General features: G+C 41.1%; 71 protein-coding genes and 1 tRNA gene. 59 read left to right on the forward strand and 13 right to left on the reverse strand.

What is annotated here, in order from left to right; all coding sequences use genetic code 11:
• Positions 1–105: 105 nt before the first annotated feature.
• Both OCV72_RS10195 and OCV72_RS10200 read right to left on the reverse strand, forming a co-directional pair.
• Positions 106–1,485 (reverse strand): aldehyde dehydrogenase, encoded by a 1,380-nt coding sequence (locus OCV72_RS10195; RefSeq protein ID WP_055283657.1) that lies wholly within the window; start codon positions 1,483–1,485, stop codon positions 106–108.
• The gene (locus OCV72_RS10200) at positions 1,442–2,689 is read right to left on the reverse strand and encodes an iron-containing alcohol dehydrogenase (protein WP_055283659.1); all 1,248 of its coding nucleotides are present in this window, start codon (positions 2,687–2,689) and stop codon (positions 1,442–1,444) included. Before OCV72_RS10200 ends, OCV72_RS10195 begins: the two co-directional genes overlap by 44 nt.
• Positions 2,690–2,794: 105 nt before the next feature.
• Between OCV72_RS10200 and OCV72_RS10205 the strand changes: the two genes are divergently transcribed.
• On the forward strand, positions 2,795–3,643 hold the full coding sequence (locus OCV72_RS10205) for a MerR family transcriptional regulator (RefSeq protein WP_055283661.1): 849 nt from the start codon (positions 2,795–2,797) through the stop codon (positions 3,641–3,643).
• On the opposite strand, the gene OCV72_RS10210 is transcribed toward OCV72_RS10205, so the two are convergent.
• The 4 genes from OCV72_RS10210 to OCV72_RS10225 form a co-directional block, all read right to left on the reverse strand.
• Positions 3,638–3,928 carry a hypothetical protein gene (locus OCV72_RS10210; RefSeq protein ID WP_028088492.1) on the reverse strand — a complete coding sequence of 97 codons (291 nt, stop codon included), beginning with the start codon at positions 3,926–3,928 and terminating at the stop codon, positions 3,638–3,640. The two genes, OCV72_RS10205 and OCV72_RS10210, sit on opposite strands and share 6 nt — an antisense overlap.
• An 89-nt stretch (positions 3,929–4,017) precedes the next feature.
• Complete coding sequence (locus tag OCV72_RS10215; RefSeq protein ID WP_055283662.1) at positions 4,018–4,608, reverse strand: cytidylate kinase-like family protein; 591 nt, start codon at positions 4,606–4,608, stop codon at positions 4,018–4,020.
• Between the two features lie 35 nt (positions 4,609–4,643).
• On the reverse strand, positions 4,644–5,336 hold the full coding sequence (locus OCV72_RS10220; RefSeq protein WP_055181568.1) for an LrgB family protein: 693 nt from the start codon (positions 5,334–5,336) through the stop codon (positions 4,644–4,646).
• Positions 5,329–5,688, reverse strand: a complete 360-nt coding sequence (locus tag OCV72_RS10225) for a CidA/LrgA family protein (RefSeq protein WP_006426152.1) — start codon at positions 5,686–5,688, stop codon at positions 5,329–5,331. Before OCV72_RS10225 ends, OCV72_RS10220 begins: the two co-directional genes overlap by 8 nt.
• Before the next feature lie 292 nt (positions 5,689–5,980).
• Here OCV72_RS10225 and OCV72_RS10230 point away from each other — a divergent pair, with 292 nt between their 5' ends.
• The 7 genes from OCV72_RS10230 to OCV72_RS10260 all read left to right on the forward strand — a co-directional run bounded on the left by OCV72_RS10230 (position 5,981) and on the right by OCV72_RS10260 (position 13,557).
• Entirely contained in the window at positions 5,981–6,733 is a 753-nt protein-coding gene (locus OCV72_RS10230; protein ID WP_055283664.1) for an ABC transporter ATP-binding protein, read from the forward strand.
• Positions 6,699–8,273: a COG1361 S-layer family protein gene (locus tag OCV72_RS10235; protein ID WP_055283666.1), complete on the forward strand. Its 1,575-nt coding sequence runs from the start codon at positions 6,699–6,701 to the stop codon at positions 8,271–8,273. Before OCV72_RS10230 ends, OCV72_RS10235 begins: the two co-directional genes overlap by 35 nt.
• Positions 8,236–9,663, forward strand: a complete 1,428-nt coding sequence (locus OCV72_RS10240; protein WP_055283668.1) for an ABC transporter permease — start codon at positions 8,236–8,238, stop codon at positions 9,661–9,663. Before OCV72_RS10235 ends, OCV72_RS10240 begins: the two co-directional genes overlap by 38 nt.
• Before the next feature lie 397 nt (positions 9,664–10,060).
• Entirely contained in the window at positions 10,061–10,384 is a 324-nt protein-coding gene (locus OCV72_RS10245; protein WP_055283670.1) for a hypothetical protein, read from the forward strand.
• Positions 10,385–10,865: 481 nt separating this feature from the next.
• Positions 10,866–12,392 (forward strand): hypothetical protein, encoded by a 1,527-nt coding sequence (locus OCV72_RS10250; protein WP_172677220.1) that lies wholly within the window; start codon positions 10,866–10,868, stop codon positions 12,390–12,392.
• On the forward strand, positions 12,382–13,143 hold the full coding sequence (locus OCV72_RS10255) for an ABC transporter ATP-binding protein (protein WP_055283674.1): 762 nt from the start codon (positions 12,382–12,384) through the stop codon (positions 13,141–13,143). The genes OCV72_RS10250 and OCV72_RS10255 overlap by 11 nt, the downstream gene beginning before the upstream one ends.
• A gap of 84 nt (positions 13,144–13,227) precedes the next feature.
• The gene (locus tag OCV72_RS10260; RefSeq protein WP_055283676.1) at positions 13,228–13,557 is read left to right on the forward strand and encodes a PadR family transcriptional regulator; all 330 of its coding nucleotides are present in this window, start codon (positions 13,228–13,230) and stop codon (positions 13,555–13,557) included.
• 60 nt (positions 13,558–13,617) lie between these two features.
• Here the strand turns inward: OCV72_RS10260 and OCV72_RS10265 are convergent, their stop codons facing one another.
• The gene (locus OCV72_RS10265) at positions 13,618–13,881 is read right to left on the reverse strand and encodes a hypothetical protein (protein WP_022416470.1); all 264 of its coding nucleotides are present in this window, start codon (positions 13,879–13,881) and stop codon (positions 13,618–13,620) included.
• 198 nt (positions 13,882–14,079) lie between these two features.
• On the opposite strand from OCV72_RS10265, the gene OCV72_RS10270 reads away from it, so the two are divergent.
• From OCV72_RS10270 to OCV72_RS10335, 14 genes are all read left to right on the forward strand, one after another.
• Positions 14,080–14,928: an aldo/keto reductase gene (locus OCV72_RS10270; protein WP_055283678.1), complete on the forward strand. Its 849-nt coding sequence runs from the start codon at positions 14,080–14,082 to the stop codon at positions 14,926–14,928.
• Positions 14,929–15,075: 147 nt separating this feature from the next.
• Positions 15,076–16,140, forward strand: coding sequence for a PTS sugar transporter subunit IIC (locus OCV72_RS10275; protein WP_055283681.1), 1,065 nt, complete (start codon positions 15,076–15,078; stop codon positions 16,138–16,140).
• A gap of 132 nt (positions 16,141–16,272) precedes the next feature.
• Positions 16,273–16,773 (forward strand): cob(I)yrinic acid a,c-diamide adenosyltransferase, encoded by a 501-nt coding sequence (locus OCV72_RS10280; protein ID WP_227080316.1) that lies wholly within the window; start codon positions 16,273–16,275, stop codon positions 16,771–16,773.
• A gap of 164 nt (positions 16,774–16,937) precedes the next feature.
• Positions 16,938–17,648, forward strand: coding sequence for a GTP pyrophosphokinase (locus tag OCV72_RS10285; protein WP_055283683.1), 711 nt, complete (start codon positions 16,938–16,940; stop codon positions 17,646–17,648).
• 143 nt (positions 17,649–17,791) lie between these two features.
• Entirely contained in the window at positions 17,792–18,451 is a 660-nt protein-coding gene (locus OCV72_RS10290) for a PHP domain-containing protein (RefSeq protein WP_055283685.1), read from the forward strand.
• Positions 18,452–18,566: 115 nt separating this feature from the next.
• Positions 18,567–19,172 (forward strand): sulfurtransferase-like selenium metabolism protein YedF, encoded by a 606-nt coding sequence (gene yedF, locus OCV72_RS10295; RefSeq protein ID WP_055283687.1) that lies wholly within the window; start codon positions 18,567–18,569, stop codon positions 19,170–19,172.
• A 167-nt stretch (positions 19,173–19,339) separates the two neighbouring features.
• Positions 19,340–20,380, forward strand: coding sequence for a selenide, water dikinase SelD (gene selD, locus OCV72_RS10300; RefSeq protein ID WP_081021050.1), 1,041 nt, complete (start codon positions 19,340–19,342; stop codon positions 20,378–20,380).
• Positions 20,381–20,419: 39 nt separating this feature from the next.
• Complete coding sequence (selA, locus tag OCV72_RS10305) at positions 20,420–21,838, forward strand: L-seryl-tRNA(Sec) selenium transferase (protein WP_055283689.1); 1,419 nt, start codon at positions 20,420–20,422, stop codon at positions 21,836–21,838.
• 15 nt (positions 21,839–21,853) lie between these two features.
• Complete coding sequence (selB, locus tag OCV72_RS10310) at positions 21,854–23,767, forward strand: selenocysteine-specific translation elongation factor (RefSeq protein ID WP_055283692.1); 1,914 nt, start codon at positions 21,854–21,856, stop codon at positions 23,765–23,767.
• On the forward strand, positions 23,767–24,678 hold the full coding sequence (locus OCV72_RS10315) for a selenium metabolism-associated LysR family transcriptional regulator (RefSeq protein WP_055283694.1): 912 nt from the start codon (positions 23,767–23,769) through the stop codon (positions 24,676–24,678). The genes selB and OCV72_RS10315 overlap by 1 nt, the downstream gene beginning before the upstream one ends.
• A 227-nt stretch (positions 24,679–24,905) precedes the next feature.
• On the forward strand, positions 24,906–26,045 hold the full coding sequence (locus OCV72_RS10320; RefSeq protein WP_055283696.1) for an aminotransferase class V-fold PLP-dependent enzyme: 1,140 nt from the start codon (positions 24,906–24,908) through the stop codon (positions 26,043–26,045).
• Positions 26,046–26,137: 92 nt separating this feature from the next.
• Positions 26,138–27,235, forward strand: a complete 1,098-nt coding sequence (gene yedE / locus OCV72_RS10325) for a YedE family putative selenium transporter (protein ID WP_055283698.1) — start codon at positions 26,138–26,140, stop codon at positions 27,233–27,235.
• A gap of 51 nt (positions 27,236–27,286) precedes the next feature.
• Entirely contained in the window at positions 27,287–27,490 is a 204-nt protein-coding gene (locus OCV72_RS10330; RefSeq protein WP_028088475.1) for a sulfurtransferase TusA family protein, read from the forward strand.
• A gap of 2 nt (positions 27,491–27,492) precedes the next feature.
• Positions 27,493–27,729 (forward strand): putative Se/S carrier protein, encoded by a 237-nt coding sequence (locus OCV72_RS10335; protein ID WP_028088474.1) that lies wholly within the window; start codon positions 27,493–27,495, stop codon positions 27,727–27,729.
• Between the two features lie 62 nt (positions 27,730–27,791).
• On the opposite strand, the gene OCV72_RS10340 is transcribed toward OCV72_RS10335, so the two are convergent.
• Entirely contained in the window at positions 27,792–28,379 is a 588-nt protein-coding gene (locus tag OCV72_RS10340; RefSeq protein WP_028088473.1) for a TetR/AcrR family transcriptional regulator, read from the reverse strand.
• A gap of 166 nt (positions 28,380–28,545) precedes the next feature.
• The gene (locus OCV72_RS10345; protein ID WP_044919936.1) at positions 28,546–29,580 is read right to left on the reverse strand and encodes a proline racemase family protein; all 1,035 of its coding nucleotides are present in this window, start codon (positions 29,578–29,580) and stop codon (positions 28,546–28,548) included.
• Between the two features lie 294 nt (positions 29,581–29,874).
• On the opposite strand from OCV72_RS10345, the gene OCV72_RS10350 reads away from it, so the two are divergent.
• From OCV72_RS10350 to OCV72_RS10380, 8 genes are all read left to right on the forward strand, one after another.
• Positions 29,875–29,972: transfer RNA gene (locus tag OCV72_RS10350), tRNA-Sec, on the forward strand.
• Between the two features lie 140 nt (positions 29,973–30,112).
• On the forward strand, positions 30,113–31,528 hold the full coding sequence (prdC, locus tag OCV72_RS10355; RefSeq protein ID WP_028088471.1) for a proline reductase-associated electron transfer protein PrdC: 1,416 nt from the start codon (positions 30,113–30,115) through the stop codon (positions 31,526–31,528).
• Positions 31,529–31,732: 204 nt separating this feature from the next.
• A complete protein-coding gene (gene prdA / locus OCV72_RS10360; RefSeq protein WP_055283701.1) occupies positions 31,733–33,589 on the forward strand; it encodes a D-proline reductase (dithiol) proprotein PrdA in 1,857 nt (618 codons plus the stop codon).
• A 17-nt stretch (positions 33,590–33,606) separates the two neighbouring features.
• On the forward strand, positions 33,607–33,906 hold the full coding sequence (locus OCV72_RS10365; protein ID WP_006427367.1) for a CBO2463/CBO2479 domain-containing protein: 300 nt from the start codon (positions 33,607–33,609) through the stop codon (positions 33,904–33,906).
• 2 nt (positions 33,907–33,908) lie between these two features.
• Positions 33,909–34,361, forward strand: coding sequence for a glycine/sarcosine/betaine reductase selenoprotein B family protein (locus OCV72_RS16925; protein ID WP_006427368.1), 453 nt, complete (start codon positions 33,909–33,911; stop codon positions 34,359–34,361).
• 27 nt (positions 34,362–34,388) lie between these two features.
• Entirely contained in the window at positions 34,389–34,634 is a 246-nt protein-coding gene (locus OCV72_RS16930; RefSeq protein WP_028088467.1) for a proline reductase, read from the forward strand.
• A gap of 211 nt (positions 34,635–34,845) precedes the next feature.
• Positions 34,846–35,613, forward strand: a complete 768-nt coding sequence (prdD, locus tag OCV72_RS10375; protein WP_028088466.1) for a proline reductase cluster protein PrdD — start codon at positions 34,846–34,848, stop codon at positions 35,611–35,613.
• A gap of 20 nt (positions 35,614–35,633) precedes the next feature.
• Positions 35,634–36,116, forward strand: a complete 483-nt coding sequence (locus tag OCV72_RS10380) for a glycine/sarcosine/betaine reductase component B subunit (protein ID WP_055214632.1) — start codon at positions 35,634–35,636, stop codon at positions 36,114–36,116.
• A 91-nt stretch (positions 36,117–36,207) separates the two neighbouring features.
• Here OCV72_RS10380 and OCV72_RS10385 read toward each other — a convergent pair whose 3' ends face one another.
• Positions 36,208–36,747, reverse strand: a complete 540-nt coding sequence (locus tag OCV72_RS10385) for a YcxB family protein (protein WP_055283703.1) — start codon at positions 36,745–36,747, stop codon at positions 36,208–36,210.
• A gap of 155 nt (positions 36,748–36,902) precedes the next feature.
• Positions 36,903–37,793 (reverse strand): hypothetical protein, encoded by an 891-nt coding sequence (locus tag OCV72_RS10390; RefSeq protein WP_055283706.1) that lies wholly within the window; start codon positions 37,791–37,793, stop codon positions 36,903–36,905.
• A gap of 972 nt (positions 37,794–38,765) precedes the next feature.
• Here OCV72_RS10390 and OCV72_RS10395 point away from each other — a divergent pair.
• Together OCV72_RS10395 and OCV72_RS10400 are read left to right on the forward strand one after the other, a co-directional pair.
• Positions 38,766–39,176, forward strand: coding sequence for an SLC5/6 family protein (locus tag OCV72_RS10395; protein ID WP_055283708.1), 411 nt, complete (start codon positions 38,766–38,768; stop codon positions 39,174–39,176).
• Between the two features lies 1 nt (position 39,177).
• Complete coding sequence (locus OCV72_RS10400; protein WP_055283710.1) at positions 39,178–39,708, forward strand: SLC5/6 family protein; 531 nt, start codon at positions 39,178–39,180, stop codon at positions 39,706–39,708.
• A 120-nt stretch (positions 39,709–39,828) separates the two neighbouring features.
• Here the strand turns inward: OCV72_RS10400 and OCV72_RS10405 are convergent, their stop codons facing one another.
• Both OCV72_RS10405 and OCV72_RS10410 read right to left on the reverse strand, forming a co-directional pair.
• Positions 39,829–40,701: a LysR family transcriptional regulator gene (locus OCV72_RS10405; protein WP_055283713.1), complete on the reverse strand. Its 873-nt coding sequence runs from the start codon at positions 40,699–40,701 to the stop codon at positions 39,829–39,831.
• Between the two features lie 156 nt (positions 40,702–40,857).
• Complete coding sequence (locus OCV72_RS10410) at positions 40,858–42,225, reverse strand: sodium-dependent transporter (protein ID WP_055283715.1); 1,368 nt, start codon at positions 42,223–42,225, stop codon at positions 40,858–40,860.
• Positions 42,226–42,734: 509 nt separating this feature from the next.
• Between OCV72_RS10410 and rpsJ the strand changes: the two genes are divergently transcribed.
• From rpsJ to rpmJ, 27 genes are all read left to right on the forward strand, one after another.
• Positions 42,735–43,046, forward strand: a complete 312-nt coding sequence (gene rpsJ, locus OCV72_RS10415; protein ID WP_006427379.1) for a 30S ribosomal protein S10 — start codon at positions 42,735–42,737, stop codon at positions 43,044–43,046.
• Positions 43,047–43,123: 77 nt separating this feature from the next.
• Positions 43,124–43,804 (forward strand): 50S ribosomal protein L3, encoded by a 681-nt coding sequence (gene rplC, locus OCV72_RS10420; protein ID WP_055283717.1) that lies wholly within the window; start codon positions 43,124–43,126, stop codon positions 43,802–43,804.
• Between the two features lie 29 nt (positions 43,805–43,833).
• Positions 43,834–44,454 carry a 50S ribosomal protein L4 gene (rplD, locus tag OCV72_RS10425; protein ID WP_055283719.1) on the forward strand — a complete coding sequence of 207 codons (621 nt, stop codon included), beginning with the start codon at positions 43,834–43,836 and terminating at the stop codon, positions 44,452–44,454.
• Positions 44,454–44,759 (forward strand): 50S ribosomal protein L23, encoded by a 306-nt coding sequence (gene rplW, locus OCV72_RS10430; protein ID WP_006427386.1) that lies wholly within the window; start codon positions 44,454–44,456, stop codon positions 44,757–44,759. Before rplD ends, rplW begins: the two co-directional genes overlap by 1 nt.
• Before the next feature lie 57 nt (positions 44,760–44,816).
• Entirely contained in the window at positions 44,817–45,659 is an 843-nt protein-coding gene (rplB, locus tag OCV72_RS10435; RefSeq protein WP_055283721.1) for a 50S ribosomal protein L2, read from the forward strand.
• 23 nt (positions 45,660–45,682) lie between these two features.
• A complete protein-coding gene (rpsS, locus tag OCV72_RS10440) occupies positions 45,683–45,964 on the forward strand; it encodes a 30S ribosomal protein S19 (protein ID WP_006427388.1) in 282 nt (93 codons plus the stop codon).
• Positions 45,965–45,990: 26 nt separating this feature from the next.
• A complete protein-coding gene (gene rplV / locus OCV72_RS10445; protein WP_004607294.1) occupies positions 45,991–46,377 on the forward strand; it encodes a 50S ribosomal protein L22 in 387 nt (128 codons plus the stop codon).
• Positions 46,378–46,388: 11 nt separating this feature from the next.
• Entirely contained in the window at positions 46,389–47,042 is a 654-nt protein-coding gene (gene rpsC, locus OCV72_RS10450; protein WP_006427389.1) for a 30S ribosomal protein S3, read from the forward strand.
• Between the two features lie 2 nt (positions 47,043–47,044).
• Positions 47,045–47,482 (forward strand): 50S ribosomal protein L16, encoded by a 438-nt coding sequence (rplP, locus tag OCV72_RS10455; protein ID WP_006427390.1) that lies wholly within the window; start codon positions 47,045–47,047, stop codon positions 47,480–47,482.
• Complete coding sequence (gene rpmC / locus OCV72_RS10460; protein ID WP_028088456.1) at positions 47,472–47,675, forward strand: 50S ribosomal protein L29; 204 nt, start codon at positions 47,472–47,474, stop codon at positions 47,673–47,675. Before rplP ends, rpmC begins: the two co-directional genes overlap by 11 nt.
• 37 nt (positions 47,676–47,712) lie before the next feature.
• Positions 47,713–47,967 (forward strand): 30S ribosomal protein S17, encoded by a 255-nt coding sequence (gene rpsQ / locus OCV72_RS10465; RefSeq protein WP_022416483.1) that lies wholly within the window; start codon positions 47,713–47,715, stop codon positions 47,965–47,967.
• A 19-nt stretch (positions 47,968–47,986) separates the two neighbouring features.
• The gene (gene rplN, locus OCV72_RS10470) at positions 47,987–48,355 is read left to right on the forward strand and encodes a 50S ribosomal protein L14 (protein WP_006427393.1); all 369 of its coding nucleotides are present in this window, start codon (positions 47,987–47,989) and stop codon (positions 48,353–48,355) included.
• 15 nt (positions 48,356–48,370) lie between these two features.
• Positions 48,371–48,682: a 50S ribosomal protein L24 gene (gene rplX / locus OCV72_RS10475; protein ID WP_022416484.1), complete on the forward strand. Its 312-nt coding sequence runs from the start codon at positions 48,371–48,373 to the stop codon at positions 48,680–48,682.
• A gap of 23 nt (positions 48,683–48,705) precedes the next feature.
• Positions 48,706–49,245 (forward strand): 50S ribosomal protein L5, encoded by a 540-nt coding sequence (gene rplE / locus OCV72_RS10480; RefSeq protein WP_028088455.1) that lies wholly within the window; start codon positions 48,706–48,708, stop codon positions 49,243–49,245.
• Between the two features lie 11 nt (positions 49,246–49,256).
• Positions 49,257–49,442, forward strand: coding sequence for a type Z 30S ribosomal protein S14 (locus tag OCV72_RS10485; RefSeq protein ID WP_006427396.1), 186 nt, complete (start codon positions 49,257–49,259; stop codon positions 49,440–49,442).
• Positions 49,443–49,454: 12 nt separating this feature from the next.
• The gene (rpsH, locus tag OCV72_RS10490; RefSeq protein ID WP_055283723.1) at positions 49,455–49,856 is read left to right on the forward strand and encodes a 30S ribosomal protein S8; all 402 of its coding nucleotides are present in this window, start codon (positions 49,455–49,457) and stop codon (positions 49,854–49,856) included.
• A 126-nt stretch (positions 49,857–49,982) separates the two neighbouring features.
• On the forward strand, positions 49,983–50,525 hold the full coding sequence (gene rplF / locus OCV72_RS10495) for a 50S ribosomal protein L6 (RefSeq protein WP_028088453.1): 543 nt from the start codon (positions 49,983–49,985) through the stop codon (positions 50,523–50,525).
• Between the two features lie 17 nt (positions 50,526–50,542).
• Positions 50,543–50,911 (forward strand): 50S ribosomal protein L18, encoded by a 369-nt coding sequence (rplR, locus tag OCV72_RS10500; protein ID WP_022415193.1) that lies wholly within the window; start codon positions 50,543–50,545, stop codon positions 50,909–50,911.
• A gap of 14 nt (positions 50,912–50,925) precedes the next feature.
• Positions 50,926–51,435: a 30S ribosomal protein S5 gene (gene rpsE, locus OCV72_RS10505; protein ID WP_006427400.1), complete on the forward strand. Its 510-nt coding sequence runs from the start codon at positions 50,926–50,928 to the stop codon at positions 51,433–51,435.
• A 14-nt stretch (positions 51,436–51,449) separates the two neighbouring features.
• Positions 51,450–51,629, forward strand: a complete 180-nt coding sequence (gene rpmD, locus OCV72_RS10510; protein WP_006427401.1) for a 50S ribosomal protein L30 — start codon at positions 51,450–51,452, stop codon at positions 51,627–51,629.
• 29 nt (positions 51,630–51,658) lie between these two features.
• The gene (gene rplO / locus OCV72_RS10515) at positions 51,659–52,099 is read left to right on the forward strand and encodes a 50S ribosomal protein L15 (protein WP_055283725.1); all 441 of its coding nucleotides are present in this window, start codon (positions 51,659–51,661) and stop codon (positions 52,097–52,099) included.
• Complete coding sequence (gene secY / locus OCV72_RS10520) at positions 52,099–53,415, forward strand: preprotein translocase subunit SecY (protein ID WP_055283727.1); 1,317 nt, start codon at positions 52,099–52,101, stop codon at positions 53,413–53,415. Before rplO ends, secY begins: the two co-directional genes overlap by 1 nt.
• 60 nt (positions 53,416–53,475) lie before the next feature.
• The gene (locus OCV72_RS10525) at positions 53,476–54,120 is read left to right on the forward strand and encodes an adenylate kinase (RefSeq protein ID WP_055283729.1); all 645 of its coding nucleotides are present in this window, start codon (positions 53,476–53,478) and stop codon (positions 54,118–54,120) included.
• A 4-nt stretch (positions 54,121–54,124) separates the two neighbouring features.
• On the forward strand, positions 54,125–54,889 hold the full coding sequence (gene map / locus OCV72_RS10530; protein ID WP_055283731.1) for a type I methionyl aminopeptidase: 765 nt from the start codon (positions 54,125–54,127) through the stop codon (positions 54,887–54,889).
• 26 nt (positions 54,890–54,915) lie between these two features.
• Positions 54,916–55,164: a KOW domain-containing RNA-binding protein gene (locus OCV72_RS10535; RefSeq protein ID WP_028088448.1), complete on the forward strand. Its 249-nt coding sequence runs from the start codon at positions 54,916–54,918 to the stop codon at positions 55,162–55,164.
• A gap of 12 nt (positions 55,165–55,176) precedes the next feature.
• Positions 55,177–55,395 carry a translation initiation factor IF-1 gene (gene infA, locus OCV72_RS10540; protein ID WP_004607275.1) on the forward strand — a complete coding sequence of 73 codons (219 nt, stop codon included), beginning with the start codon at positions 55,177–55,179 and terminating at the stop codon, positions 55,393–55,395.
• Positions 55,396–55,548: 153 nt separating this feature from the next.
• A complete protein-coding gene (gene rpmJ, locus OCV72_RS10545) occupies positions 55,549–55,662 on the forward strand; it encodes a 50S ribosomal protein L36 (RefSeq protein ID WP_003022746.1) in 114 nt (37 codons plus the stop codon).
• The last annotated feature ends 126 nt before the right edge of the window (positions 55,663–55,788 follow it).

A 55,788-nucleotide genomic window follows, 5' to 3' on the forward strand; every position in this document is an offset into this window, starting at 1 on the left:
CTCTCTTAGTGTTTCTTATGGTATGGAACCTGAACAAGAAGCCTTATCTATTGTTTCCTTCAAGGACTGAGAGGCCGCTTCCCCGTTAATAAATTGAATCCCAAATTATTTTAAAAACATCCGCAACATCTTCCTCTTAAACTTATTATACCTTTGATACCGCACCGGAAGATCCATCCAGGTCTTTTTATCCACAATACTCCTGTAATGTGTAAACTCATCGAATCCGGCTTTCCCGTGATATCCACCCATTCCGCTTTCACCGACACCGCCGAACGGCATGGCACTGGTAGCAAGATGAATGATGGTATCGTTGATACAGCCACCACCGAAGTGACAGCGGTCAAGGACTTTCTTCTGTGCAGCTTTATCTTCACTGAAAAAATACAGTGCCAGCGGATGCGGATGTGATTCCACGGTCTGAATGGCATCATCCAGTGATTCGTAAGTCAGGATCGGAAGGATTGGTCCGAAGATTTCCTCGCCCATGACAGCATCCTCCCATGTAACATTCTTCATCACAGTAGGTGCAATGCGTAAGATCTTGGCATCCGATTGTCCGCCGATCACTACTTTGGAAGAATCAATCAGCCCCTGCAGCCGCTGGAAATGTTTCCGGTTGATGATCTTACCGTAATTAGGATTCTCCAATGGATGTTTACTGAACTGACGGCGGATCTCGGATTTGATCGCATCGGTCAACTGGTCACGGATCGCTTTATCACAGAGAATATAATCCGGTGCGACACAGGTCTGTCCGCAGTTTAAGTATTTACCAAAGACAATACGTCTTGCGGCAAGAGGAATTTTGGCCGTAGAGTCTACAATACATGGACTTTTACCGCCAAGTTCCAAAGTTACCGGTGTTAAATATTCGGCTGCATGTCTTAAGACTTCACGTCCGACCGTCTTTCCGCCGGTGAAGAAGATCTTATCAAAACGCTGGTTTAAAAGAGCCTGGTTCTCGGCACGTCCGCCGGTCACAACAGAGACATATTCATTTGCAAAGCATTCTTCGATGATCTCCCGCATCACACGGCTGGTGGATGGTGCATAAGCACTTGGCTTAACGACAGCGGTATTGCCGGCAGCCAGTGCATCGATCAGTGGTTCCAGAGTTAGCAGGACCGGATAATTCCAAGGACTCATAATGAGAACATTTCCGTATGGGGAAGGAGAACGGAAGCTTTTGGCTGCAAACTGTGCCAGCGGTGTCGGAACGACCGTTTCTTTTGTCAGTTTTTTTATGTGCTTCAGCATCCAGCTAAGTTCTGAAAGTGTGAGTCCTATCTCACACATATAGCTTTCTGTCTCACTTTTTCCAAGGTCGGCTTTTAAGGCAAGATTCAGATCCGGTTCGTGGCGGATGATAGAATCTTTTAATTTCTGAAGTTGCTCTATTCGATAAGCTACAGGCAGAGTCTGGCCTGTCTGGAAAAATTTATGCTGCTTTTCCAGGATGTTCTGAATTTCTGTTTCTGTCATTTTCATTTACCTCCTGTACAAGATGATACATCTGTTCCAGTTTTGAAGGTCCCCATAAAACAGGTACTGGATAGAGAGGGTTCGCTTCTTTATCTGCATAACGGGCCAGTTTCGGAATATCCTCATTGCGGATACCATCCAGTGTCTCAGGGATATTCATGGAAAGATTCATGTTTCGGATATGCCGGATGAATTCTCCGGCAGCAACTGCGTCAAGGTCCGAATCAGAGATGCCGGTAAGACGCGCAAGTCTGGCTAGCTTTTTGTGTGCGGCAGTTCCATACGCTTCTAGTATGACCGGAAGGAGTACAGAATTGGCAAGTCCATGAGGAATTCCGTAACATCCACCGAGACTGTGGGCTACGGCGTGCACATATCCGACATAACTTTTGGTAAAGGCAGTTCCGGCAAGATAAGAGGCACGGAGCATATGATGTCTTGCAGTTTTGTCATTTCCATTATTATAAGCGTTTTGCAGGTTGGCGAAGATCAGTTGGATTGCTTCGACAGCTGCGCTGCGTGTCTGTCTGGTAGTAGAGCGTCCGATATAAGCTTCAATGGCATGGGTCAGTGCGTCCATACCGGTAGTTGCCGTAAGCTGTGGCGGAAGTCCGTAAGTGACGGATGGCTCCAGTACCGCATAGTCTGGAATCAGATTAAAATCGTTGATTGCATATTTGTGATGCGTATCGGCATCGGTGATCACAGCTGCAAGAGTGGTCTCACTTCCGGTTCCGGCAGTTGTCGGAACTGCAATCAGGAGCGGAAGTCTGTGCCAGATCTTTAAGATGCCTTCCATCTTAGAAAGAGACTTATGCGGGCGGGCAAGTCTTGCACCGACTGCTTTTGCACAGTCCATGGAAGAACCGCCGCCGAATGCAAGAAGTGCCTGACATTCATGGTCAAGATAAAGATCCTTCGCATCTTCTACGTTGGCAGAAGTTGGATTTGCAACTGTATCTTTATATATTGTACATGAAATCTGAGATTTTGAAAGCTGTTTTTCTAAAGGTTTTGTAAGTCCAAGCTTGTAGACACCCGGATCTGTGACGAGCAGGATGTGGGAAATGTGATGTTTTTTCAGTACGGCAGGGACATTTTTGAATCCATCGATTAATTCCGGTTCCCGGTAAGGAAGAAACGGAAGAGCAATTTTAAAACAAGTCTGAAAAATGCGACAGTATATTTTCTTAAAAGTATTCATGAGAAACCTCCATATAATATAAAAAATTGTGTGTTCAAAAGAATTGGAAAAATACAGTGTCATACTGCAAAATCCTGTGCTAGAATAAAACTGGGGGTAACACCCATGTCAAGAAAGAGAGTGAAAGATATGCAGAAAAAAGACGAATACTGCATCACTGCAGGTGAATTTGCAAAGATGTGCCAGACCACCAGAGATACACTCCGCTATTATGAGCGCCAGGGAATTCTGGTGCCAAAGAAGAATCCGGTCAACGGATATCATTATTATAGTTATGCACAGATCAGCTCCTATTATTTTATCCGAACATTCCGTGAACTGGACTGTTCGGTGGGTGATATTAAAGAATACCTGTTGGGCGGGGAAGAGGTAAGATTTGACGCTTTTGTGGATCAGCAGTATGACAGACTGCTCATGATGAGAAGAGAACTGGACCGTAAGATCCACACGATTGCCGGAACGAGGAAGATTCTGGATCAGATCCGGATCGCAGATGTAGGGAAACCAGTGATCAGAAAAGTGGAACATTCTTTATATCTGATGTTGACAGAAGTCCGGTCGTCACCGGCGACTTCGTCCGGGGAGATAGCAGAAGATATACGCAGACATCTGAAATGTTGTGAGATTCCGGATGTCCAGGCATTTCCAATGGGATCCGCAATTGGGAAAGAAGCATTTATGAAGGGAATATATTCGTATAAAAATGTGTTTAGTTTTGCGGATAAAAAGCAGAAAGTATATACAGAGATGAAGCCGGGGGAATATCTTGTGGCTGTATCGCGGGAAAGTGACGGAGATATCAGCAGAACTTACAGAAAGATGATGGAATTACTGCAGAAAGAGAAGAAAAAATGGAGTTCAGATATTTACATTCTCAGTATTGTCAATGTGATCGACCCAAACGAAGAACGGAAATATCTGAAATATATATTTGCAGCGGTCAGTGATTTATAGTATCATTTTCATCTTATCTTTCTCCATCTGCATCCAGTAATCTTTGCGCTCTTCAAATTCCTGAGAGATCCATTCCAGTGATTCATCCAGTCCTTCTCCGGTGAATGGAAAATCTTTCAAAGTCTTTACATCATCAGAAGTCTGTTCGAAGCACCATGGTTCCGGATACACCCATACGTGCAGAATGTCATTTTCTGCACGCATGAAGAAGCGCATGCCATGATGAGAACCGGAGAAAGGTTCTTTTTTTAATACTTTTGTATTGAGACCGATAACCTTGATCATAAGAAATCCTCCCTTGTTGTTCAGTCGGTATTCTCATCTTATCACAAAAAGAATGATTCATAAAGGCAGATTTCTAAAGGCAGATTCTTTTATTTCTGAGCCTCTTCTGCAAGTTTTTTGTAATAAAGAATCAGATCTGCAGCCTGCTGATAACTCAGATGAGTGGTGTCAATGGACAGGTTGTAGTATTTGGACTGTCCCCATTCTTCACCGGTGAATTCCTTGCGGAAAGTACTGCGTTTTTCATCAATTTCTTCAATCTTACGTTTGGCTTTTAAGCGGGAATTGATGTGGTCACGGGCCATGACTGCAGCAATCCGCTTGTCCATATCTGCATGAATGAATACACTGAAGGCATTGTCCTGTTCACGTGTAAGGTATCCGGCGCAGCGGCCAATGATGATGCACGGCTTCTCGGCGGCCAGTTCTTCTACGAGTTCAAAAGGAAATGGCTTCTTCTTAGGTCTGGAGTAGTTCATAGCGATAGAATACAGCAGACTGTTCATCGGCTGTTCTTCCAGATATTCTTCAACTTCCCCCTCAAATCCACGTTCTTTTGCAATTGCAATGAAACGTTCTTTATCATAGAATTCATACCCGGTACGTTTTGCAAGAATCTTTCCGATGGCATGTCCGCCGCTTCCATATTCACGTCCGATACAGATAATTGTTTTTTCCATAATCGTTAACCTCCATTTATCTGATTCATAATTCATTAATATAACTGATAGAAAATCGTTGCACCGATAACCGTCATAAGTCCCGAAACAGCGATAGAAAGACTGCTCATAGCACCTTCAATCTCTCCAAGCTCCATAGCTTTGGCCGTTCCCATGGCATGGGAAGCCGTTCCGATGGCGAGACCTGTGGCGATCGGATGCCTGATCCCGCACAGCCGGCAGATCACATCACCGAACATATTTCCGATGATTCCGGTAATGATGATAGCTGCAACGGTGATCGTAACGATTCCACCAAGCTCCTCAGAGATTCCCATTCCGATCGCTGTCGTGATAGACTTCGGAAGCAGGGTTGCATAGATCTTCTTATCCAGATGGAATAACATCGAGAAGACCCATACACCGGCCAGACTGGTGAATACACCGGAGAGAATACCGGCAAGGATAGCTTTCATATTCTTTTTCAACAGTCCCATCTGCTGATGCAGCGGAATTGCAAGGCAGACGGTAGAAGGTGTCAGCAGATAGCTGAGTAACGAAGAACCATCTTCATATACTTCATATTTAATATTGGTAACTTTCAAAATAATAATCACAAATACAATTGAGATCAGCAGTGGATTGCAGAGCGCAAGCTTTGTCTTTTGTCTGAGAATGATACCAATCTCATATCCGATCAGGCTGATTGCCAGACAGAAAAAAGCTGAATCCTGTAATAATTTACTCATGTTTTTTGTCCTCTTTCTTTAAGATAAACTGTGCAATACGTCCGCTTACGGCCATAACAAGGATGGTTGTAACGACGATAATAATACTGATCGGAATGATGACTGGCTTTAAAGCACCCCAGGAAACCATAAGTCCGACTCCGGCAGGGATAAAAAGCATTGGCATGATTTCAATCAGAAATCCTCCGGCTTCATTTACTGCATTGAGTGGAAGTATACCGGTCTGTAAACCGATCAGCATAAGAACGAGGCCGTAGATGCTGGCCGGAACCGGGAGCGGCAGTAATGCGTGCAACAGTTCTCCGACGAATGAAATCGCCAGGATGATCATAAATTGTCTTACAAACTTCATGTGTTCCTCCCTATATCTTGTGAATCATAAGATATCCACTTTACTTTGGTGAAATTGTCCTACCAATTATACCACTTCTGAAATAATATGCACGGAAAATCTTAGCGAAAATTGTATAAAATATAATACGTGTGATATGGCGAGGAATTTAAACGGCATAAATGAGAAATATTATCTGAACAGTCGGAGGTATTAAGAAAATCTTCATAATTTATAAGAGGAAGTCTTTATATTTTTATAGTAAAATGAATCCATATTCTGAAAAGTCTGAAAAACGACAGAGAGGAGGAGTATGAGGAAGGTAATTGAAGTCAGGAATCTATACAAGCTGTACCGTGTTGGTGATGAGTTTGTACGCGCACTGGATGGTGTGGATTTTGAGATATATGAAGGAGAGTTTTGTGCAATTGTCGGGACCTCCGGTTCCGGTAAATCAACACTTCTGAATATGCTGGCGGGGCTGGAAAAACCGACAAAGGGAGAGGTCATCATTGCGGGAAAGCATATTGAAAAGTTAAATGAAGAACAATTGGTGACATTCCGGCGGGATCATGTGGGATTCATTTTTCAGTCATTTCATCTGATGGGAACGTTGAATGCGGTGGAAAATGTAGCATTGCCGCTTAGTTTCCGCGGCGTTCCAAGAGATGTAAGAGTACGAAAAGCCAATGAGATGTTAGATCTGGTAAAACTTGGAAAGCATAAGAAGCATCTGCCGAACCAGATGTCGGGCGGACAGCAGCAGAGAGTGGGAGTTGCCAGGGCACTGGTAGTAGATCCGGATATTATATTTGCCGATGAGCCGACAGGAAATCTGGATTCCCATACATCGGAAGAAGTCATGGAACTGATGCAGCGGGTGGTCAGAGAGCAGAAGAAGACATTGGTCATGGTCACACATGATGATCATCTGGCAACTTATGCGGACAGGGTATTTCATATCCGGGACGGCAGGATCATTAAGATAGAAGATAACCGATGGAAAAAAGGGAAAGAAGAGGGAGAAAGACATGCAGAAACGAATACAGAAAGAGACAGGAAATAATTGCTTGAAAAGAATCATTGTTGCCTTTCTGGCAGTGATCATGATGACAACTATGCTGCATCCGCAGATGGTACAGGCTGCAACAGGAATTACGATCGAGTCAAAAGACAATAAGGTGCTGACGTATAAAGCGGGAGAAAAGAAGACATGGACATTTACTGTAACGAATCATTCGGGGAATCCGATGAATAATGTAACGGTAACACCGGATCTTGGAGATGACAATGATGTATGGCCATTCAAAACAGAGATGCAGAGTTACCAGCAGAACATTGGAACCCTGGAAAACGGAAAATCAAAAGATGTGGCGTTTGATTTTACTCAGAGAGAAGATGTTCAGACTTCACGCTATACTTTAAAGTTCAAGGTTACGGCAGACGGACAGGAAGAAGCAGAAAAGCAGTTCTATGTGAATACCACAGCAAAGCCGGTACAGAAAGACACACAGGATAATAAAGACAACAAAGATACAGATGACGGCAAGGATACAGGAAAAGGCAATGGAGCAGGCAGTGGTTCTGACACATCTTACCAGATACCGGATGCCGGCGGTTACAGTAACGGAGAAGCAGCTTACAGCGGAGGAGCCGGTGGAAGTACGGATGGAGGTGCAGCTTCGGGAAATGGTTCTGTTCCGCGTGTGATCGTAACCGGATTTACAACCGATCCGGCAGAAGTCCGTGCGGGCAGTAATTTCAAGTTAACGATCCATCTGAAAAATACATCCAGGATGAAAGTCAGCAATATGCTGTTCGATCTTTCAGCACCGACAGAAGGCAGCGATGAACAGACGACATCACCGGCATTCCTTCCATCATCCGGTGCAAGCTCCATCTATCTGGACAGCATTGCCCCGAATGGAACAGCCGATATCAGTATCGAACTGAATGCAAAATCAGATCTTCTTCAGAAGCCATACAGCATGGAACTTTCCATGAAATATGAAGATCCGAATGCTACGCAGGTAGAAGGATCGTCAAGTATCTCTATTCCGGTGAAGCAGGATGCAAGATTTGAAATCAGCGATTTTGAGATCAGTCCGCAGAGCGTTGCTGTCGGTGAAGAAGCAAATGTGATGTGTAGTCTTTATAATCTGGGACGGATCAAACTCTATAATGTAAAAGCTACATTTGAAGGAAAGAATATCAAAAAGTCGGAAGTATTTATCGGAAATATAGAATCCGGTGCAACCGGTTCGATTGATGCCATGCTGGAAGGAAAGAAAATATCGGATGGTCCGGCGAAGGTAACGATGACACTTAGTTATGAAGATGAATCGGGAAACATTTCAACAACCACGAAGGATCTGAATCTGGAAGTGACAGAAAAAGTGGATGATGATGAGGCGGCAGCTTCCGATATGCCGGAGGAGACACAGAAAAGTTTTCCTGTAATTCCGGTTGTAATCGCAGCAGTGGTCATTGTAGTGGTGGCAGCAGTCGTAATACTTAAGAAGCGCAAAAAGAAACAGCTGGCAGAGATTGAAGAGGAGGAGTTATTGGATGAACTGGAACGATCTTCTGAGGATGAGCATCAATAGTCTGCGGAGAAGGAAACTCCGTACATTTCTGACGGTCCTTGGTGTGTTGATCGGTACAGCTTCGATTGTAGTGATGATCTCACTCGGACTTGGTATGCAGCAGTCCCTTTATAAGGAAGTGGAACAGTCGGGAGGTCTGACCAGTATCACTGTGACCGGATCGGACAACAGTGACGGTATGACGACAGAAAGTATGGGATCAGGACAGGAGACAGAAAAAAGGATAGATGACCAGTTGGTTGAAAAGATCAGTAAAATGGATCATGTGAAATTAGCTGCACCAATCTATGAGACTTCGGTGATCCTGCTGAAAGGCTCCTATATGGCGTATGTCCAGTTGCAAGGAATGACACCGGAAGGCCTGAAATCCCTAAATATGGATCTTGGAGATGGAACGCTTCCAAAGACCGGAACAGGACATCTGGAGCTGATATTCGGAAATGGCGTGATCACTGATTTTTATGAAACAGGAAGCGGCAACGGATATTATGATACCGGGAAAGTCCCGAATATCAATCTGATGAAAGATTCTCTTTTCATGATCACGGATACAGAGAATTACAATAGTGACAGCAGCACAGCCTTTGGAGAAAGTACAGACGGAACAGCAGGTGCAGGGAGCCAGTCAGATTCCGGAACCGGACAGACAAAACCTGTCCAAAAATATGTAGTAAGGGCAAGCGGTGTGATAAATGGCGGCCTGGATGACTATTCCAATAATTATGACAGTGTATTTTGTGACTTGGAGACTTTAAAGCAGTTATTGCGGAAAGAATATGCAGGTAAAGTCATTCCGGGACAGCCGAAGACCAAAGCTGGAAAGGCATTAAAAGGCTTCTATTATACGTCATTAAAAGTGAAAGCAGACGATATAGATCACGTGAATGAGGTCGCTGATGTAATCCGTAATATGGGATATAATGTTGAGACCAATGCGGAATATCTGGATAGTATGAAGAGTCAGTTCGCGATTGTACAGGCGGTGCTCGGAGGTATTGGTGCGGTGTCATTACTGGTAGCTGCAATCGGAATTGCAAATACGATGATGATGTCCATTTATGAACGGACAAAGGAAATCGGTGTGATGAAGGTACTTGGATGCAGTCTTAGGAATATCCGGGAAATGTTCCTGCTGGAAGCAGCGTTTATAGGTCTTCTCGGAGGAATTGCCGGAAATATTCTAAGCTTCGTAATGTCAGCAGCCATTAATATAATTGTTGGAAGCAGCGGTGCTATGTCGATGGGAACAGACAGCACGATATCTTATATTCCGTGGTGGCTTGTGCTGATGTCCATGGTATTTGCAGTGCTGGTCGGAGTGCTGGCGGGATATTTCCCGGCGAAACGGGCAATGAAGCTGAGTCCGCTTGCGGCGATCAGGAATGAATAGGGAATAAGATTTTTATAATAAATAAAATATAAAATTACAATGAAAGAAGAAGGTGTAAGGCAGATTGCTAGACATCTTCTTTTTTCTTGTCATATGTTCGAAAGAAGTGCAGGTAGTAGGTTTTCTGTATATAGAGGAAGAGCAGGAAAGATAATAATTATGTACAAATGATGAGTGTTAAATTGTTATATATAATGTAAAAATATATAATTAAAATATTGACATATATCGAAAAAAGATATATATTCAAAATAGATAATGAAAAAGCAAAAAATAATAGAAATAATTGTAACATACACAATAAAATCGGAAAGGAGCGAAAGAAGTATAAAGATAACATTAGGAAAATAGATGTTACAGTTTTTCTGTTATTAAAAAAGTAAGGAGGTACTATGTTATGAAGAAATTAGGAAATGCTATTTTAATGATTGATATTCCATTTAATGTGGTGGGAATTATATTGTGCGTGTGGAGAATTAATATTATGCTGCACTCTAATCTGCAAAGATTAATAGATGAGGAGGGAGGCATAGGAACGGCTAATACATTAATTGTTGTTGGTGCGGTATGTTGTTGTATGTTTTTAGTATTGAATATTATATGTGCGGTAGGACGTGCAAGACATAAAGAATCAATGATTGCAGAAGGAATGACTGGAATTTCATTTTTAATAAAAATAATGTGTATTATCTTTTTGGCGGTATACAGATTATTCTTATAATATGAAGAGGGATGGTGGAAGAAGTATGAACAGGTTGTTTAGAGATATATTAAGAGAAAATAAGAATGATTATATTCGAACGGTTTTAGGATGTAGTTGGATTATTTCATTAATATACTTTTCGACAGCAGTGGGTGGCTGCCTTTCGTACATATCAACAGGATCCATCCCTCAAATGACATATTTGATCATAGAAGTGGAAAAAGAATTTCTTATTCCATATGGTTTACTGTTGATCCTGCTGATCTTACTGTTGAGTGGATACATAAGAAAACGAGCCGCTATATACAAAACGTTAACTGTATTCGGAATGAAAAGAAAGTATAAATACAGATTTATTTTATTCGAATATTTGGGAATTGTTGGATTCAGTATAATATTAGGAATCGTATTAGGAATTTATGAATCAAAGGGTTTAAAAATTATTTTAGAATATTTTTTTACAAATATAAAGGGTCATATTCAATATGGTGAGGCTCCGTTGAAACTTACATTAATTATCAGTTTTTTGATTTTTGGACTGGGATTTATCGTTTGTGATCAGGCAATCTCGTGTCTGGGTATTGATTATCTTATCAGTAATGAAAGTGAGACAAGACAACGGACAAAAGTAAATATTAAAATGTGCTTTGTGTCAATTATTATGGCTGGAATTACGATTATATCCCTTATGACATACTGGGGTAAAAGCGGTAATACGATTCCAACCTTACTGGCAGTTATTACAATATTACTTTTTTTATATTTCTATGGTGCTTATTTTATAAAGCGTTTTGAAAGAGGAAAAGGATATTATAAGAAAATTCTTTGGATAGATGACTGGTGTAGCAATTTTTACAGGCATATTAATATTTCGTATATAGCAGGAGCGTTTATATATATTGTTATATTCACGTTTTCCTTTGAAATTATTGATACGCTGCCCATTGTGCAAAAAGAAAATTATCCGTATGATCTGGTATGGGGAGCAAATAAAACGGACAAAGATTTTTTGAACAAATTAGAAAAGAAATATGGAATTGAAGTGAAATGTATTCCGGATATACGGGTTACAGCAGGTGACTATGGAGAACATACAGGAATATCGGCTTCGGAATATCAGAAACTTACGGGTGAAAAACTGAAATTGCATAATCATGAAATATATGTTGTGTATCAACGAAATAAAGCGGAATACGGAACACTTGGAATAGATTACGGAAAAAAAGAACCGAGATTGTATATAGGAAATTCGGATGCGGATATCTGGGTGTATACGATGCGGGTTATGCCCGGTAATCAATTTACACGAGATTATAAGATTGTTGGCACTACAAACAGAATTATAACCGGTAATTTTAAAAGCAGACAATTAGAAGAAAGCGGAATAAAAGGAAATGTTTTTGAAGAGATTATTGTATTTTCAGATGAAGAATATGAAAGAATCAGTAAAACAGCCAGAGGATCTGATTTAACAGTTGCAATCAATATTCCACAAAATTATAGCCGGGTAGTAAATGATATATATAAATATGCAGAGAAAAATTCACAGGTGAATTTTTTCGATTATAAATATGGCAATCTGATTTATGAGAAGAAAGAACTGATCGTAGAGGAACAAGAAGCAAATATGTTAAAAGTAAGTGCAATGATAATTAACATTATTACATTGGTTATTTGTATTATATTTACTTTGTACAATAATATTGCAAGCTATAAAAATAAAATGAGATGGAAGTATACGTTCTTTTACCGGCAGGGAATGGATAAGATGAAAATAAAAAGCCATTTAAAGCGGGAAATATTACTAACAACAGAAATTGCATGTATAAGTAGTATACCGTTTGCGTGTATTATGGTTTTGATAAAAATATTGTATAAGGATTTGAACACATATTGGACGATACGTTATATAGGAGAAAGTTTGCTGGTAGTTGTTGTATTGACAATAGTCATCCATTTCATGGTATATGGTATGGCAAGTAATGTTTATAAACAGATTGAAAGGAGCATTCAAAATGAGCAGTAATATTGTATTGGATGTTAGAAGGGTTGAAAAAAATTACAATACGACAACGCAAGAAGGAAAAGAAAATATTTATTCTGTTTTAAAAGGAATATCCTTTCAAGTTCATAAAGGGGAATTCATAAGTATCATGGGAAGTTCAGGATGTGGAAAAACCACACTTTTGAAAATCATTGGAATGCTTAACGAACCGAGTAAAGGAACTGTGCTATATAAAGGGAAAAATATACAGGAAATATATGGAGAAAATCTTGCCAGGATACGAAGAACAGAGATTGCATTTGTATTTCAAGATTATTATTTGATGAATAGTCTCACCGTAAAAGACAATATTATGCTGCCATTGATTTTGAATGAAAATGATTTAAAAGAAGGTATTAAATCTGTTAGAAAAATAGCTGCTGAATTTGGTATATCCAACTTATTGGATAAATATCCATATGAATTGTCAGGTGGTGAAAAACAAAGAACGGCTATTTGTAGAGCAATGATAGAAAATCCTGAATTGATACTGGCTGATGAACCGACTGGAAATCTTGATTCAAATACTTCTTTGCAGGTGATAAAGACATTGGTTCATATTAATGAAACATTAAATAAAACTGTAGTAATGGTAACACATGATCCTAAAATGGCAAGTTATGGGAAAAGAACACTTTTTCTAAAAGATGGAGTAATATTGGACTCTCTGATAAAGAAAGAATCAAATGAAAAATATTATGAAAAAATTTTAAATAAAATGGTTCAGATATAAAATGGAAGCAGGTTGAAAAATGATTAGGGTTAAGGTATTATAAAATAATTGGTGAGTATGTTAACGCTAGTGAGGAGTGAAAGCATGAAAGTTAATAAAAACATGGTTTCTGGTAATTCAGCAATGCTGGTTTTAAAACTTTTGTCAGAAAAGGATATGTACGGGTATGAGATGATTGATGCTTTGGCAAAAAGATCGAATAATATTTTTGAACTTAAAGTCGGTGCTTTGTATCCAATGCTGCATGGAATGGTACAGTCGGGATATTTGGAATCTTATAATCAGGAAGTTAACGGAAAATTACGTAAATATTATTGCATTACAGTCAATGGAAAAAAATATCTGGAAAGAATGATCGAAGAATGGAATGCGTATAGAAATGCAATGAATGACGTACTATGTCAGACAGTATAAATGACAGAAATAGAATTATAGTTATACAGCCCGGAGTAAAAAACTTCCGGGCTGTGATTTTTATTCTTCAATAATATGAATTTCCAGATAGTCAAAATCAATGGAATCCACAAAGTTATCCTGATAGAATCTTGTCTTGTCATGTCTTTTGAATTCATCAATATTATGATCCAGCCAGATCGGTTTGCTGAGGTCGAACTCATAACAGATCGAGTCCAGAGCATTGAATATCTTATGCGTTCTGGTCTCATCCGTCTCATCGCAGATTACGGTGTCGCGCAGCATATGATTGTCTTTAAATTCTTTTCCCCATAAACGGAACATATGAAGTCCTCCTGTTCGTGTGTATATTTGGATTTTCAGATTGGAAAATCTAAAGAATATTACAATTTGATATTCCAAGTATACAGGGAATCAAAAATAAAGTAAAGACGGGATTGCATGGAAAAAACAGTAAGGCAATAGTATAATAATGTATGTGTCAGACAATCAGAAAACATTAGATGAGGAGGAAGAGATACAATGAAAAGTTTAACGGATACATTTCAGTTGAGAAATAAAGTAGAAATTCCGTGTATCGGATATGGAACATGGAAGACACCGGATGGAGAGACTGCTTCCGTAAGTGTAAAAACTGCAATTGAACTGGGATATAGGCATATTGATACAGCGGCGGCATATGGAAATGAAACCAGTGTAGGAGAGGGAATCCGGGAAAGTGGAATTTCAAGGGAGCAGTTGTTTGTCACAAGCAAAGTATGGAATACGGAACGTGGTTATGAAAAGACACTTCATGCTTTTGAAAAAACATGTCAGGATCTGGGAACGGATTACCTGGATTTGTATCTGATACACTGGCCGGCTTCTGTGAATCAGTTTGAAAACTGGGAAGAGATAAATATTTCTACATGGAAAGCAATGATGGAGCTTTATAAAGAGGGCAGGATAAGAGCAATCGGAGTATCTAATTTTATGCCGCATCATCTGAAGGCTCTGATGGAGACAGAAATCATTCCAATGGTTGATCAAATTGAATTTCATCCGGGATGGATGCAGAATGAAACTGTAAAATATTGTAAAGAGAATATGATACAGGTAGAAGCATGGAGTCCGCTGGGAAACGGACGGGTATTAAATCATCCAAATTTACAGCAGATTGCACAGAAATACGGAAAAACAGTTGCACAAATATGTATTCGCTGGTGTCTGCAGCATCAGGTGCTGCCATTATCGAAATCGGTAACACCATCCCGGATAAAAGAAAATTCAGAAGTCTTTGATTTTTCATTATTACCGGAGGATATGGAACAGATAGACAAAATAGAGAACTTCGGGAACTCTGGTTCACATCCGGATAAGATTAATTTTTGACAGAAACAAAACAATTCTTGTTTTTCCTGCAGCTGTATGATACACTCATGACATGTGACAAGACACATGTAAATGCAAACGAAATATCTGTAAATCAGCACTGATCGACAAAAAATAGCAGATAAGGAAGGACGAGGAGAACGTTATATGGAAAAAGTAAAGAAAGTATTAGACCGCATCTTCATTGAAGGCTTAAGCGCCATGGCGCACGGTCTGTTCGCAACACTGATCATCGGCACGATCATCCAGCAGATCGGAACATTTATGGGCGGAAATATCGGAGAGATGATCTTCATTGCAGGCAAGCTTGCAGCAGCCCTTACCGGAGCCGGTATTGGTGTGGCAGTAGCCTATAAGTTTAAGGAAGCACCGTTGGTAGTGGTGTCGGCAGCAACGGCCGGAATGGCAGGTGCATTTGCAAGCAGTATCCTGGCCGGAAAGGTATTCGTAGACGGAGCTATGGTATTTGCCGGACCGGGAGAGCCGCTGGGAGCGTTCATTGCTGCCTATGTGGGAATCTTCTTCGGACATATGGTATCCGGTAAGACGAAGGTGGATATTCTGGTGACTCCGGTCGTGACGATCGGAAGTGGATGTCTGGTGGGATTCCTGATCGGACCTCCAATCTCGGGATTCATGAGCTGGCTTGGTTCACTGATCAATTGGGGAACAGAGCAGCAGCCGTTTTTAATGGGGATTATTGTATCGGTACTGATGGGAATGATCCTGACACTGCCAATTAGTTCGGCAGCACTTGGTGTGATCCTGAATCTGTCCGGTCTGGCAGCAGGAGCCGCAACAGTAGGATGCTGCTGTAATATGGTAGGATTTGCCGTGGCAAGTTACCGTGAGAACAAAGTCGGGGGACTTCTGGCACAGGGGATCGGCACTTCCATGTTACAGGTTCCGAATATTGTGAAGAAACCGGTAATCTGGCTTCCGGCAATTATATCGAGCGCAATTCTCGGACCGGTAGGAACAATGGTGCTTCATATGACGAATAATGCGACCGGTTCCGGTATGGGGACAGCAGGTCTGGTGGGACAGATCATGACGTGGCAGACGATGCTCCAGACAGAGTCTGCACAGATGGTTCTGATCAAAATATTACTGATCCAGATCGTACTTCCGGCAGTCGTGACACTTGGTATTTCGGAATTCATGAGAAAGAAAGACTGGATCAAGACCGGAGATATGAAACTGGAATTTTAGAGAAACTACCTGTATTTACATTTTCGGTGTAAACGATTATAATGTCCTGTAGGATGAATGTGAGTTCAGATTTTACAGAGATATTTAGGAGAAAGCAGGTAGAAAGTTATGATGGGCACTGGAAGAATTCATATGTATTACGGAGATGGCAAGGGAAAGACAACAGCAGCAGTCGGACAGGCAGTCAGAGCCGCCGGAGCCGGACTTCAGGTGCTCTTCTTTCAGTTCCTGAAAGATAATTCTTCAAATGAGAGAAAGATTCTGGAATCTGTACCCGGGATCACCTGCCTTCCGGGGCGTGATCAGGTAAAGTTTGTAAGCCGGATGAACGGAGATGAGAAAGCGGAACTCCGCCATTATAATAATAAAGCGTTGGATGAGATCGTAAAGTTCTGTACGAATTTTGATGTGCTAGTGCTGGATGAATCGCTGTGTGCGATCCATCTGAATGTCTTAAGTGAAGAGAAGATCAGAAGTTTTCTGGAACATAAGCCGCGCGGACTGGAGATTATTATGACAGGGCATGAGGTATCGCAGGACCTTCTGGATCTGGCAGATTATGCGACGATGATGATGAAGGTAAAGCATCCGTATGACCGTAAGGTGCAGGCGAGGGAAGGAATTGAATTTTAAAAAATGAGTGGAGAGAGGCTGTCTGAGGATAGCTTCTTTTTGTTTTACATATGTATAATCTTTCTAAAATAAATGTGAAAAATAAGGCATATTAGCAGTACTTATGGTATAATATTAACAGTGCTGGTTTAACTCTTCGTTAAGAGAGGAGAGAGAACATTTATATGGAAAATACGATGAAGAACTATGAGGATGTTGACAGTTGGAAGACGATCATGTTCCTGTATAATTCAGCGTTGAAAGAAGTGGGGACAAAGCTGGAGATACTGAATGATGAATTTCAACATGTGCATAAATACAACCCGATCGAACATATCAAGACAAGAATTAAGACACCGGAAAGTATTGTAAAGAAGTTACGCAGGTATGGTTACGAGATATCAATTGAGAATATGGTAAAATATATCAATGATATTGCAGGGGTACGCCTGATCTGTTCCTTTACGTCGGATATTTACCGGCTGGCAGAGATGATCGGCAATCAGAGTGATCTGAAAGTATTGTCAATCAAAGACTATATTAAGAATCCAAAAGAAAGTGGATATAAGAGCTATCATATGCTGGTATCTGTACCGATATTTCTTTCTGACAGCGTTGTAGATACCAAGGTAGAGATTCAGATCCGTACGATCGCGATGGATTTCTGGGCAAGTCTGGAACATAAGATCTATTATAAATTCGAAGGAGATGCGCCGGAGTATATCAGCAGGGATCTGAGAGAATGTGCAGAGATGGTATCAACGCTGGATGAGAAGATGCTGTCTTTGAATGAAGCAATCAAAGAATGTCTGGAGAAACAGGAAGAGTTAAATATAAGTACAAAGACAAAAGAGACGAACAGGCAGGATCAACGGGTTCTGCAGGGCCTGGATTAATATCTGGGCCTTTTATATAGAATTTATCTATAAGGGAATGGTTATATTAAGATTCTCTATTTGAAACCCGGAGCGGTTATTTATATAATGAGGAGTGAGAGAAAAGCTTGTAATATAAAGGAAGATCAAAGGAGCCGGGAAACATGTTTATAGATACACACATGCACGAAATGACCTGTTCAAAAGACAGTTTCTTAAAATTAGAACAGATGGTGGAAATTGCCAGGGAGAAAGGTCTTGGCGCAATCTGCATCACAGACCATGATGATATGGGACTGAAAGAATATGCGGAAGAATATGCGGAAAAAACCGGATTTCCGATCTTTATCGGGATTGAGTTTTTTTCTTTGCAGGGAGACATCATCGCATTTGGAATTGAGGAATACCCGAATGAAAGGATTCCGGCCCAGGAGTTTATAGATCTTGTAAAGAGTCAGGGAGGCTTCTGCTTTGCGGCACATCCATTCCGAAATAATAACAGAGGTCTGGAAGAGAACTTAAGGACAGTAAGAGGTCTGGACGGTCTGGAAGTCCTGAATGGAAGTACTTCTGTAGCAGCGTGCCAGAAGGCAGCAAGATATGCACAGGAACTTGGACTTTGTACGATGGGATCCAGTGACTGTCATGTTCCGGAGAAAGTCGGCGTCTGTGCGACCTGGTTCCCGGAAGAAATAAGGACAATGGAAGAGTTCATGAAAGCTCTGAAAAAAGGTGGTATGAAACCGGCATATTATGAAGATGGTTCGTACCATATACTTGAGGTACAAGAGTATGGGAATGGCTATCCGGAGATAGGATTTTAAGGATAGACGTTTTCAGGCTTTTATATAATTTATATATTTACCTTTTCCATAAATAATGATAGAATATTTCTATATGTATTGATTGTGGGAATGGTGATGGAAAGGTGGAATCATTATGATTACAGTTAATGCTATGGGGGATAATTGTCCAATCCCGGTTATTAAGACCAAAAAGGCAATAGCTGCACTGACCGGACCGGAGACAATTGAAGTTCTGGTTGACAATGAGATCGCAGTGCAGAACGTAACAAAGATGGCATCAGGTTTAGGAGGAAAAGTTACTTCTGAGAAGCTTGGGGATGCCGAGTTTAAAGTTACGATTGAAATGGAAGGAGCACCGGCAGCAGACGAAGCAGAAGCAGTATGCGTACCGGATGCAAGAGACAATACAGTTGTTGTTGTATCATCTGACCGTATGGGATCTGGAAATGATGAATTAGGTAAAGTACTGATCAAAGGATTTATCTTTGCAGTGACACAGCTTGATACTCTGCCAAAGACAATGCTTTTCTATAATGGAGGAGCAACCTTGACAACAGAAGATTCGGATTCTCTGGAAGATCTGAAATCACTGGAAGCACAGGGAGTAGAGATCATGACATGTGGAACCTGTCTGGATTACTATGGTCTGAAAGACAAGCTTGCAGTTGGTACAGTTACGAATATGTACAGCATTGTGGAGACAATGGCAAAAGCAGGAAGAATCGTCAGACCATCATAAATTTACTTACATATCTGGATAAAAGCCGGATTCCTGAAGAAAGATGCAGGAGTTCCGGCTTTCTTATACTATCATGTATGTATAATGAATACAAAAATCCGGGCGTGTCAGAGAGATAAATGGATTGTCTCGGGAAAAAGGTATGAAAAACAGGAGGAGTAATAAGAATGAAATCAGATGTAAAATTAACGAGTTTAAGCAAAACCGCAGGTTGAGCGGCCAAGATTGGTCCGGAGACCCTTGCTCAGGTTCTGAGTAAGCTGCCAAAATTTGAGGATGACAATTTAATAGTAGGAATCGAGACTTCCGATGATGCTGCCATCTACAAAGTGACAGATGATATTGCGATGATTCAGACGGTTGATTTCTTTACTCCGATCGTAGATGATCCATATATGTTCGGACAGATCGCCGCGGCCAACTCGCTCAGTGATGTGTGGGCGATGGGAGGAGAGCCGGCAGTAGCATTGAACATCGTAGGTTTCCCGAACTGCCTGGATCCGGCGATCCTTGGCGATATTCTTGCGGGAGGTGCAGATAAGGTAAAAGAAGCAGGTGCGGTATTAGTCGGCGGTCATTCAGTACAGGATGATGAGCCAAAATACGGTCTCTGCGTATCCGGATTTGTTCACCCGGATAAGATCTTTAAGAATTATGGCTGCAGACCTGGCGATATATTGATTCTTACAAAACAGATCGGAAGTGGTATCGTGAATACTGCGATCAAAGCAGAGATGGCATCGCCATCGGCAATCCGCGAGGCACAGACGGTTATGGCATCCTTGAATAAGATAGGCAAGCAGGTTGTAGAGAAGTATGATGTTTCCGCATGTACGGATATTACAGGTTTTGGACTGCTTGGACACTGTGTTGAGATGGCATCCGCAAGTGATGTGACATTTGAACTCAGCGTTACCGACATTGCATATCTTCAGGATGCATATGATTATGCGAAGATGGGACTGGTTCCGGCAGGTGCCTATAAGAACAAGAGATATTCGATTGATAAGGTGGAAGTAGGATCGGTGAATGAGACATATTTAGATCTTCTTTATGATCCACAGACTTCCGGCGGACTTCTCATCAGTGTATCACCAAAAGAATATGAGAATATGATGAGAGATTTTAAAACATCAGGACTGGATACAACCGTTTCCGTAATCGGAACAGTTGCGCCAAAGAGTGATAAGCTGATCCGGTTATTCTAAAATTAATATTTGAAAAGAATGACAGAATGGAGAAGTATAATGAATAAGAATTTATTGTATCGGAGTATTCCGAAAGTGGATATTCTTCTGGCAGATGAAGGGATAAAAGTATTGATTGAGACATACAGCCGTGAAAGCGTCATGGAAGCGATCCACAGTGAGATGGAAAAACTCCGTGCATTTATCGGAGTGTGTGAAGAGGAAGAAAAAGCAAAGCAGCAGATTGCTCTTCTGAATGAAAATATCGCAAAAGCCGTATCTGCAATGCATACACCGAATATGAAGAAAGTGATCAATGGAACAGGAACCATCCTGCATACGAATCTTGGCCGTGCCCCGATAAGCTTCGGGCATATGATGAGGGCAGCTGAGATCGTCAGTGGATATTCGAACCTGGAATATAATCTGGAAGCAGGAAGAAGAGGAGAGCGGTATTCACATTTTGAAAAATTACTGTGTAAGTTAACCGGTGCAGAAGCTGCCATGGCGGTCAATAATAATGCATCTTCCGTGCTTTTGATCTTAAGTTCCCTGGCAAAAGGCGGGGAAGTGATTGTTTCCAGAGGGGAACTGATCGAGATCGGCGGAAAGTTCCGTATTCCGGATGTAATGGAACAGAGCGGTGCAAACCTTGTCGAAGTCGGAACGACGAACAAGACGCATTATGAAGATTACGAAGAGGCAATTACAGAAGAGACAAAGGCACTTCTGAAGGTGCACACCAGCAATTACCGGATTGTAGGATTTACAGAAAGTGTAGGAATTGACGAACTGGTACCGATCGCAAAGGAACATGGGATTCCGGTAGTAGAAGATCTTGGAAGCGGTGTGTTGATCAATTTGGAAAAATATGGACTGACGCATGAGCCTACTGTACAGGAATCCATTGCACATGGTGCTGATGTGGTGTGTTTCAGTGGTGACAAACTGCTGGGCGGTCCACAGGCCGGAATTATCATTGGTAAGAAGAAATATATTGATATGATGAAGAAGAACCAGCTGACCCGTGCACTCCGTATTGATAAATTTACGGCGGCGGCACTGGAGATGGTTCTGATGGAGTATCTGTCAGAAGAGACAGCCGTACAGAATATTCCTGTTCTGCGGATGATCGCAATGCCGCTTGATGAGATTGAAAAAGAAGCGGGATATTTTGCCAGAATCTTACGCCGTACAGGAATGGATGCAAAGATACAGGTCGTGTCTTGTGAATCACAGATCGGTGGAGGATCCCTTCCGCTTGAAAGGATGGAAAGCCGCGCCGTATCCATCCAGCCAAATGGTATGAGTGTAGCTGAGATGGAAGAAAAGATGCGGCATCTGGAGATTCCGATTATTCCAAGAACAGTCAATGACAGTATCTGTCTGGATGTCAGAACGATCGAACGCAAGGATTATAAGATGATCGTATCAGAACTGACGGAATTACTTGGACAGAAAGAAAAAGAAGAACGGTAGGTGTGAAAGAAGGCTATGAAGAATATTATTATCGGAACGGCCGGACACATTGATCATGGTAAGACGACACTGATCAAAGCACTGACCGGAAGAAATACAGACCGCTGGGAAGAAGAACAGCGCAGAGGAATTACGATCGATCTGGGGTTTACCTATTTTGATCTGCCGGGCGGAGACCGCGCGGGGATCATCGATGTACCCGGACATGAGAAATTTATCAACAATATGGTTGCCGGAGTTGTCGGAATGGACCTGGTACTTCTGGTAATTGCAGCGGATGAAGGAATCATGCCGCAGACAAGAGAACACATGGATATTTTGAATCTTCTCGGAATTGAGAAGAGTATCATTGTGTTGAATAAATGTGATCTTGTGGATGAAGAATGGCTGGAGATGATGGAAGAAGATGTGCGGGAGGAGCTTTCCGGTACTTTTCTGGAACATGCACCTCTGATAAGGGTATCTGCAGCAACAGGTGAAGGACTTGGTGACCTGGTGAAAGAGATTGAGCATCAGACCAGAGATGAAGTCGTGCAGAAAGACATCCATACCATTCCGCGTCTGCCGATTGACAGAGTATTCTCCCTGTCAGGATTCGGAACGATCATCACCGGAACCCTGGTATCCGGAACGATTACAAAAGAAGATACACTTCAGATGTATCCGGTCGGAACGGAATGTAAGATCCGGAGTATCCAGGTGCACGGGGAAGATAAAAAAGAATGCTATGCCGGACAGCGTGTGGCGATCAACCTTTCAAATGTAAAGAAAAAAGAGATTAAAAGGGGATGTGTGCTGGCACCTCTGAACAGTATGAAGAATACAGATCTTCTCGATGTAAAGTTAAATGTGCTGGATTCATCCGTGAGAATCCTTACGAATCACACCCGGCTGCATTTCTTTACAGGAACCAGTGAAGTCCTGTGCCGTGCGGTACTTCTGGACAAAGAAGAGATCGGACCGGGGGAAAGTGGATATGTACAGCTCCGGATGGAGGAAGAAGTTGCTGTAAGACGTGGCGATAAATTTGTCGTACGTTTTTATTCTCCGATGGAAACCATTGGCGGTGGCGTCGTTCTGGAGCCGAATCCGAAGATTAAGAGAAGATTCCAGCCGGAAGTGATCGAAGAACTGAAACGGAAAGAAGAGGGGTCATCTGCGGATGTGATCGAAATGCATGTGAAGAGTCATGCAGATACCCTGATCACAGTCTCTGAACTTGCGAAACTGACGGCACTTTCACTCGGAGAGGTAGAACAGGATGTAAAAGAACTGGAAGGGCAGGGAAGTGTATATGTATTTCCGATGAGGAAAGATACATATGTATGGCACTGCGATTCGGCAAGAGAGGCAGAACACATTTTGCTGAAAGCTCTGACAGAATACGAAGAGAAGTATCCATACCGCTACGGAATCAAGAAAGCACAGGTACAGACAACGTATTTTAAAAAGGTAAAAGCAAATGTATATGACAGAATCCTGACGCTCCTGGAAGAACAGGGAAGTTTGAAGAGAGTGGATGAATTTTTGAGCACTCCGGGATATGAAGTGAGAAAAGATAAGATCTATGACAGGGTATCGGAGATCATGCTGGATACATTTAAGAAGGCCGGGTTTGACTTTGCAAGATATTCCGAGATCACATGTAAAGATGTACCGCAGGAGATCATGGATGATATCCTGAATATCTTATTAGAAGAAAAGCAGATTGTAAAAATAAATGATGAAATGTATACACTGACTTCTTATATGGAGACTGCGAAAGAGAAGATCAGAGAACATCTGAAAGAAGATCCCCTGATCACGATCGCACAGGTGAGGGATATGTTTGCGACAAGCAGAAAGAGCGCAAAACCGATCCTGGAATACATGGACAGTATCAAGGTAACGAAGAAGACAGGAGCAGAGAGCGAAAGGGTGGCATACTGATGAATCTGAAACAATTAGAAGCTTTCGTTCAGGTAGCAGAGGGAGGCAGTTTTTCAAAGGCAGCAAAGCAGCTGTTCCTGACACAGCCGACCATCAGTGCACATATTTCGTCACTGGAGAAAGAACTGAATGCAAGGCTTTTTGTAAGAAACACAAAAGAAGTAAAATTATCGGACGATGGAAAGGATCTGTACCGCTATGCGAGACAGATGATCGATCTGCAGAAAAAAATAGAAGAACGGTTTGAAACAGGAAAAGAAGAGAGCAAGCATCTGATCACGATTGCAGCATCTACGATTCCGGCACAGTATCTTCTTCCGAAAATTCTGATGAAATTCAATGAACGGTATCCGAAAGAACAGGTTAAACTTCTGGAGACAGACAGCAGTCAGGTGGTTACACAGATTATTGATCATATGGTAGATGTCGGATTTACCGGTACGGTTCTGGAGAAGAAACACTGTAAATATATCCCATTTTATAAAGATGAACTGGTTGTGATCACACCGAATACGGAGAAATATCAAAAGCTGTTGGAAGATATGCCGGATGATATCAGCTGGATTGGCGGGGAACATCTGATCATGCGTGAGGAAGGTTCCGGTACAAGAAAAGAAGCAGGAAAACAGCTCCGTGCGGCAGGAATCAATTTGGATAAGCTTAAGATTATCGCCAGTATCGAGAATCAGGAAACCATAAAAAAATCAGTCAAACAGGGAATGGGGATCTCTGTGATATCCAGGCTTGCGGCAGAAGATGAAGTGAAATATGGAGATCTTCTGGCATTCTCAATCCCAAAGGCAGATCAGGGACGGGATATCAACCTGGTATATAATAAGAATTATCAGATGTCAAAAAGTACCGAACGCTTTGTAAAGATAGTAAAAGAAATATACGGAATTGAAGAGTAACCGATAATACGATTGATAACATGAACCCACTGTAATGATAGAAAAAATCTATTAATACGGTGGGTTCATACAATGTTTCAATTAGACGAAAAAAGGAAAATGGACTATACTGAAAGCATATGAATAATGTACAAATTTGTTCGGAAATAAATGAGTATTGTATAAACGGGGTGTTTTTATAATAATACTTGAATCGTATGCGGGGAAGATATTAGGAGGAATCAAGTATGATATATATGGATAATGCTGCGACGACAATGCATAAGCCACAGGAAGTGATCGATGCGGTAGTAAACGCTATGAACTCAATGGGCAATGCCGGTCGCGGTGCAAGTGAGGCGGCACTCAGTGCATCCAGAGTTATCTATGATACAAGAGACAGACTGGCGGAATTGTTTGGGGCAGAAGATGCAAGACGGATTGCATTTACTTCGAATTCGACAGAGAGTCTGAATATTGCAATAAAGGGAAGCCTGAATCCGGGAGATCATGTGATCACAACTGTTTTGGAACATAATTCGGTGCTTCGTCCTTTATATGAGATGGAGAAAAATGGAGTAGAACTTTCCATTATAAGGTGTGATGAGAAGGGAATGCCTGACATTAGTCAGATGGAAGCTTCGATAAAAGAAAATACGAAGATGATCATTTGTACAAATGGATCGAATCTTACAGGGAATTATGTAGATGTATCAGTCATAGGGAAGATGGCGCATGCACATGGACTGATGTTTGTGGTAGACGCATCTCAGACAGCAGGGGTTTTCCCGATTAATGTGCAGGAGATGAATATTGATATTCTGTGTTTTACCGGACATAAAGGACTGCTTGCACCACAGGGAACAGGTGGAATATATGTAAAAGAAGGAATAGAGTTAAGACCGCTGAAGACAGGCGGAAGCGGAATCCAGACATACAGTAAGGAACATCCGGTACAGATGCCGACAGCTTTGGAAGCGGGAACGTTGAATGGGCATGGCATTGCGGGACTGCATGCGGCTCTTGGGTATCTGAAAAAAGAAGGAATAGACAATATCCGCAGAAAAGAGCAGGAACTGATGTGGAGATTTTATAACGGGGTAAAAGATATCCCGGGCGTTAAGATTTATGGGGATTACAGTCAGAAAGAACGCTGTGCGATCGTAACTTTGAACATCGGTGATTATGATTCTTCAGAAGTGAGTGATGAGCTTCTTATGGAATATAACATTTCTACCAGATCAGGAGGACATTGTGCACCGCTTATGCATAAAGCGCTCGGAACGGTAGAGCAGGGAGCTGTGAGATTCAGTTTCTCGCATTACAACACGGAGGAAGAAGTGGATACAGCGGTAAAAGCTATCCACGAACTGGCAGAAGAACCGTAAATATGTATGAAAAATGATATAAATTCATAAAAAAGTATGTCAGGCATAAGTTATGGGGAAATGCAAAAATGAGAGTGTAGGAGGAAATACGAATGAATTTATCAGATTCAAAGAAAAAACTGGCGCTGGCCGGTGTTGTATGTGGTATTGTAGCGGCATGCCTCGCAGCACTTGGAAATCCGGCAAACATGGCATTCTGTATTGCATGCTTTATCCGCGATACGGCAGGAGCAATGGGACTGCATCAGGCGGAAGTGGTACAGTATGCAAGACCTGAGATCATCGGACTTGTACTGGGAGCATTTATCATTTCTGTGGCAACAAAAGAATATCGCTCAACGGCAGGATCATCTCCGATGATTCGTTTTGTACTTGGTGTAATCATTATGATCGGTGCACTGGTATTCCTTGGATGTCCGCTCCGTATGGTGATCCGTATGTCAGCAGGTGATCTGAATGCATGGGTTGCATTTGTTGGCTTTATTCTTGGAGTTGGAACAGGAGTGTTTGCATTAAAGAATGGTTTCAGCCTTGGAAGAGCACATATTACAAATAAGTCAAGTGGAGCAGTGCTTCCGGCGGTCGTTGTTGGAATTCTTATCCTTGCCACATGTACAACGCTTTTTAAAGCAAGCCAGGCAGGACCGGGAAGTATGCATGCACCAATCATCGCATCTTTAGTAGGCGGACTTGTATTCGGTGCATTTGCACAGAAGTCAAGAATGTGTTTTGCGGGTAGTATTAGAGATATCATCCTGATGAAGAACTTCGATCTGATCAGCGTGATTGCAGGTTTATTTGTTGTTATGCTGGTATTCAATATTGCGACAGGACGTTTCGTGGTAGGATTCAATACACCGGGAGTCATCGCACATTCGGAACATTTGTGGAATATCCTGGGAATGTACACTGTGGGATTTGCAGCAGTTCTTGCAGGTGGATGCCCGCTTCGTCAGCTGATCCTTGCAGGGCAGGGTTCTTCGGATTCGGCTGTAACGGTTGTCGGAATGTTTGTCGGATCTGCAATCTGCCATAATTTTGGACTTGCAGCAAGTGGAACAGCTCTGAATCCAGAGACGAAAGAAGTGGTAGCAGGTGCGGTACCGGTAAATGGGAAAGTGGCATGTATCATCTGTATTGTGATCTGCTTCATTATAGCATTTACAAATAAGAGAGAAGAAGCAAAATAAGATTGAAATATGTGTAAATACGTAGTATTCTAGGAAAGAAGGAATTAAATTATGAAAGAAGTAGATGCAAGAGGTCTTTCTTGCCCGGAACCTTTGATGCTGACAGCAGAGGCATTAAAAGGAGCAGCAGGACCTGTGAAAATTCTTGTCACAGAGCCGCATCAGATGATGAATGTTGAGAAATTTGCCAAAGATAAAGGTAAAAAGCCAACATCTGTGCAGAAAGACGGTTACTACGAAGTGGTGATTGAGTAAACATGAGAAAAAAAGTAATGAAACTTGTTGTAACATTCCATACAACATCGGATGCAATGGCGATGGAAAAGATATGCAAGGAAAGAAGTGTGCCGGGAAGACTGATTCCGGTTCCGAGAGCAATCTCAGCGGGCTGTGGACTTTCCTGGTGTGCAGACCTGACAGACAGGGAACAGATTCTTGATGTGATGAAAGATGTCGGAATTGAACAGGAAGATGTTCATGAATGTCTGGTGTAGTAAAAGGCGATGCTAATAGAGGAGAAGATACGAAATCTTCTGTTAGCATCGCCTTTTTGATATTAAATTCCTTCTACAAATGTGTCCAGTACATGAGGCAATAGTTTGTCAGAACGTTCAGTCAGTGAGAATTTACCTTTAAACAATGCCCAGTCATATAAAAGAGCCCGCTCGTACATAGCATAGATATCCATGAGTTCAGCGGCGGTGCTTGTACTTTTGAATTCTCCTTTGGCAAGCCCCTCTTCCATAATTTCTGTAAGCCATTTGAAATAGATCCGTTTCTTGTCGGAAAGGGATTTCTTGTCTTTGGTGATCAATTGCGAAGAATAAAGGTATGCAAGCAAATGGATATCCACGCTGGTCTCGATCATGTAGAATAATTCGTGATTCAAAAATAATAGTTTATCATAACTGGAAAGATTCGGATCGATCACGGCGGCAAGGTCTTCGTATTTCTGATCAAAAAGATAGGAAAGAGAGTTTAAAAGCGCTTCTTTTCCTTTAAAATAATGGTAAAATGTGCCTTTTGATGTTTTGGCGGCATTGATAATATCTTCTACAGTGGTCTGTTCATAACCGTTTTTGTAGAAAAGATTCCAGGCTGCTTTGACAATACGGCTTTTTGTGGATCTGCGTTTACGCGGCATTCGGATCATTCCTTTCTCTTGGTATTTATATAACAGGAGAACACGCCCGGATAATAGTTCTCTGAACATGAAAACGCTGTCTAAGTAAAAAAATAGAAGCGGATCATATGAATCCGCTTCTATCATCATATATGATAATGCAATCTAATTCAACCCCGAATATGCATTAACCTACAAGGAAACCATATTTTAATGGATCTGTAGAGTCAATTAAGTAAGTAGCAACACCTGTAAGATATGCACTTCCTGTGATCATTGGGATTACTGCATCGTAATCACCGATCTTAGTTTCTTCTTTGATCACACCTTTGAAGCGTGTTCCCATGAAACTTTCGTAAATAAATTCTTCACCAATTCCAAGTTCGCCCCATCCGTGAAGAGTAGCAAGTTTGGCACTTGTACCTGTTCCGCAAGGTGAACGGTCAGCCTGAGCATCTCCGAATACAACAACGTTTCTCATTGTAGCCTGATCCGGATTCGGTGTTGGTCCGTAGAATTCAACCAGGTCAACTTCTGTGATGTCCAGAGTTGGATGCTGAATCTTAACTTCTGCGTTGACTTTATCACGAATCTTCATTCCGAGTTCTGTATAAGCAGGAACTGTCTTAGCGTTGATTTCGCCAATGTCAAGCTTTGTAGTATCAACCAGTGCGAAGAAACTTCCACCGAAAGAAATAGTATAAGGAATGTCTACTCCGTCGATATTAACTGTTAAGTTGTCTTTGTAAATGAATGCAGGTACGTTTGTAAGAGTTACATCTGTTACCTTTCCGTCTTTTACATGAGCTTTTGTTCTGATGATTCCTGCAGGAGCATCCAGAACAACTTCGTTCTCTCCTTCGTGGCATTCAACAAGACCTGCTTCAAGGGCTACTGTAACAGCTCCGATCGTACAGTGTCCGCACATGTTCAGGTATCCGCCTGTATCCATGAAGATTACCCCAAGATCTGCTTCTTCGTGGATCGGCTCACAAAGGAAAGCACCGAACATATCGTGATGTCCTCTCGGCTCCAGCATTAATGCTGTACGAACGTGGTCGTATTTTTCCTCCATCCATTTTTTCTTTTCGATCATTGTGCTGCCTTCTGGCTCAGGGAATCCTCCGATGACCATACGACAGAACTCACCGGCTGTATGAGCATCTACAACCTGAAGTGCCTCTTCAAACCGGTCGAAGTTAACTTTTGCTTCTAACTTCATAATCCTTACCTCCTTATGATTTTCTTATAGAAACAATCTATAAGTTTTTATAAAAACACATTGAAAACATCTATATTTTCGTAGTGCCTTTTTCTATGGGTAAAAAATAAAAATATAAAATTAACAAATATTACGATATAAAATTAACAAATAGACCATGTTCTAGTATCGTGTTCAATCTGTTGATTTCATTATGTACGAAATCCCTTGAAAAGTCAATGATTTTTTGGTATTATAAAAATAAATAAAAGTGTTGAAAAATAAGGATAAATGTGATATGGTTAATAGGCACATGGGGGTAGTTGGGTAACTGGTGTGCCTCCTAGTCTTCAAAACTAGTGTAGGGCGTTAAGAGCGTCCTGGGTGGGTTCGATTCCCACATGCCTCCGCCAAAAAAACAAGCAATTCTGTTAAAAAAATGGCGAAGATGAATTTATAGAATTTATCTATAATGAAAAAAATGTGAATAAGTAAACGAACTGTATAGTTTCGTTTTGACTTAGATAAAATATTAAAAAAGGAGAAGTGTGTCATGGGAAATGTACAGATGTTATTACGCCAGCATGTTGGCGCTCCTTGTGCACCATGTGTAGAAGTTGGTGCTGAGGTGAAAAAAGGTACTCTCATTGCTACACCAACAGGCCTGGGAGCTAACATTTTTTCAAGCGTGTATGGAAAAGTAACAGAGATTACAGAAGACCGCATCATCATCGAGCCGGCCGCTGAACAGCCGGATGAATTCGTTCCTGTTACCGAATCAGTAGAAGGTATCACAGATGAGTCATCAAAGCTTGATTTGGTGAAAGCAGCCGGAATCGTAGGAATGGGAGGAGCTGGATTCCCGACAGGAGTAAAACTTAATATTAATTTAGAAGAAACTCCGATGGGTGAGCTTGATCCTGAGATCAACCCAGAGCTTCCGAAAGACTTCAAACTGGATTGTGGATACATTCTTGTAAATGCAGCTGAATGCGAACCGGGACTGGAACACAACACAAGACAGATCGAAGAGCAGAGTGATAAATTAATCCGTGGTATTAAATATAGTATGGAAATCACTCACGCAAAGAAAGCAATTATTGCTATTAAGAAGAAACATCATAAAGCAATCAAGGTATTACAGAAAGCTCTTGAGAATGAGCCTGATATCAAGATGCACCTGATGGCTGATATCTACCCGATGGGTGAGGAACGTGCAGTAGTAAGAGAGTGTCTTGGGGTATTACTCACAACTACACAGCTTCCATCAGCAGCTAGATCTGTTGTTATCAATGTAGAAACTGTCTGTAAGATTGCTGAAGCGGTTGATGAAAAGAAACCTTGTATCAGCAAGAATATGACAGTCCGTGGTAAATTAAACGGTGGAAATGAAGCACATGTATTCTTCGATGTACCGGTAGGTGTAAGCGTTGGAGAGATGATCGAAAAAGCCGGCGGAATCGACGGAAAATATGGCGAGATCATCATGGGTGGAGCTTTCACAGGAAAGTCTACTACATTAGATGCACCAACAACCAAGACGACAGGAGCAATCCTTGTAACAGTCGAGTTCCCGGATCTCCACGGAGCAACAATGGGAATTCTTGTATGTGCCTGCGGCGGAAGCGAAGAGCGTATGCGTGAGATCGCTTCTAAGATGAATGCAAAAGTAGTATCTATGTGCAAATGTAAACAGGCAATTGAAAATAAACCGGGAGCACCACTGAAGTGCTTAAGACCTGGTAACTGTCCTGGACAGGTTAAGAACAATATGCAGTTCAAGAAAGACAAATGTGAATACATTCTGATCGGTAACTGCTCAGACTGTTCAAATACTGTAATGGCGTCAGGACCGAAGATGGGACTGAAAGTATTCCATCAGACAGACCACGTTATGAGAACAGTTGGACATCCGCTGTACAGAAGCCTGAAGGTTTCAAAAGAAGTAAGTCAGGATATTGATTTTTAATCACTGTCCGAAATGACACAATATTATCAAAATTATATTATGGTATTACTGTTGCGTACAATGAGGTAGAAGACCCCCGATTCTTTTGCCCGCCAGAAGTAATTGAGAGGTTCTTCTGAATGTTGTATGTAACTGTATATATATTAAAATTACAATATCCCGTAAGGGACAATGTACCGAAACAAAACAAGGAGGGAAAACAATATGTCAATCACAGCTGAAACAGCAAAAGCACATGCTCATGATCCTGCAGTACTGTGCTGTAGAGCAGAAGCTGGTATCACAATTGAACCGGCGAACCTCGAAGATCCAGCAATCTTTGATGATCTGGTAGATTCAGGATTATTAAACCTGGACGGATGCCTTACTATTGAAGAAGTACTGGGTGCAAAACTTACAAAAACATGTGATTCTCTTTGCCCGTTAACAAATGATGTTCTGGATGGTGTGAAAGCACCTACAACTCCAGCAGAAGAAAAGGCAGAGGAAGAAGCTCCAGCAGAGGAAGCTGCACCGGCAGCACCAGTTGCAACAGCAGCAACAGTAGCTGGAGGAACACTCAAGATCCATATCGGAGAAGGAAAAGATATCAATCTTGAAATTCCGGTTGGAGCTCTTGGAGCAACAGGAGAAGCAGTAGCAGAAGTACCTGCAGCAGCAGTAGCAGCTACAGCAACAGCAGAAGCACCTGTTGAAGAAACAAAAGTAGTAGGAACATTAACAAGAAGACACATTAAGATCACAGAGGTTAAGAGAGGACCAGAGACAAAGATCGAAGGAACAACTCTTTACATCCGTGAAGGAATTGAAGCAGAAGTAATTGCTGATCAGGAACTGGTTAAAGATTTCCATCTTGAAATCATCACTCCTGACCAATACCACACATACTCAGAGACAATCATGGATGTTCAGCCAATCGCTACAAAAGAAGGCGATGCAATCCTTGGTGAAGGTGCAACAAGAGTACTTGACGGCGTTGTTATGATGCTGACAGGAACAGATGAAGGCGGAGTTCAGATTGGTGAGTTCGGTTCTTCAGAAGGATACCTTGACGAGAACATCATGTGGGGACGTCCTGGATGCCCGGATAAGGGAGAAATCTTTATCAAAGGTAACATCGTAGTTCAGGAAAAGACTAACATGGAACGTCGTGGACCTATGGCTGCACATACAGCATTCGATATCATTACTCAGGAAATCCGTGAAGTAATGAAAGAATTAGATGACAGCTTCATCGTTGAAGACGAAGAACTGAAATCTATCCGTCGTCCAGGTAAGAAGAAAGTCGTAATCGTAAAAGAGATCATGGGACAGGGAGCTATGCATGATAACTTCATCCTTCCTGTAGAACCAGTTGGTATCCTTGGCGCAAGAGCTAACGTAGACTTAGGAAACGTACCTGTATGCGTATCTCCACTTGAGGTACTTGATGGATGTATCCATGCATTAACATGTATCGGACCTGCATCTAAAGAGATGTCAAGACATTACTGGAGAGAGCCACTTGTACTTGAAGCTTTACATGATGAAGAAGTTGACCTTTGCGGAGTTGTATTCGTAGGATCACCTCAGATCAATGCTGAGAAGTACTATGTATCTCGTCGTGTAGGACATACTGTAGAAATGATGGATGTTGACGGAGCTTTCGTTACAACAGAAGGATTCGGAAATAACCACATTGATTTCGCAAGCCACATCGAGCAGATCGGTATGAGAGGAATTCCTGTAGTAGGACTTTCATTCTGCGCTGTTCAGGGTGCACTTGTTGTTGGTAACAAGTACATGCAGTACATGGTTGACAATAACAAATCAGAGTCTGGTATCGAGAATGAGGTACTTGGATGTAATACACTTTGCCAGGAAGAGGGTATCCGTGCTCTTGCTATGCTGAAAGCAGCTATGGCTGGTGAAGAAGTAAAGGCCGCTGAGAAGAAGTGGAATCCAAACGTTAAAGCTACTAACGTTGAGCTGATCGAAGCAGCTTGCGGTAAGAAGATTGAACTCGTAGACAATGAGCAGTCTCTGCCAATGAGCCAGAAACGTAAAGAAAAATACGACTAAGATCAGGTGTTATCATAATGGATAATGAACGTTTACACTATGGCGATAAGATCATTTATATGGAAGGTGTCATCGTAGCGGTCGACGACTGTAGTATCAGCGTTGACTTAAAAGGACGTCTGGGGTTCTTTAAAGCTCCGAAGAGAATGTTCATCTGCGATACAGAACCGAAAGTAGGTCAGGAAGTTGGCTGGAACATGAGTTTCCCGGAACAGCTCGGACCGGAAGTAAATGAGAAATACGTCAGCAATATTGAAAAAGAACGTCGCAAACAACAAGAAATGCAAGCACGTTTGGATGCTAATAAGGAGGATTAAAAATGAGTTTAACGGTTGTTAAAGGCTTACAGTCTGAAATATTCGTTCCTATTACTCCACCGTCAGTATGGGCTCCTGTAACAAAAGAGCTGAAAGATATGTCTATCGCTCTTGCAACAGCAGCAGGTGTTCACAAGAAGAGCCAGGAGAGATTTAACCTTGCTGGTGACTGGACATGGAGAAAGATCGAAAACACTACACCATCTAGTGATCTGATGGTATCACACGGTGGATATGATAACAGTGATGTTAACAAGGACATCAACTGTATGTTCCCAATTGACAGAATTCATGAATTAGCAAAAGAAGGATTTATCAGAGCTTGTGCTCCTGTACATGCTGGATTCATGGGTGGTGGTGGAAACCAGGAGAAATTCAAACATGAAACTGGTCCTGCTATCGCTGAAATGTTCAAAAATGAGGATGTTGACGCAGTAATCCTCACCGCTGGCTGAGGTACCTGCCACCGCTCTGCAGTATTGGTGCAGAGAGCGATTGAAGAAGCTGGAATTCCTACAATTATTATTGCAGCTCTTCCACCAGTTGTTCGTCAGACTGGTACTCCTCGTGCGGTAGCTCCGTTGGTACCTATGGGTGCTAATGCGGGTGGTCCTCACAACGTAGAACAGCAGACACAGATCGTAAAGGCAACTCTGGAGCAGTTAGAGAAAATCGAAACTCCAGGAAAGATTGTTCCGTTGCCATTCGAGTATGTTGCTAAGATCTAATTCTATTTAAAGAATATTGTTGATCTTAAGAAGGGCAGATGTATTTTGCATCTGCCCTTTTTTAAAAAAAGAATGAGACAATATATTGGAATTTCTTGCAGTATATTGTATACTAGAGACATGGAGAAGGCATAGAAAGGGGCAGAGATATGCTTAATTTCCTGAATTGTACAGGAAAGAGATATGCCTTAAGAATATAGGAGGTGACATGATGGCTGAGAAAGAGATAGACTTAAGACGCCTTGTGATCAAAGCATTTCATATGACAGATGTGGAATGGGGTGAACACAATAATATCACAACGGATGGACATATGACAGTCAGTAAAGAGATGATCGATCAGCTTGTTGCACAGGATGATTGTATTGAGAAGATTGATATTCAGATCATAAAACCGGGAGACCACGACAGATGGACGAACACGATCATGGATATCATTCCAATCTCAACAAAAGTGCTTGGTAAATTGGGAGAAGGAATTACTCACACCATAACCGGTGTATATGTAATGCTGACAGGCGTTGATGTGAATGGAAAGCAGTGTCACGAATTTGGTTCATCGGAAGGGAATCTGAAAGAACAGTTATACTTAAACCGTGCAGGTACACCGGGAGATGATGATTATATCATTTCTTTTGATGTTACATTTGCGGCCGGAATGGGACAGGAGAGACATGGACCATTTACTGCGCACAGACTGTGTGATGAATTTATTCAGACATACAGGGATAAACTGAAAAAGTTCAAAGGGGACAAGTGTACGGAACGGCATGAATATCATGATAAGGTGAGACCTGGAAAGAAGAAGGTTGTCATTATCCGTCAGGTTGCAGGTCAGGGAGCTATGTATGATACGTGGATGTTCCCGGATGAACCGTCAGGGGTTGAAGGCGGACGTTCAATTATCGATATGGGTAATATGCCGGTTATGATTACTCCAAATGAGTACAGAGACGGTATTATCCGTTCGATGCAGTAATAATAGGAGGTGCAGAAGTTATGGGTATTGGACCATCGACAAAAGAAACATCATTACATCATTTCAGAGATCCTCTTCTGGAAGTCGTATCTGAGGATACAGATCTGGACCTTCTTGGACTTATTATAGTAGGGACTCCGGATGATAATAAAGATAAGATGCTGGTTGGAACCAGAGCGGCAGCAATGGCTGAGTGTATGCGTGCAGATGGTGTGATCATATCATCAGATGGATGGGGAAATAGTGATGTGGATTATACCAACACATGTGAACAACTTGGTATTCGTGGAATTCCGGTAACGGGACTTAATTTCAGCGGAACGGTTGCGAAGTTCGTTGTAGTCAATGATTATCTGGATGGAATCATTGATATTAATAAGAGTGCCGATGGCACAGAAACAGACGTTGTCGGAGAAAATAATATGGTGAAAGTAGACTGTCTGAAGGCGAAGGCACTTCTGAAACTCAAGATGCGCCATAAAGACGAACTGGAAGGACGTTAAAATATCTGGACAGAATGTCTGAAAAAAGGAAAACGGAGAACTTGTAAAAAGAGAAGATTACCACATTTTGCGATGGAAATCTTCTCTTTTTCTATTTGTCAAATGCCGGATCAATAGGTCCGTATTTGATTTCCGGATGCTGTTCTAACATCCATTGTTTAAAACTGCTCGAATCCCCTTCTGTAAAAGAGTCTTTGTCAAGCATAACTCCTTCTATCTGATCTTTGGAAGTTAATTTATAATAAGTTTTTGCTTCTTCAAATTTTGTGAGATCTTCCCAGTTTACATGATTGTTGATCTTATTGTTGATAAAGAGTGCTATATCTTTCTCACGGATCATCACTTTACATGTCCAGTCTTTTCCATTGAAATATTGTGCGCGTGTCACACGGAAAGTTTTGTCAGCATGCATCCATTTGAAAAATACTCCGCGGTAGAGGGCTATAAAGGAAAGTGTAGCACCAACAGACTGCCATCTGAGCGAAGCACCTACATGATGAAAATAAATCCAGCCAAAAGTTCCGGCTGCGAAGATTATACAATATACGTAAAAGATGGGAAGCCTCCAGAATTTTGGAGCTGCCCATTTGTCATAACGCTTGCGTGTCATTACATATTCGTTAACAAACATATGATATTCTCCATAAATAAAATTGTAATGCGTGGAAACTGCACAGGCAGTTCCTCTTGTGTGTCAAGATATAAAGATGGCAGTCTGTTAAGACTGCCATCCAGATGTTATTTTGTTTAAATAAGTGCATTGCTTATTTATATGTTTTGCAGATATTAAGCAATACCTTTTGCTTTATCTTTCTTTGCTGCACTAAGTAATGTGTAAGAAGTCCAAAGAAGAACGATACAAATTAAGTTGATGAGCCAGAACATCGGAAGTCCTGTAACCAGTTTCCATGCAATGAATACACCGATACATCCGCCGATCGCATTACCGATTGTGTGTGGTACGTCATATCTGTGTGATTTAATGAACTCGATAGAACAAGCCGGCATTAAGCATGCGCAAGATCCCATGAATACAGGGAAGCATGTAGCAGCATCAACACCAAGAAGCAGACATGTTGCCATACATGGTGCATAAAGACCGAAACCGATATCCATTAAAGCACCCCATAAGATATTAAGAGCTGCGGCAACGATCAGTTTCCATCCGCTTAATCCTGTTGCAGTACCAACAATACCGAAAGGTCCGACACCTAAGTTCTTGCAAAGCATGATTGCAGCAAGAGGAATCATAATGGTTCCAAGAGCAATTCTGATCTTGTTACGTGGCCATTTTGTTACGATAGATGCAAATCCGAATGAACCAACAGCGGCACAGATAAACATTACCCATAAGAAGATAGGATCACATTCTACAGAAGTTGTGAAGATGAATGCCTCAAAAATAACTGGGAATGTGTCACCAACATTCAGTGTACCCGGAATGTTGATATCATCAATCTGATTAAAAAGTTTGTACATGAATGTTGATGGTGCATAGGAACCACATCCTAAAGTATCAAGGAAGTTGGCTATGATACCAACCGCAAAAGCGGAACCCCACTGCTTACCTGTAGAACCTTTGAGTTCATCCATGCGGTTCTTGCTTATGTCGACAACAAGGCCGATACCTGTTCCGGCGAACATAACACCTAATAAAATTTGGATCGCTAATAACATAAATTCATCCCTCCAGATTTTCATATTTAATTGTTGACAAGCTATACATGTGAATGCATAAGTGCAAAATGTATTTTAGCACTTTAAAAAAAGAAATCTTATACACCCCGATTTGTAAAGATTTTCTATAAATTCACGCATTGCTTTGTATTAATATTTTACCAATTAAATCGTTAAAAGTCAATCAAACATGAAAATTATAGACAGATTCAATAAGAAAAAGCACGACATCTGAACATGTCGTGCTCTTTCTTATTGGTATGTCATTGAGAGGTTTTTCCTCGTTGCATTGCAGTTTTGTCTTTATATACAAAGCTGGGGAATGCTCCTCTATATAGAGGATGTATATATCAATTGGAGTTCACCTTCGCAAGGTCATTCTTGGGGGAAACGACCAGCTTAGGTATAACTGCAATAACAACCATAATAATGGTTTCTTAAAAACAAATTACTACAATATAATGTCTGATTTTAAAAGAGCAGTTCCCGCATAATAGAATTCTGTTAAGGAACCGCCATTGGTGTCTGTGTCTGTTTTTAAGTTGATATTAATATAGCACGTTAATCCGATGATGTCAATAAGGATGTAAAAAACTGGCATTGCAACAAGAAAATGTGGAATTGATGGGTGCTCTTTCGTGCAATTTTAATGAATAAATGAGAAATGATGTCAAAAATAATAGACAAGAAGCAGCTTGAAGAGTCGGGATTGTGAAAAAATATGAGTGAATAGTAATGTTTGCGGGGAAATATATGTAAATATGCACGAAATATAAATATTGACAGATAATTTCCTGCCTGATATAATAGGAACAGATTTTACGTGACAAGGGTGTTACTTCTTGAGGAAAGAGAAGTAACGCCCTTTTTGTTTTAGACCAAAGTATGAATGAGACAGTAGAAATTAAGGATAATCAAACCAGGGAATAAAAGGGTCATGTAGAATACTTAAAAGGATAGGAGTGATTATATATGAGTGATCACAAAGAAGCAAAAAGTTTCTCGAGATTCGGTTATATTATGGTAGCGGCCGGTGCTGCGATAGGACTGGGTAATATTTGGAAATTCCCGTATCTGGCTTACGGTGACGGAGGAGGAGCGTTTGTTCTGATTTACATTGTAATCTGTATTCTTCTGGGGCATCCGATCGTTCAGGCGGAACAGGCAGTTGGACGTAGAGGACGTGCAAGTGCAGCCGCAAGCTATGGCGTAATTCATCCGAAATGGCGATTTGTCGGAGTAATTAATATAGTATGTACATTCCTCATTGATATTTATTATCTGGTTGTATCCGGATGCATGGTGGGTAGATATCTGCGATACCTTTATTGCGCTGCTTGCCGGGTTTGTTATCATCCCGACTGTTGTCGGGACAGGAAGTGAGATGTCTTCCGGACCATCGCTTGTGTTTGTCGCAATGACACAGATTTTTGAAACGTTACCGGGTGGAAGAATTATTGGTATCTTTTTCTTCGCATCTTTGATTTTTGCGGTTATTTCAACATTCTTTACGATTCTTGAAATTCCGCGTATGTATGTACAGGAGAAGACGCATACGTCACATCAGGTTTCTCTGATTATTACAGCGGCTCTGGTGTACGGCGGAAGTGTTCTCTGTTCTTTGTCAAAAGGCGTACTTAGCTGGTTGAAACTTCCATGGCCGAGTTTTCAGGGAATTGCGTATTATGATATTTATGATTGGTGCGACTGCCTGAGTGGTTATGTACTCCTGCCTCTGGGCGTATTGCTGACGTGTTTCTATATTGTGAAAGCATGGGGATTTAATGAGTATGAAAAAGAACTTACGAATAATGGTAAACATGGAAAGTTATCTATGTATGATAAGTTGTCTCTGGCAGTGATCTGTCCGGTGCTTACATTGATTGTAATACTTCATGTGTTTGGATTTATTTAAGGCATTGAGTGCATCTGACACATTATATATAATAGAAAACCCTGCTGTAATCGCTCTGAAAAACAGCAGGGTTTTTGTTTGTTAAGTAAAGTATACAGATAAAACAGCAGCTTTGCGGGATTAATCATCTAACAGGAAATTTTTCGCGTATTCCAGAAATGTCTTGGAAGCCGGTGACAAATCTTCTAAAGAAGAATAGGCCAGGCCTAACTGCCGGGTAATCGTTGGTTTCAGCGGACGTTTGACGAATTTCCCCTGTTGACCACGGAGCAGAAGACCTGGGAGGATAGAGTATCCAAGTTCGTGTTCTACCATAGAAAGAGAAGAAAATTCATTTCGGGTTACGTAACGGATATCCGGATGGATTTTATTCTTTCTTAAGACACGGTGCACATCGCTTCCGGGTGTATATTCAGTGATGATAAAAGGAGCTCCTTCGAATACTTCAATCGGAATTTCCGCTTCTTTGGCAAGCGGATCGTTTTCCGGAATAACTGCATACATTGGATCGTCCATGACAGGAAGAAATTGATACTTATGATTTTTCTGCAGGCTGATAAATCCGATATCTACGCGGCGCTCCTGAATCCAGTCGGCAAGTTCGCCTTCAACACCCTCGATTACCTGGATGATAATATCCGGATGCTTCTGTTGGAATTCACGGATGATTTTTGGAATCCAGTGAATCGAACAGCTGAGATAAGTACCGATCCGGATTGTGCCTCTTTGAGCACCGTTTAATGCTGCAATTTCCTGATGAATCACCTCGTCGGCATTCAATAATGTGCGGATTGCCGGAATCAGTGATTTGGCCTCATTTGTAAGTCTGATACCGTGGTGATCTTTGATATAGAGTGGAAATCCGACCTTTTTTTCCAGATTTTTCATCATTTGTGTGATGCCGGATTGTGTGTAACCGAGTTCTGCGCCTACACGGGTAAAGCTGCCGTAATCATCTACGGCCAGCATGATTTTCCAACTTTTGATGTCCATTCTTTTATTCTCCAATGTATAAAAAATACAAAAATTCGTGAAAATTTATTTGCTTATTAATAGTAGCGAAAAAATATAAAAATTACAAGTAAATAAAATTAAAATTTTTAAAAATATCATATGACCGAAGAAAGTGTCGGTGTCTGACACCGGATTTTAGCGTATGAATCCAAATACATTCAGAATAATGATCACCATGAAGACCGGAACGACAATGTAAGTAAGAATCTTATCATATAAAGTAATTCTTCCGAATTTGCCGTTGTTCGTAAGTTCTTTTTCATATTCTTCAAATCCCCAGACCTTGGATACGAAGAGACAGACAAGAAGACAACCGAGCGGAAGCAGGATATATCCGGTAAATGTGTCAAGCCAGTCATAGAGTCCGAGATAGGATATACCGGAAGCGTCCAGCCATGGAAGCTTTATGCCGCTTAATACTCCGAATCCGAGAGAAACGATAATGTTGCCGGCTCCGATGATCAGAGAAATGATAAGTGTTGCCTTGATCCGGCCCATTTTCAGGTTATCTTCGAAAGTGCGGATAGAAATCTCAAAGAATGTAAATAATGATGAAATCACGGCAAATACAATCGCAAGGAAGAAACAGATGCCGATCAGACGTCCTCCAGGCAGTTTGCTGAAGATGCCGGTCATTACAAGGAAGATCAGACTTGGGCCGCTTTGCATATCGACTCCGCCTGCGAATGCGGATGGAATAATTACAAAGCCGGCAAGGATGGCAGCACCGGTATCGCAGATGGATACAAGAATGGCATCGCTCTTTAGATTATTCTTTTTTGGAATATTTGCCCCCAGTGTTTCATAGATTCCCCAGCCGATACCTACAGAGAAGAGCACCTGTGTTGCAGCCTGGGAAAATACGGTGAAACTGAACTTGCTGAAATCAGGAAGAAGATAGTATTTTAATCCTTCAATTGCGTTATCGGTTACAAAGATCGCCCAGATACCACATATAATAAGGAAGAGAAAGAGTATCGGCATGATAATCTTGGTTACTTTTTCTACAAGATTGGTGATTCCGAACAGTAACAATATAGAGACGAATACCAGTAAGATCATAGCCCAAATAATCGGTTCGACAGTTGAAGTAGTAAAATCTGTGAAGTAGGCCTGTTTGTCGGAACCGAAGTCGCCGCTTATAATGTATTGAAAAGCGTACTTGAGTACCCATCCACCGACAACGACATAATACATATTGATAAGTAGTGTACAGATATTTGCCAGCCAGCCGACGAATCCCCATTTTTTATTAATACGTTCAAAACAGGTTACTGTGTCAGAAGCGCTGTGGCGTCCGATTGCAGTCTCCATCTCTACCATTGGATGAGCCATGACGGCAACAATCAGGATATAGACGACCAGAAATACACCGCCACCGCCCTGATAAGCGAGGTATGGGAATTTCCAGATGTTTCCTAGTCCGATCGCAGCACCGGCCGCAACCATGATATATCCAAACCTTGAGCTCCATTCACGAGATTGATTTCCATTTTCGCTCATATGTAACACGCTCCATTCGCTATTATATTTTTGCAAAAAAGGGAAGCAAAACATCTCTGATGTCTGACTTCCCTGTCTGCACTGGTTTATAATAACAGTATAGTCTGAAAAAATGAAAATATCAATAGAGATATTAGAAAACATAATGCAGATATAATGAAAAGTGATACTTTTGGCGAAAAATTAACAGCGCCGATATAAAAAGAGAATCTAAAAGATTGTACGGTAAAAAAAACAAAAATAGTGCTTGCATTATCTGCCGGATTGGGATATACTAAGAGAGCTGTGACATGATAGCGTTGAAGCGTGAGGTTGCTGCTGGAGATCAGCAGGTTTTCCGTGGAGCGAATGTCAAGTTAGGAAACTGGCGACAAGTCACTGTACGAAACTACTATAACAGCCACTGCGATGTGGTAACAACGTGTGGGTTCTCACGACACACACGGGAGAGTGTACAGTCACCGCTTGTCGTACTCGATTATAAGTACGAAAAGGAGGCGACTTTTTTTATGGCAAGTCAAGTAATGAGAATCACTTTAAAGGCGTATGATCATCAGTTAGTAGATGCATCCGCTAAGAAAATCATCGAAACTGTAAAGAAAAATGGATCTAAGGTGAGTGGACCTGTACCACTTCCGACAAAGAAGGAAGTAGTTACAATCTTAAGAGCTGTTCACAAATACAAAGATTCCAGAGAGCAGTTCGAACAGAGAACTCATAAGAGACTGATCGATATCATTGCACCGACACAGAAGACTGTGGATGCATTATCAAGATTGGAAATGCCAGCTGGTGTAGCTATTGATATCAAAATGAAATAAGAAGCAGTAATTCCTATAATTTAGGATGAGCGTCCGAAAAAGGGCGTTCCGCTGTAAATCACAGGAGGTAAAATAAAATGAAGAAAGCTATTTTAGCAACAAAAGTCGGAATGACTCAGATCTTCAACGAAGACGGAACACTTACTCCGGTAACAGTTCTTCAGGCAGGACCTTGTGCTGTAACACAGATCAAGACTGTTGAGAATGACGGATATGAAGCTGTTCAGGTTGGATTCGTTGACAAGAAAGACAAGATCATCAACAAAGACAAAGGCGGAAAGAAAGAAATCGTTCACCGTCACGGTGTAACAAAGGCAGAGCAGGGACATTTTGCTAAAGCCGGTGTTACAGGTAAGAAATTTGTAAGAGAATTTAAATTTGAAAATGCTAGCGAATATGAGTTAGGTCAGGAAATCAAAGCTGATATCTTCGCTGCTGGAGATAAGATTGATGCAACTGCAATCTCTAAAGGAAAAGGATTCCAGGGTGCAATCAAACGTCACAATCAGTCAAGAGGACCTATGGCTCATGGTTCTAAGTATCATCGCCATGCTGGTTCAAACGGTGCTTGTTCAGATCCAAGTAAAGTATTCAAAGGAAAACACATGCCGGGACATATGGGAAGTAAGAAGATTACAGTCCAGAACCTTGTAGTTGTACGTGTTGATGCTGAGAATAACTTACTTCTGGTTAAAGGTTCAGTACCGGGACCTAAGAAATCTTTAGTAACTATCAAAGAAGCAGTAAAAGCTAACTAAGATTTGGCGAAGGAAGGAGGACACTTAAGATGGCTAACGTATCTGTTTATAATATCGAAGGTAAAGAAGTTGGTAAGATCGACTTAAGCGATGCTGTATTCGGTGTTGAAGTAAATGAACATCTTGTACACATGGCAGTTGTAAGCCAGCTTGCAAATAACCGTCAGGGAACACAGAAAGCGAAAACACGTTCTGAAGTTTCTGGTGGTGGAAGAAAACCATGGAGACAGAAAGGAACCGGTCATGCAAGACAGGGATCCACAAGAGCTCCACAGTGGACAGGCGGCGGAGTTGTATTCGCACCAGTTCCGAGAGATTATTCTTTCAAAATGAATAAGAGAGAGAAGAGAGCAGCTCTGAAATCTGCACTCACATCAAGAGTTGAAGAAAACAAATTTATCGTAATCGATGAGATCAACTTTGAAGAAACAAAGACAAAGAACTTTGCAAACATTCTTAAGAGTTTAGATGTATCTAAAGCATTAGTAGTATTAGAGGATGACAACAAAAATGCAGAACTTTCAGCAAGAAACATTGCTGACGTCAAGACTGCAAAGACTAATACAATCAATGTGTACGATATCTTAAAATACAACACAGTAATCACAACAAAAGCTGTTGTTGCTAAAATCGAGGAGGTGTACGCATAATGGCAAACGTTCAGTATTATGATGTAATCCTTAAACCTGTAGTAACAGAAAAGAGTATGGAACTTATGGGAGAAAAGAAATACACTTTCTTAGTACACCCAGAAGCAACAAAATCTCAGATTAAAGAAGCTGTTGAAAAAATGTTTACCGGAACAAAAGTAGAGAAAGTAAACACAATGAATAACGACGGAAAGAAGAAAAGAGTTCGTGGAACTTACAACTTCGGAAAAACAGCTAAAACTAAGAAAGCAATCGTAAAACTTACAGAGGATAGCGCAGATATCGAGATCTTCCAGGGATTATAAGATTGCAAAGCATACGGACAGAAACCGTGACAATAAACAATTGAAAGGAGATTTATCATGGGAATCAAAACATACCGCCCATATACGCCTTCCAGAAGACAGATGACTGGTTCTGATTTCTCTGAAATCACAAAGACAACACCAGAAAAATCTCTGTTAGCTCCAAAGAGCAGACAAGCTGGACGTAATAATCAAGGAAAAATCACAGTTAGACACCGCGGAGGCGGAGCTAAGAAAAAATATAGAATTATCGACTTCAAGAGAAGAAAAGACAATATCCACGCAACTGTACTTGGCATCGAATATGATCCAAACAGAACAGCTAATATTGCTCTGATCTGCTATGAAGATGGTGAAAAAGCATATATCATCGCTCCAGAAGGACTTACAGATGGAATGACAATTATGAATGGACCAGAAGCCGAAGTTAAAATCGGTAACTGCCTTCCATTAGCACAGATTCCGGTTGGTACTCAGGTTCATAACATTGAGCTTCATCCTGGAAAAGGTGGACAGATGGTTCGTTCCGCTGGTAACAGTGCTCAGTTAATGGCGAAAGAAGGAAAATATGCGACACTCAGACTTCCATCAGGAGAAATGAGAATGGTACCGCTTGAGTGCAGAGCTTCTGTCGGAGTTGTTGGAAATGGTGATCACAACCTGATCAACATTGGTAAAGCAGGACGTAAACGTCATATGGGAATCAGACCTACAGTTCGTGGTTCTGTTATGAACCCGAATGACCATCCGCATGGTGGTGGTGAAGGTAAGACAGGAATCGGTCGTCCGGGTCCGTGTACACCTTGGGGCAAACCAGCACTTGGTCTTAAGACAAGAAAGAAAAATAAAGCTTCTAACAAGATGATCGTAAGAAGAAGAGATGGTAAAGCAATTAAATAGTTTTCATAAGGAGGTTAGAACCTATGGCACGTTCTATTAAAAAAGGACCATTCGCAGACGCAAGCCTGCTTAAAAAGGTTGATGCTATGAACGAGGCTGGAGACAAGTCTGTAATCAAGACATGGTCCCGTCGTTCTACAATCTTCCCAAGCATGATCGGACATACAATTGCTGTTCATGACGGAAGAAAGCATGTACCTGTATATGTTACTGAAGATATGGTTGGACACAAACTTGGAGAGTTCGTAGCAACCAGAACCTACAGAGGACACGGAAAAGACGAAAAGAAATCCAAAGTTAGATAATTAGATTGTGAAAGGAGGGTTCATCCATGGCTAAAGGACATAGATCCCAAATTAAAAGAGAAAGAAATGCTAACAAAGATACAAGACCTTCTGCTAAGTTATCTTACGCAAGAGTTTCTGTTCAGAAAGCATGCTTCGTATTAGATGCCATCAGAGGTAAGGATGTAACAACAGCACTTGGTATTTTGACATACAATCCAAGATATGCTTCTAGTTTAATAAAAAAATTATTAGAGTCTGCAATTGCAAATGCTGAGAATAACAACGGCATGAATGCTGAGAATCTGTACATTGCAGAGGCTTATGCAAACAAAGGACCAACAATGAAGAGAATCAGACCTAGAGCACAGGGTAGAGCTTACAGAATCGAAAAGAGAATGAGCCACATTACACTCGTGCTTGATGAAAGATAAGGAGGGCAAACATGGGACAGAAAGTTAATCCTCATGGTTTGAGAGTCGGAGTTATCAAAGACTGGGACTCAAGATGGTATGCAGAGAAAGATTTCGCAGACTGCTTAGTGGAAGACCATGAAATCAGAACATATCTTAAGAAGAGATTATACAGTGCTGGTATTTCTAAAATTGAAATCGAGAGAGCATCTGACCGCGTAAAGATCATCGTTTACACAGCAAAACCTGGTGTTGTAATCGGTAAAGGCGGAGCAGAGATCGAGAAAGTAAAAGGTGAATTAGCACAGTTTACAGATAAAAAGTTAATCGTTGACATCAAAGAAATCAAGAGACCGGATAAAGATGCTCAGTTAGTAGCTGAGAACATCGCATTACAGCTTGAGAACCGTATTTCTTTCAGACGTGCAATGAAATCCTGCATGTCAAGAACTATGAAATCTGGAGCACTTGGTGTTAAGACTTCTGTATCAGGACGTCTTGGTGGAGCTGACATGGCTCGTACAGAGTTCTACAGCGAGGGAACAATTCCTCTTCAGACACTGAGAGCAGACATTGACTACGGATTCGCTGAAGCAAACACAACTTACGGAAAAGTTGGTGTTAAAGTTTGGATCTACAAAGGCGAAGTTCTTCCGGAGAAAACAGTTAAGGAAGGAGATAGATAATCATGTTAATGCCAAAAAGAGTAAAACGTCGTAAACAATTCCGTGGTACCATGAAGGGTAAAGCTCTTCGCGGTAACCAGATTACAAACGGTGAATATGGTATCGTTGCAACGGAACCTTGCTGGATCCGTTCTAACCAGATCGAAGCAGCCCGTATCGCTATGACACGTTACATCAAGCGTGGTGGTAAAGTTTGGATCAAGATATTCCCAGATAAACCTGTAACTACGAAACCAGCTGAGACACGTATGGGTTCTGGTAAAGGAACCTTAGAATACTGGGTAGCTGTTGTTAAACCGGGACGCGTTCTTTTTGAGATCGCAGGTGTACCGGAAGAAGTTGCGAAAGAGGCTCTTCGTCTTGCAACTCACAAGCTGCCATGTAAATGTAAAGTAGTTTCTCGCGCAGACTTAGAAGGCGGTGATAACAGTGAAAATTAATGCATTTGTTGAAGATTTAAAAGCAAAATCAGCTGCAGAGCTGAATGAAGAATTAGTAGCTGCTAAAAAGGAACTTTTTAATTTAAGATTCCAGAACGCAACAAACCAGTTGGACAATACAAGCAGAATTAAAGAAGTAAGAAGAAATATTGCCAGAATTCAGACAGTAATCACTGAAAAGGCAGCTCAGTAGAAACTGAAAACTCACAAAATGAAAGGAGTTACAGACTGTGGAAAGAAATCTTAGAAAAACCAGAGTTGGTAAGGTTGTCAGCAACAAGATGGACAAAACTATCGTTGTAGCAATCGAAGATCATGTAAAACATCCACTTTACAAGAAGATTGTAAAGAAGACATATAAATTAAAAGCACATGATGAAAACAATGAGTGCAATATTGGCGACAAAGTAAAAGTTATGGAAACAAGACCTCTGTCAAAAGACAAGAGATGGAGACTTGTTGAAGTTATGGAAAAAGTGAAATAGTATAAGGAGGGAAACCTGCATGATACAGCAAGAAAGCAGACTTAAAGTAGCAGACAACACAGGTGCGAAAGAGTTACTGTGTATCCGTGTACTTGGCGGTTCAACAAGAAGATATGCAAGTATCGGTGATGTAATCGTTGCGACTGTTAAAGATGCAACACCAGGCGGCGTTGTTAAAAAAGGTGACGTAGTTAAAGCTGTAGTTGTTCGTACTGTAAACAGTACACGTCGTAAAGATGGATCTTACATCCGTTTCGATGAAAATGCTGCTGTAATTATAAAAGATGATAAGACACCAAGAGGAACCCGTATCTTCGGGCCAGTAGCAAGAGAGCTTCGTGACAAACAGTTCATGAGAATTGTTTCTCTGGCTCCGGAAGTACTTTAAGGAGGTGCGCGTAAGATGTCAATGTTAAAGATCAAAAAAGGTGATACAGTCAAGGTTATCGCCGGTAAAGATAAAGACAAAGAAGGCAAAGTTATCGCTGTTAACCAGAAGACAGGAAAGGTTATCGTTGAAGGCGTAAATATGCTGACAAAGCACACAAAACCAAGTGCTCAGAACCAGGAAGGCGGAATCGTTCGTCAGGAAGGACCAATCGATATCTCTAACGTAATGTATGTTCACAAAGGAACTGCTACAAGAGTTGGTATCAAGATGGATGGAGACAAAAAAGTACGTTACGCTAAATCAACAGGCGAAGTGATTGATTAATTTGAGGAAGGAGGTCCAAAGCTTTGAGTAGACTGAAAGAACAGTACCAGAACGAGATCGTTGATGCAATGATCAAAAAGTTCGGTTATAAAAATATTATGGAAGTACCAAAACTCGATAAAGTTGTTATCAACATGGGTGTTGGTGAAGCAAAAGATAACGCAAAACTTTTAGATGCTGCAATCGCTGACATGGAGAAAATTACAGGTCAGAAGGCTGTAGTTTGTAAAGCTAAAAAGTCCGTTGCTAACTTTAAAATCAGAGAGGGTATGCCGATCGGATGTAAAGTTACATTAAGAGGAGAAAAGATGTATGAGTTCGTTGACCGTCTGGTTAACCTTGCTCTTCCTCGTGTACGTGACTTTAGAGGTGTAAATCCTAACGCATTTGACGGAAGAGGTAACTATGCTCTCGGAATTAAAGAGCAGCTGATCTTCCCTGAGATCGAATACGATAAAGTAGATAAGGTAAGAGGTATGGATATCATCTTCGTTACTACTGCTAATACAGATGAAGAGGCACGCGAACTGCTCACTCAGTTCAACATGCCATTTACAAAATAAGGAGGTAAATTATGGCTAAGACAGCAATGAAAGTGAAACAGCAGCGCAAGCAGAAGTTCTCCACAAGAGAATACAATCGTTGCAGAATCTGTGGACGTCCACATGCATATTTGAGAAAATATGGTATCTGCCGTGTTTGCTTCCGTGAGTTAGCATACAAGGGACAGATTCCAGGTGTTAAGAAAGCAAGTTGGTAGGAGGAAAGAACAATGACAATGAGTGATCCAATCGCAGATATGCTTACAAGAATCCGTAATGCAAATACTGCTAAACATGATACTGTAGATGTTCCAGCATCCAAGATGAAGCTTGCTATCGCTAATATCTTGTTAGATGAAGGATATATCGAGAAATACGATGTTGTTGAAGACGGAGTATTCAAAACAATTCACATCACACTGAAATATGGTGCTGATAAGAACGAGAAAGTTATCACAGGCCTTAAGAGAATTTCTAAACCAGGTCTTCGTGTATACGCTTCAAGCGAGAATGTACCTAAGGTATTTGGTGGACTTGGAACAGCAATCATTTCCACAAACCAGGGTGTAATCACTGACAAAGCTGCAAGAAAGCTTGGTATCGGTGGAGAAGTTCTCTGCTATATTTGGTAAGAAACCCGTGAGCAACTTAGTGAAGGTGTGCCGTAAGGCACAGCCTGAACTGATTGCCATATAGAAACTGAAAACAGAGAAGCCATAAGAGCTTTTCCGAGAATCTAAGTTAAGGAGGAATAAGGTATGTCACGTATCGGAAGACATCCAATCGCTATCCCGGCAGGCGTAACTGTTGAGATCGCTGAGAACAATGTAGTGACTGTTAAAGGTCCAAAGGGAACACTTGAGAAAGCACTTCCTACAGAGATGGAAATCAAACAGGAAGGCGAAGAAATCGTTGTAACAAGACCAAATGACTTAAAGAAAATGAAATCTTTACATGGTCTTACAAGAACACTGATCAATAACATGGTTATTGGTGTAACGGAAGGATACCAGAAGGTTCTGGAAGTTAACGGTGTTGGATACAGAGCAGCAAAATCAGGTAACAAATTAACACTGAACCTTGGTTATTCTCATCCAGTCGAGATGGAAGATCCTGAAGGCATTGAGACAGTAGTTGAAGGTCAGAACAAGATCATCGTTAAAGGACTCAGTAAAGAAAAAGTTGGTCAGTTTGCGGCTGAGATCAGAGACAAGAGAAGACCGGAGCCATACAAAGGTAAAGGTATTAAGTATGCTGATGAAGTTATCAGACGTAAAGTTGGTAAGACTGGTAAAAAATAAGTAAGGAGAGTGTGAAAATGGTTAGCAAAAAATCAAGAAGTGAAGTTCGCGTAAACAAGCACAGAAAATTACGTAACCGTTTATCTGGTACAGCTGAGTGCCCACGTTTAGCGGTATTCAGAAGTAATAATCATATGTATGCTCAAATTATTGACGATACAGTTGGAAATACACTGGTTTCCGCTTCCACTCTTCAGAAAGATGTGAAAGCAAACCTGGAGAAAACTAACAACGTTGATGCAGCAGCATATTTAGGAAAAGTAATCGCAGAAAAGGCCCTTGAAAAAGGTATTAAAGACGTTGTCTTCGACAGAGGCGGATTTATTTATCAGGGTAAAGTACAGGCATTAGCAGACGCAGCTAGAGAAGCTGGGTTGAATTTCTAGAAGGAGGAGCACACATGAGACAGGAACGTATTGATGCTAATTCATTAGAATTAAACGAAAAAGTAGTATCAATTAAACGTGTAACCAAAGTTGTTAAGGGTGGCCGTAATATGAGATTCACAGCTTTAGTAGTTGTTGGTGACGGAAATGGCCATGTTGGTGCAGGTTTAGGAAAAGCTACAGAAATTCCGGAAGCAATCCGCAAAGGAAAAGAAGATGCAGCTAAAAATCTCATCTCTGTAGCATTAGATGAAAATGACAGTGTAACACATGATTATATCGGTAAATTCGGAGGCGCTTCTGTATTACTTAAGAAGGCTCCAGAAGGTACTGGAGTTATCGCTGGTGGTCCAGCACGTGCCGTAATCGAGATGGCAGGAATCAAGAATATCCGTACAAAATCTCTTGGTTCTAACAACAAACAGAACGTTGTACTTGCTACAATCGAAGGATTACGCCAGATTAAAACTCCGGAAGAAGTAGCTAAGCTTCGCGGTAAATCTGTTGAAGAGATCTTTGGCTAAGGAGGTAGAACAAAATGGCAGATTTAAAAATCACATTAGTAAAATCTACAATCGGTGCTGTACCTAAGCATAAGAAAACTGTTGAAGCATTAGGACTTAAGAAGCTGAACAAAACTGTTGTACTTCCAGATAATGCAGCAACAAGAGGTATGGTTAAACAGGTTTCTCACCTGGTAAAAGTAGAAGAAGTATAATTCATTTATTCGGATAAGGAGGTGTCACAATGGATTTATCTAACTTAAGACCTGCTGACGGATCAAAGCAGAGTGATAATTTCAGAAGAGGACGTGGACACGGTTCTGGAAATGGTAAGACAGCTGGTAAGGGACATAAAGGTCAGAAAGCTCGTTCAGGCGGTACAAGACCTGGTTTCGAAGGTGGTCAGATGCCATTATATAGAAGAATACCAAAGAGAGGTTTCACTAACAGAAACACTAAGACAATCGTTGGTATCAACGTAAGTACTCTTGAAGTATTTGAAAATGATACAGTTGTTACTGTAGATACATTAATCGAACAGGGTATCGTTACAAATCCAAAGGATGGAGTTAAGATTCTTGGAAATGGCGAACTTACTAAGAAGCTTACAGTTCAGGCAGATGCATTCAGTGCAGGAGCTGTAGCTAAGATCGAGGCGTTAGGTGGAAAAGCAGAGGTGATCTAATGTTAGAAGCATTTCGAAAGGCATTCAAGATAAAGGATATTCGAAAGAAGATCGGATATACATTTTTGATGTTAATCGTAATACGAATTGGATCGCAGTTGCCAACACCAGGCGTAAATGGTGAATATATTAAGAATTTCTTTGCTCAAAACACTGGAGAGGCGTTCAATTTGTTTAACGCCTTCACCGGTGGCTCTTTTGAGCAAATGTCTGTATTTGCCTTAAGTATTACACCTTATATTACTTCATCAATCATAGTTCAGCTGCTTACAATTGCAATTCCGCAGTTAGAAGAGATGCAGCGTGACGGCGAGACTGGAAGAAAGAAGATTGTTGCTATTACAAGATATCTTACCGTTGGTCTTGCTTTAATTGAATCCGGCGCTATGGCAGTTGGATTCGGCCGTCAGGGACTTCTGGTGAAGTATAATTTTGTTAATGCAGCAATTGTCGTATTAACACTCACGGCAGGATCCGCTTTCCTGATGTGGATTGGTGAGAGAATTACAGAAAAAGGTGTGGGCAATGGTATATCTATTGTCCTGGTGATCAACATTATCTCTCGTATTCCGAGTGATATGACGACGTTATTTGACCAGTTCGTGAAAGGAAAAGCGATTGCTTCCGCTGGTCTTGCAGTATGTGTAATCATTGCAATCATCTTAGCATTGGTTGTTTTTACCGTAATCCTGCAGGATGGAGAAAGAAGAATTGCTGTACAGTATTCCCAGAAAGTGGTTGGAAGAAGATCATATGGTGGACAGTCCACTAATATTCCGCTGAAGGTTAACACGGCAGGCGTTATCCCTATTATCTTTTCATCATCTTTGATGCAGTTTCCAATCGTAATTGCAACTTTTCTTGGAAAAGATAATGGTAGTGGAATCGGAAGTGAGATTCTTCGTGGATTAAACCAGAGCAACTGGTGTAATCCGGAACAGATCAAGTATTCGTGGGGACTGGTACTATATATTGTCCTGACTGTATTCTTCGCATATTTTTACACTTCAATTACATTTAATCCATTGGAGATTGCAAATAATATGAAGAAGAGCGGTGGATTTATACCGGGAATTCGTCCGGGAAGACCAACAGTAGAATATTTGACAAAAATCTTGAATTATATTATTTTTGTTGGTGCATGCGGATTGATTCTGGTACAGATTGTTCCGATATTATTCAACGGATGGCTTGGAGCAAAAGTATCCTTTGGTGGTACTTCTCTGATCATTATTGTCAGTGTAGTATTGGAAACACTTAAGCAAATTGATTCAATGACACTTGTAAGAACATACAAGGGATTTTTAAATAGTTAATATTTTGACTCGCGGGAAGTTTTTTTCGCGGGTTAAAATGCTATAAGGAGGAACCGCCAAATGAAAATTATTATGTTAGGTGCCCCAGGAGCGGGCAAAGGAACCCAGGCAAAAAAAATTGCAGCAAAATATGATATCCCACACATTTCCACAGGAGATATCTTCAGAGCCAATATCAAGAATGGTACAGAACTGGGAAATAAGGCAAAAACATACATGGATCAGGGCTTGTTAGTTCCGGATGAACTGGTAGTAGATCTCGTAGTAGACCGCGTACAGCAGGATGATTGCAAGAACGGATATGTTTTAGATGGTTTTCCGAGAACAATTCCACAGGCAGAAGCACTGGATAAGGCACTTGCAGCACTGGGAGACAAGGTTGACTATGCAATCGATGTAAATGTCCCGGATGAGAACATTGTAAACCGTATGGGTGGACGACGCGCATGCGTAGGATGTGGAGCAACTTATCACCTGGTATATGCACCGACAAAGACAGAGGGAATCTGTGATGTTTGCGGAAAAGAACTGATTTTAAGAGATGATGATAAACCAGAGACAGTTCAGAAGAGACTGAACGTATATCATGAGCAGACACAGCCGTTGATTGATTATTATACAAAAGCCGGTATTTTAAAAACTGTTGACGGAACAGTTGATATTAATGATGTATTTGCAGCAATCGTAGAGATACTTGGAGCATAAGATCATGGCAATTACAATTAAGTCCGAAAGAGAAATCGAATTAATGGCGGAAGCCGGTAAGATACTTGAACGGGTTCATAATGAACTGGAGAAAGCACTCCGTCCGGGAATGAGTACGAAAGATATTGATACTCTGGGTGAGGAGATTATCAGAAGTTATGGATGCATTCCTTCTTTTTTGAATTATAATGGATATCCGGCATCCATCTGTGTATCAGTGAATCAGGAAGTTGTTCATGGAATTCCGGATAAACACAGGATCATTCAGGAAGGCGATATTGTCAGTCTGGACGCAGGAGTTATTTATAAGGGCTATCATTCAGATGCGGCAAGAACGCATGCGGTCGGTGAAGTCAGTGAGGAAGCAAAAAAATTGATTCGGGTTACAAAAGAAAGCTTCTTCGAAGGAATAAAATTTGCCAAAGCAGGGAATCATTTATTTGATATATCCGGTGCGATCGGCAGATATGCAGAAGAAAGAGGTTATGGTGTTGTAAGAGATCTATGTGGACATGGAATCGGAACAGCACTTCATGAGGCACCTGAAATTCCGAATTATGAAGTGGGACGTAAAGGTGTGAGATTAAGACCAGGTATGACACTTGCCATCGAGCCGATGATCAATATAGGAACACATGAAGTTGACTGGCTGGACGATGACTGGACAGTTGTAACAAGAGATGGTTCTTTATCGGCACATTATGAGAATACGATATTGATCACCGAAGGCGAACCTAGAATTCTGTCCTTAACCTGTGAGAATGAATAGACTTATATAAGTAAGAGGAAACAGATATGGTGATGTATGAAGCAGGCATGCTTGCAAGATCAAAAGCCGGACATGATAAAGCAAAGATGTATATCATAAAAGAAGTGGACGATACATATGTATATCTGGTGGATGGACGAATCAGAACACTCGTCCATCCTAAAAAAAAGAAAAAAAAACATGTGCAGATCGTTCATGGCACATATAATATGAAAGAACTTGATGATGCAGGCATAAGAAAGTTAATTAAGGATTGGATGAAAGAAGAAAAGTAGGAGGAAGATAGAATGTCAAAGGCTGACGTTATTGAAATTGAAGGAACTGTAGTAGAAAAACTGCCAAACGCAATGTTTCAGGTAGAACTTGAGAATGGACATCAGGTATTAGCTCATATCAGCGGTAAACTGAGAATGAACTTCATCAAGATCCTGCCGGGAGATAAAGTAACATTAGAACTGTCTCCATATGACCTTTCAAAAGGAAGAATTATCTGGAGAGATAAATAAATTCAAAAAAACTATTGACTTATATTGCAAATAGATGCTATACTATATAAGCACGTTTTCTAGGCATGTTTATGCACTGAAATCTCTGAGTTGCGATTTCAAATGGAAATGTGTAGCAACAAAGGCATAGCAATGGATGAAAGGAGGATCCCCGTGAAGGTTAGATCATCAGTAAAACCAATTTGCGAAAAATGCAAAGTAATTAAAAGAAAAGGAAGCATTCGCATTATCTGCGAAAATCCAAAACACAAACAGCGTCAGGGTTAATTTCTGAAGAATGTTTGATGTATTTAGGCGGCTGATAGTGGACACGCCAGGCGGTGTGGAAACTATTTTAAATATACAAGGCGCACCCGAAAGACCGGTGATGATCCTCGTATATTGCTTCTAATG

This window comes from Dorea amylophila, from assembly GCF_025567265.1.
GTDB classification, from domain to species: Bacteria; Bacillota; Clostridia; order Lachnospirales; family Lachnospiraceae; genus Dorea_A; species Dorea_A amylophila.

Coding starts and splice junctions, on each gene's coding strand:
- rpsJ (WP_006427379.1), top strand. CDS start 42,735: ATGGCAAGTCAAGTAATGAGAATCACTTTAAAGGCGTATGATCATCAG.
- OCV72_RS10195 (WP_055283657.1), bottom strand. CDS start 1,485: ATGACAGAAACAGAAATTCAGAACATCCTGGAAAAGCAGCATAAATTT.
- selA (WP_055283689.1), top strand. CDS start 20,420: ATGAATAAGAATTTATTGTATCGGAGTATTCCGAAAGTGGATATTCTT.
- OCV72_RS10335 (WP_028088474.1), top strand. CDS start 27,493: ATGAGAAAAAAAGTAATGAAACTTGTTGTAACATTCCATACAACATCG.
- OCV72_RS10380 (WP_055214632.1), top strand. CDS start 35,634: ATGGGTATTGGACCATCGACAAAAGAAACATCATTACATCATTTCAGA.
- OCV72_RS10255 (WP_055283674.1), top strand. CDS start 12,382: ATGAGCAGTAATATTGTATTGGATGTTAGAAGGGTTGAAAAAAATTAC.
- OCV72_RS10410 (WP_055283715.1), bottom strand. CDS start 42,225: ATGAGCGAAAATGGAAATCAATCTCGTGAATGGAGCTCAAGGTTTGGA.
- OCV72_RS10210 (WP_028088492.1), bottom strand. CDS start 3,928: ATGATCAAGGTTATCGGTCTCAATACAAAAGTATTAAAAAAAGAACCT.
- OCV72_RS10340 (WP_028088473.1), bottom strand. CDS start 28,379: ATGCCGCGTAAACGCAGATCCACAAAAAGCCGTATTGTCAAAGCAGCC.
- yedE (WP_055283698.1), top strand. CDS start 26,138: ATGAATTTATCAGATTCAAAGAAAAAACTGGCGCTGGCCGGTGTTGTA.
- OCV72_RS10400 (WP_055283710.1), top strand. CDS start 39,178: ATGTCTTCCGGACCATCGCTTGTGTTTGTCGCAATGACACAGATTTTT.
- rplF (WP_028088453.1), top strand. CDS start 49,983: ATGTCACGTATCGGAAGACATCCAATCGCTATCCCGGCAGGCGTAACT.
- OCV72_RS10225 (WP_006426152.1), bottom strand. CDS start 5,688: ATGAAGTTTGTAAGACAATTTATGATCATCCTGGCGATTTCATTCGTC.
- rplR (WP_022415193.1), top strand. CDS start 50,543: ATGGTTAGCAAAAAATCAAGAAGTGAAGTTCGCGTAAACAAGCACAGA.
- OCV72_RS10285 (WP_055283683.1), top strand. CDS start 16,938: ATGGAAAATACGATGAAGAACTATGAGGATGTTGACAGTTGGAAGACG.
- infA (WP_004607275.1), top strand. CDS start 55,177: ATGTCAAAGGCTGACGTTATTGAAATTGAAGGAACTGTAGTAGAAAAA.
- OCV72_RS10260 (WP_055283676.1), top strand. CDS start 13,228: ATGAAAGTTAATAAAAACATGGTTTCTGGTAATTCAGCAATGCTGGTT.
- prdD (WP_028088466.1), top strand. CDS start 34,846: ATGGCTGAGAAAGAGATAGACTTAAGACGCCTTGTGATCAAAGCATTT.
- rplB (WP_055283721.1), top strand. CDS start 44,817: ATGGGAATCAAAACATACCGCCCATATACGCCTTCCAGAAGACAGATG.
- OCV72_RS10230 (WP_055283664.1), top strand. CDS start 5,981: ATGAGGAAGGTAATTGAAGTCAGGAATCTATACAAGCTGTACCGTGTT.
- rplV (WP_004607294.1), top strand. CDS start 45,991: ATGGCTAAAGGACATAGATCCCAAATTAAAAGAGAAAGAAATGCTAAC.
- OCV72_RS10390 (WP_055283706.1), bottom strand. CDS start 37,793: ATGTTATTAGCGATCCAAATTTTATTAGGTGTTATGTTCGCCGGAACA.
- OCV72_RS10315 (WP_055283694.1), top strand. CDS start 23,767: ATGAATCTGAAACAATTAGAAGCTTTCGTTCAGGTAGCAGAGGGAGGC.
- OCV72_RS10245 (WP_055283670.1), top strand. CDS start 10,061: ATGAAGAAATTAGGAAATGCTATTTTAATGATTGATATTCCATTTAAT.
- OCV72_RS10265 (WP_022416470.1), bottom strand. CDS start 13,881: ATGTTCCGTTTATGGGGAAAAGAATTTAAAGACAATCATATGCTGCGC.
- OCV72_RS10270 (WP_055283678.1), top strand. CDS start 14,080: ATGAAAAGTTTAACGGATACATTTCAGTTGAGAAATAAAGTAGAAATT.
- rpsE (WP_006427400.1), top strand. CDS start 50,926: ATGAGACAGGAACGTATTGATGCTAATTCATTAGAATTAAACGAAAAA.
- OCV72_RS10240 (WP_055283668.1), top strand. CDS start 8,236: ATGAACTGGAACGATCTTCTGAGGATGAGCATCAATAGTCTGCGGAGA.
- OCV72_RS10290 (WP_055283685.1), top strand. CDS start 17,792: ATGTTTATAGATACACACATGCACGAAATGACCTGTTCAAAAGACAGT.
- OCV72_RS10275 (WP_055283681.1), top strand. CDS start 15,076: ATGGAAAAAGTAAAGAAAGTATTAGACCGCATCTTCATTGAAGGCTTA.
- rpsS (WP_006427388.1), top strand. CDS start 45,683: ATGGCACGTTCTATTAAAAAAGGACCATTCGCAGACGCAAGCCTGCTT.
- OCV72_RS10330 (WP_028088475.1), top strand. CDS start 27,287: ATGAAAGAAGTAGATGCAAGAGGTCTTTCTTGCCCGGAACCTTTGATG.
- rplP (WP_006427390.1), top strand. CDS start 47,045: ATGTTAATGCCAAAAAGAGTAAAACGTCGTAAACAATTCCGTGGTACC.
- prdA (WP_055283701.1), top strand. CDS start 31,733: ATGTCAATCACAGCTGAAACAGCAAAAGCACATGCTCATGATCCTGCA.
- rplD (WP_055283719.1), top strand. CDS start 43,834: ATGGCTAACGTATCTGTTTATAATATCGAAGGTAAAGAAGTTGGTAAG.
- OCV72_RS10215 (WP_055283662.1), bottom strand. CDS start 4,608: ATGGAAAAAACAATTATCTGTATCGGACGTGAATATGGAAGCGGCGGA.
- secY (WP_055283727.1), top strand. CDS start 52,099: ATGTTAGAAGCATTTCGAAAGGCATTCAAGATAAAGGATATTCGAAAG.
- rplC (WP_055283717.1), top strand. CDS start 43,124: ATGAAGAAAGCTATTTTAGCAACAAAAGTCGGAATGACTCAGATCTTC.
- OCV72_RS10320 (WP_055283696.1), top strand. CDS start 24,906: ATGATATATATGGATAATGCTGCGACGACAATGCATAAGCCACAGGAA.
- OCV72_RS10385 (WP_055283703.1), bottom strand. CDS start 36,747: ATGTTTGTTAACGAATATGTAATGACACGCAAGCGTTATGACAAATGG.
- OCV72_RS10485 (WP_006427396.1), top strand. CDS start 49,257: ATGGCTAAGACAGCAATGAAAGTGAAACAGCAGCGCAAGCAGAAGTTC.
- OCV72_RS16925 (WP_006427368.1), top strand. CDS start 33,909: ATGAGTTTAACGGTTGTTAAAGGCTTACAGTCTGAAATATTCGTTCCT.
- prdC (WP_028088471.1), top strand. CDS start 30,113: ATGGGAAATGTACAGATGTTATTACGCCAGCATGTTGGCGCTCCTTGT.
- rplN (WP_006427393.1), top strand. CDS start 47,987: ATGATACAGCAAGAAAGCAGACTTAAAGTAGCAGACAACACAGGTGCG.
- rpmD (WP_006427401.1), top strand. CDS start 51,450: ATGGCAGATTTAAAAATCACATTAGTAAAATCTACAATCGGTGCTGTA.
- rplX (WP_022416484.1), top strand. CDS start 48,371: ATGTCAATGTTAAAGATCAAAAAAGGTGATACAGTCAAGGTTATCGCC.
- OCV72_RS10535 (WP_028088448.1), top strand. CDS start 54,916: ATGGTGATGTATGAAGCAGGCATGCTTGCAAGATCAAAAGCCGGACAT.
- rpsC (WP_006427389.1), top strand. CDS start 46,389: ATGGGACAGAAAGTTAATCCTCATGGTTTGAGAGTCGGAGTTATCAAA.
- OCV72_RS10405 (WP_055283713.1), bottom strand. CDS start 40,701: ATGGACATCAAAAGTTGGAAAATCATGCTGGCCGTAGATGATTACGGC.
- OCV72_RS10280 (WP_227080316.1), top strand. CDS start 16,273: ATGTATTACGGAGATGGCAAGGGAAAGACAACAGCAGCAGTCGGACAG.
- rpsH (WP_055283723.1), top strand. CDS start 49,455: ATGACAATGAGTGATCCAATCGCAGATATGCTTACAAGAATCCGTAAT.
- OCV72_RS10345 (WP_044919936.1), bottom strand. CDS start 29,580: ATGAAGTTAGAAGCAAAAGTTAACTTCGACCGGTTTGAAGAGGCACTT.
- OCV72_RS10205 (WP_055283661.1), top strand. CDS start 2,795: ATGTCAAGAAAGAGAGTGAAAGATATGCAGAAAAAAGACGAATACTGC.
- OCV72_RS10220 (WP_055181568.1), bottom strand. CDS start 5,336: ATGAGTAAATTATTACAGGATTCAGCTTTTTTCTGTCTGGCAATCAGC.
- OCV72_RS10395 (WP_055283708.1), top strand. CDS start 38,766: ATGAGTGATCACAAAGAAGCAAAAAGTTTCTCGAGATTCGGTTATATT.
- rplW (WP_006427386.1), top strand. CDS start 44,454: ATGGCAAACGTTCAGTATTATGATGTAATCCTTAAACCTGTAGTAACA.
- OCV72_RS10200 (WP_055283659.1), bottom strand. CDS start 2,689: ATGAATACTTTTAAGAAAATATACTGTCGCATTTTTCAGACTTGTTTT.
- OCV72_RS10235 (WP_055283666.1), top strand. CDS start 6,699: ATGCAGAAACGAATACAGAAAGAGACAGGAAATAATTGCTTGAAAAGA.
- rplO (WP_055283725.1), top strand. CDS start 51,659: ATGGATTTATCTAACTTAAGACCTGCTGACGGATCAAAGCAGAGTGAT.
- yedF (WP_055283687.1), top strand. CDS start 18,567: ATGATTACAGTTAATGCTATGGGGGATAATTGTCCAATCCCGGTTATT.
- selB (WP_055283692.1), top strand. CDS start 21,854: ATGAAGAATATTATTATCGGAACGGCCGGACACATTGATCATGGTAAG.
- map (WP_055283731.1), top strand. CDS start 54,125: ATGGCAATTACAATTAAGTCCGAAAGAGAAATCGAATTAATGGCGGAA.
- OCV72_RS10365 (WP_006427367.1), top strand. CDS start 33,607: ATGGATAATGAACGTTTACACTATGGCGATAAGATCATTTATATGGAA.
- OCV72_RS10525 (WP_055283729.1), top strand. CDS start 53,476: ATGAAAATTATTATGTTAGGTGCCCCAGGAGCGGGCAAAGGAACCCAG.